The organism is Nostoc parmelioides FACHB-3921 (genome assembly GCF_014696625.1).
Taxonomy (GTDB): Bacteria; Cyanobacteriota; Cyanobacteriia; order Cyanobacteriales; family Nostocaceae; genus Trichormus; species Trichormus parmelioides.
Genome location: NZ_JACJQL010000016.1, coordinates 1 through 57,671 on the forward strand (window position 1 = coordinate 1; position 57,671 = coordinate 57,671).

Genomic DNA, 57,671 nt, shown 5'->3' on the forward strand with positions numbered 1-57,671 from the left:
CAACCGATGTATAGGCGGTTGTTGGTGCTGGTAATCCACTCGCAGAACTGTTCCCATACGTTGGCGCTTTTGCGCTGTTGTAAGGTTGCGGTCATGTTTTTATGATTGCGATTAATTATTTATGAATTAGGCAGTTGTTTTTTTGCCTGTGTTATTACTTTACACTACTTTACAAAATCTCAGCATCTTTTTAATATGAGTAAAAACTATACAAATTGTCAGCTTTGCTTATCTTAGGGCTTACGCACAGACGCTACCTTTCCACGTCTCTGGGTGAGTAACCCATACAATAGTAATCGCAAGCCATAAGTCATCCCTACCAGTGAACTCACCTGCTACCAGCAATTCTGCTCAAACTCAATCGCGCAAAGCAGACCATATCCGCATCTGCTTAGAAGAAGATGTACAATTCCGCGCCACTACCAACGGACTAGAACGCTATCGCTTCACACATTCTTGTTTACCAGAAATAGATCGCGATGATATTGATCTGAGTGCAACTTTTTTAGGTAAAAAGCTGAATGCACCTTTGTTAATCTCCTCGATGACTGGAGGAACCGAACAAGCGGGAATTATTAACCAGCGTTTAGCCGGACTTGCCCAAGACTATAAATTGGCAATGGGTGTCGGTTCCCAAAGGGTAGCGTTGGAAAAACCCCAGGTAGCTGACACATTTGCCATCCGCAAGTATGCGCCTGATGTGCTGCTATTCGCTAATGTAGGTGCGGTGCAACTTAACTACAAATATGGTTTAGATGAATGTCTGCGTATCATTGATATGCTAGAGGCGGATGCTTTGATTCTGCACATCAATCCTCTACAAGAGTGTATTCAACCGAGAGGTGATGTGAATTTCCGAGGATTGCTTGACAAAATAAATCAGCTATGCACAAAGCTGCCAGTGCCTGTAATTGCTAAGGAAGTGGGCAATGGCATTTCCGGCGCAATTGCTGAAAAGTTGATTGCTGCCGGTGTACAAGCGATTGATGTGGCTGGCGCGGGTGGTACTTCCTGGGCAAAGGTAGAAGGAGAAAGGGCAGAAAGCGCTATGCAAAGGCGCTTAGGTCAAACCTTTGCGGATTGGGGAATACCCACAGCAGAGTGTATTACTAGTGTAAGAGCGATCGCTCCCCACATTCCTTTAATTGCCTCTGGCGGTTTGCGTGATGGACTTGATATAGCCAAAGCGATCGCTTTAGGTGCAGATATCGCCGGTTTAGCTATGCCTTTTCTGCAAGCGGCTGTAGACTCAGAAGCTGCTCTACAGGACTTAGCTGAGGTGTTAATTGCAGAAATTACCACAGTATTATTTTGCACTGGCAACGCAACTTTACATCAGTTAAAACACTCTGGCAGTTTACAGCGCCTACAATAAATGAGTAGCTAAGAATGGTTAAGCATAATTGGCTAACTACTAATAACTAAATAACTAATAACTAATGAGTAACTTCTTTAAACAAACTATTGCTAGCTTACTAGGCACTTTATTAGGACTGTTTCTGTTTGCTGGTGCAGGTACTACAGCACTTTTATTATTATTGTTTGCGGCTGCTAGTTCCAGCAATACCAGCCCAGTAGTTAAAGATAAATCAGTAGTGGTGTTCGACTTGTCCATGAACATTACCGACAGAGAACCGAGCGCTGGCGAGGAACTACAAAATAGATTTTCCGGTGTAACACAAGAGCGGATGACACTCCGTCATGTTATTGATAGTTTAGAAAAAGCACAACGAGATAAACGCATCGTGGCTATTTACCTAGATGGTAGTCGCGGAGTAAATAACCTGGGTTTTGCGTCGTTGAAAGAAATCCGCAAAGCTCTAGAAGAATTCCGCAAATCTGGGAAAAAGGTAATCGCCTATGGTGTGTCTTGGGACGAGCGAGAATATTACCTCAGTTCAGTAGCTGATACTATTGCACTTAATCCCTTGGGTGGACTAGAAATCAATGGGTTGAGTAGCCAGCCAATGTTCATCGCCGGAGCCTTGCAAAAGTACGGTATTGGCGTTCAGGTTGTACGAGCCGGAAAATTTAAGGGAGCAGTTGAACCCTTTGTGTTGGACAAACTCAGTCCAGAAAACCGCGAACAAACTCAAAAATTATTGGACGATGTTTGGGGTGAATGGCGTACCACTGTTGGCAATAGCCGGAAAATTAATCCACAAAAACTACAAGCGATCGCCGATAATCAATCTTTATTGGAAGCAACAGAAGCTAAAACTAACGGCTTAGTAGATCAGGTAGCGTACAACGATCAAGTAGTTGCTGACCTTAAGAAATTAACAGGTAGCGATAAAAAGGATAATACATTTACTCAAATTAGCTTGCGCCAATATGCTCAGGTACCCGGACAGTCTTTAGGTGTAGAAAAAAACTCTAAGAATAAGATTGCCGTAGTTTATGCCGAAGGCGATATTGTCGATGGTAAAGGCGATGATGGGCAAATTGGAGGCGATCGCTTTGCCCGCATCTTTAATAAAATTAGACAAGATGAAAATGTCAAAGCAGTTGTTTTACGCATCAATAGTCCTGGTGGTAGCGCTACAGCATCAGAAGTAATGCAGCGAGAAATACGCCTGACTCGTGAAAGTAAACCCGTTGTTGTATCTATGGGTGATTATGCCGCTTCTGGTGGTTACTGGATAGCCACCGACTCCAACCGCATTTTTGCCGAACCTAATACAATCACTGGTTCCATCGGTGTATTTGGTGTGCTATTTAACGGGCAAAAGTTAGCAAACGATAATGGTATCACCTGGGATGCTGTCAAAACGGCACGTTATGCTGATTCTCAAACCGTCGCTCGTCCCAAATCACCCCAAGAGATAGCAATTTACCAGCGTAGTGTTGACCGCATTTACAATATGTTTGTCAACAAAGTTGCTCAAGGCCGCAAGTTACCCACACAAAAAGTAGCCGAAATCGCCCAAGGTAGAGTTTGGTCTGGCGTAACTGCAAAACAAATTGGTTTAGTTGATGAAATTGGTGGTTTAAACGCCGCCATAGAATACGCAGCTAAAGCAGCCAAACTAGGCAAAGATTGGCAATTAAGAGAATATCCCAGAGAAAGTTCATTTGAAGAGCGCTTTTTTGGGGGAGTAGTCGAAGAAATTAGTACCACTTTGGGAATTAACAAGTTAGACGTTAAACCAAATGACCCATTAACAGTGCAAATCCAAAAAATCCAACAGGAAATCTCTGTTTTACAGACTATGAACGACCCACAAGGCGTTTATGCGCGGTTACCAATTAACTTAAAAATAGAGTAATTGTACAGACTAACTAAAAAGTTTTATTACACACCCTCACACCCTTACACCCTTACACCCCTCTCTTTGATCATCTTCCTCAATTTCTTGCCATCCGTGCATGGATGCTATGTTTTTAATCGCCCATTCCAAAATCATTGGTGGTGCTGCGGAAAGAAAAATACTGGGATAAACAGCAGTACCCCAATGAGGATGGACGATCACAGAACACTTGTTTTTTAAGACTGGATAATTAAGTAAAGCTTTCACAACTGCTGTATCATTGTGGGGAATCAACCCTGGGCGGGAAAGCATAGGGTAACCAGTACGAGGATCTATGAGGTCTGCTAGATAACCGCGATCGCGCAAATCAAAAGCTAAATCGCAACCAAATCTCATAAACTTTTCTCGCAGATGTTCTTTTTCTCTCTCAATTTCTGCCGTGCTTTTCACCAAAGGATATTTTGATTGCTGTAAGACAATCACAACCCAAAATAGAGTTTGCTCTTGCCAATCTGGTAATATCCGTTCGCGGTTGGCACAGATATACTGACTGGGGTAATGAATAGAAATTTGAACTGCTTGTCCCTGTTTGCCAACCAAATTAATGGGACGGCTTTGCTCCGCAGTATAAGCTCTGGGATAGTTCACCACATTGATTCGGTTTTTGCAACTTTTTAATTTATTCTTTAGAATCGATGATAACTCTTAATACTTCCAAAAATTCATCAAATTTTCAGCAATAGTTATGTCTTAGGGAAAATTTAGCCTGTACATTGCCAAGTTTTAATCTAATTTTTATATTTCATTAACCTTATCTAGTAATTTGTAATTTGTCATGGGTCATACTGACGGATTTAAGAATTATTACAGCCCCATTACCTATTACCCATGACCGCTTCTAAGAGCAGGCAATTTTACTAGTCCCAGAGAGAGGACAGTGACAAATCCGCAATTAATCAAGTTTTAAAGCGTTCACCGGCACTTCATCCCAAGAATTGACTGTTCGTAAGCGTGCTACCCAGCCAGAAGCCTTTTGATTATCCGTTAAGTTATTTTGAAACGACGCATGGCAATCTTGGGCTTGGGATTCGTTGCAAGAGGCAATACAGGCATGAATCATACCTGATGGATCAATCTGCTCATTTACCCAAATAGTCATAAACCACCCTCTGAAAAACAATTTACTTTTTGCGAATACTAGTTAGAACTAAAAATTCTACAGCAAACATCCCAGTTAACATCAGTAATTAGTAACAATAAAACACAATTACAAATTACTTAATACAGTAGTTCGTAGCGACTTCTCTATATAGCTCTGGGTTTAAATTTTAACCCTGCTTGCCTCTTTTCTCGTAACGACGACGGTAGAGTAATTCTAACTGTCCCCCATACTCCTGAATCCAGGCAATTTGACGCTGATAGAAGCCCCGGAAACTATTAGCAAAAAACAGGGTAAAGATAGCAACGACCAAGCCAGATGCAGTAGAAACTAAGGCTTCACTAATACCAGCCGTCACACCTGCCGTTTTTGTTCCTCCTACATCACCGATATTTAAAGATGCAAAGGAATTAATTAATCCCAAAACAGTACCAAGTAACCCTAATAAGGGCGCGAGACCAATTATGGTATCAAAAATATTTTGAAAGCGTTTGAGTACAGGTATCTCAGCTTGGGCTTCACTTTCTAAAGCCAATCGAAATTCTTCTGGTGTCGGCTCCTCCAATTCTAAAGCGGCGAGAAAAATTCGCGCGATCGGTAAATCAACATTTTGCCGTAATGCTTCTAAAGTGCTAACCACATTATCTAGTTGGTAAAGCCTGAGAACTTCCCGTACTATGCGGTTTTGCTTACCTGACAGTCTTACCCAAAAGCTGATACGTTCTATGATTAGCGCTACTGCTAATAAGGAGAACGCCAGCAGAGGCCACATAACCACGCCACCGGCCGTAAATAGATTCAGAATTCCCATCTGTTGCTCAACTTATTGATGCAAAACCAGATTAGCAGATTAGTAGTAAACATAGAGAATGCCATGATTCTTAATATCTATGGGTTTTCTAATAGGCTAAACGGATAGGAATTGTTATGACAAATTTTGTTCCCTGTCCTGATGAAGAAATGCACTGTAGCTTGCCACTATGTTTTTCAGTAATAATCTGGTAGCTAATCGATAGTCCCATACCAGTTCCTTTTCCCACAGGTTTAGTTGTAAAAAAAGGGTCAAACAAACGAGACTGTACCTCCTGGGGAATTCCTGTGCCGTTATCAGCAATTGCAACCACAACGCTTTCATCTACCAGGGAGGAAGTAATATGAATAGTTGGTTCTGGACAAAGCCCATTATAGAATGGTTCTTCTAGGGCATCAATGGCATTGGCTAAGATATTCATAAACACTTGGTTTAGTTGCCCTGCAAAACAAGGGATTTTGGGAATATCACCATACTCTTTGACAATTTCTATTTGCGGACGATGCTTATCAATTATTTCCTGTTTGTTCAAATTATCGGTGATGGGGTTTTGCTCACTGTAGGCGATCGCCTTGACAGTTTGTGCTTTAATCCGGTGTTGTAAGATTAACAAAGTACTATCAATGCCTTCATGCAAATCAGCCGTTTTAAACTCGGCTTCATCCAAACGAGAAAATATCCGCAAACTCAGCACAATTTCCCGGATACGAGATGCACCTATTTTCATCGAAGCCAATATTTTTGGTAAATCCTCCATAACATATTCAATCTCAGCTTCTTCTTGAGCTTCCTGAATCTCTAGCTCTGGATTGGGATAATATTTTTGATAAAGCTGAAATAAATTAAGTAGTTGCTGAATGTATTCGTCAGTGTAGTTGAGGTTTCCGTAAATAAAATTAACTGGGTTGTTGATTTCGTGGGCGATACCAGCAACTAATTGTCCCAAAGAAGACATTTTTTCATGCTGGATTAATTGTGATTGTGTAACTTTGAGTTCCTGTAAAGTCTTTCTGAGGGAAATATTTTTTTGTTGCAGTGCTTGTGTCCGCTCTTCAACTCTTTGTTCTAATGTTTGGTTATAAGCTTCTAGCTTTTTTTGCCCTTCGTATTGTTCCGCCAGTAGTAACTTGACTTGTTGAATCAACTGATTCAAAGAAATAGCTAGAATACCAACCTCGTCTTCAGTGGTAACGCAGGCTTGGAGATTAAAGTTAGAGTCTTGGGTAACTCGTTGTGCAATCTGAGTAACGGCTTGCAGGGGACGAGTAATTGTTCTAGCTGTTAAAAATCCAGCGATCGCTACAATAGCACTACCCAACACATACAAAAACCCCAAATGTTTCCATAGTCTCCATCGTGCTACTTCTAGTAGAGATGTGGGATACAACACCGTGGTGGTCAAAGTCTGAGTAGCCCCAGAAAATAAAATGCTTTTGGCTAAATAGTTGCGTTTGTTAACCATAATTTGTGTAACTGGCAAATTAGGGGTAGGGAATTGCCAGTTACCTTGCTGCACGGCTAATAGGGTTGTCGCAACTATACGATTGTTTCTTTGAGTAATTAAATGTTTGGAAGAACCAGCAGCAATTTTTTTTAAGAGGGTATCATCTACAGACTTACCAATGATGATTCCTCCTAGTAATCCTATCGATGATTTGATTCCATAAGTCACTGTCTGGAGAATTTGTGTCCCACCATCCGCATCTACGATATCAGCGATTTGCGCTCCACTACTAGCACTACTGCTAATTACTTGATCTAATAATTTCGCTTGAATTAGGGATGTGCTACGTAAATCTGTCAGGACGTTACCGTTAGGATCAACTACCTTCAGCCAATCCAATCCTAATACAGTCTTCAGTGGCAATAATATCTGCAACAGCAACCCTTGATCCCGTTCCTCAATAGCTTGGCGAAGTTTATCTTGATAGGAAATCAGTTTGATTTCAGTTCCTAGAGTTTCCTGTTCATTTTGAAAATCCTGATAAACCCGCTCAGTAAAATTTTTCACATCTTGACGGAAATTCTGTTCTAAACTCTCTGTAAACCAATGGCCTATAACTACTAAACCCAACATGAATACACTTAGATAAACTATGAGTAAGGGTATGACAATTTTTTGGCTCAGATTTAGCCGCCGAAAAAATCTCTGCATAGTTAGTTATTCAATTGATGAGGTAGGGACAAAGCCATTATTTTTGAGAATTTTCTCGCCTTCTTTGCTAAATATAAAATTAATAAAATTCTCAGTTGAGGCAGAAGGTTTTTTATCCCAAATTATGCCAATCTGACGTACCATTTGGTATTTACCACTGGTGAAATTTTCGACAGTGGGGGCAATACCATTGAGGCTGAGGCGATTGATTGGTAATTTCTTAATTACAGAAGTTGCTAAAGAAAAAGCACCAATAGAATGAGGTGTAATCTGTAAAGTTTCGATTAATTCTCCTTCCTTATTTAAAATAACTGCTTTAGTTGTAGTTTTATCATCTCCTAAATAGTATTTTCGCAATAATTTTTTTGCCGACTCATCTTCAGGTCTATCCAACACAATAATGTTTGCATTGGAGCCACCCAATTCTTGCCAATTAGTAATTCTACCTTGATAAATTGCTTTTAATTGCTGATTCGATAAATTGGTAACACCTTTCACGCTTTTGTTGGTAGCAACCAATAACAAATCCTTTGCCACTTCACGATATTGAATCTGACCGTTATCTTCTGCTTTTTTAATTTTATGACTACTACCAGCAATATCAATGATGTCATTTTTTAAGGCAGCGATCATTCCCTCTGACTGATTATCAGAAATAAATTCTATTTTGACGTTTTTATTTTGGGTTTGATAAGCTTTTGCTAATAGTTTTAACACTGTTACGGTGGAACTGGAACCACCAATCTTAATTATCTTCTGGTTTGTGGAACTTGTAGTACTAGCAACTTGATTAGAGGTTTTGGATGTACTGGAGTTAATTGATGCACAACTGCACAAACCTAAAAGTATACTTCCGATGATTATTGAGTCAGCAATCTTGGTCATGGGTGAATCTCCAAATATCTCTAAACCCACTATTAGGCCTAGACATTCCCACAATTAATATTCCCTGATTATCATCAAGAGTAACAGTATTGGGTATTTATTAGTATTGTAAAATACTTTATATATGGGATTGGATAACAGTATTTTTACTATGCAAAAGCCCGAAAAGCTTTTATTTACGTTAAATAAGATTGAAGTTATTGTGAAATATTAGATACTAACTTTACATAAATATATTATTGAGATTTTCTTTTAATTAGCTGTGTTGTAGAAACTCAACTGTAGGTAATAAAGGGTCAGTAACTACGGCGACACCAGTAAAACCCCAGCGTTTGAGCAAACTTCCCAACTGTGTACCCGGAATAGATTCGATAGTAAAGCGATGCGCCACATCTGCCGCATGGGTGTTGAGATAGCTTAAAGCCTCAAAATTTTCTCGAAATAATAACAAATAGCCAGACTCATCCTCATGAGGACGAGCAGTAATATAACGACCATCAGCTTTTGAGCGTATTAGATAATGTACTTCGGACAACATGGGGAGATGGGTGAGGAGAAATGTTAACTGTTGACTGTTGACTGTTAATTATTCTAAACGGATGCGTGGGTCGGCTACTTTGAGTAATAAATCAGCTAGTAAGTTGCCTACATTAAGCAAAACGGCGCTCATGACTAAACTTGCCATGACTAAATACTGGTCTTTGGCGATGACTGCTTGCAAAGTTAATCTACCTAAACCTGGCCAGTTGAAGAATTGCTCGGCGATAAATGCACCGCCTAATAAACCAGCTAACTCAAATCCTAACAGAGTAATTAGGGGATTGATGGCATTACGCAGCGCATGAACGTAAATCACGCGATTTTCTGGTAGTCCTTTGGCGCGTGCTGTTTGAATATAATCTTGCCGCAGTACGTCTAATAATTCGCCGCGAGTGATGCGTTGTAAACCGGCGAAACTGGTGATACTTAAGGCGATGGTAGGTAAAATCATGTGCCAGCCGATATCAATAATTTTACCGAACCAAGATAAATCAGCGTGGTCGATGCTTGTCATCCCACCTACTGGAAACAGAGGCGAACTGACTTGAGCAAATACGAGCAGAAACAACACAGTAATAAAGCTGGGGAATCCCTGCCCCGTGTAGCTAATCACCTGTAAAATTCTGTCAGTGGCTCGATTTTGTTTGACAGCAGCAACAATACCTAAAGGAATAGCGATCGCCCATGTCATGATTAAAGAAGCGATCGCTAATACTAAAGTTGCTGGTATTCTCTCCCATAACAGTGATGAAACTGAGCGCTGGTAAACAAAACTCGTGCCAAAATCTCCTTTGGTGAGAATCCGCCATAACCACAGCCAAAACTGTTCCACCCAAGACTTATCTAAACCAAACTGTCTTTTGAGTTCTTCGATGCGTTCGGGTGAAATTTTCGGATTTTGCCGCAATGTATCTACATAATCCCCAGGAGATAATTTCATGATGAAAAATGACAGCGCCGAAGCCAAAAACAAAGTCAACAGCGCCTGCAAAATCCGCTTCACCACATAAATAAACGTCTCGCTGGTAACTAGCCTAATCAGCCAATCCCAACTGCTTTCCCAGGTAATTCTTGTAGATGTCACGTCGCTTCGCTCCGAATTCAAAATTCAAAATTCAAAATTAACAGTCTCTATACATTCATTTAGACGGCTCGTCTCCTTCGTTCATTCAATAGTCAATTTCTACGATTTTGGACTATTGACTGTGGACTTTAAGTCGTTAACTAATATTCCACTAAGGAAATAATGGGTACATCGGGTAGATGTTTTCGCCCTTGTAAATCCCGTAGCTCGATAATAAACCCAAATCCCACTAATTCGCAGCCGATTTGCTGCACTAGTTTGGCTGTGGCGCTGGCTGTGCCACCTGTGGCAATCAAATCATCTACAATTAATACTCGACTATCTGGATGTAAAGCATCCCGATGTACTTCTAAACAGTCAGTGCCATATTCTAATTCATATTCAATCGAGTGAACTGCTGCGGGTAACTTACCTTTTTTGCGGACAGGAATAAAACCAGCCCCTAATTTATAGGCTAAGGGAGTACCAAAAATAAACCCCCGTGACTCCATACCAATAACGTAATCTATCTCTAAGGTTGCTTCAGAGCATTTTTCCGCTAAAAAGTCAATAGTATATCGTAATCCTTGGCGATCGCGCAGTAGAGTAGTGATATCTCGAAATAAAATTCCGGGCTTAGGAAAATCAGGGATGTCACGAATGAGAGATTTTAAATCCATAGATTGGGTACTGGGGATTGGGTATTGGGTATTGGGTACTGGGTTGGGGATTGGGTACTGGGGGTTGGAGCGGTTATCAGTTCGGAGCAAGGAATTATTACCCGCTACTCCTCATACTTCCTCTTCTCCCTCTTCTTCATCCCTAGTCCTGAGTCCCCAATCCCTAGCCCCTTACTTACACCTGAAAAATCGTACACTATAATGTCATACGCTTGGGCTAAAGGCTACTATCTCGTTATCCATTGACGATAGAGGTAATCTACATCAAGCTTAAAGATGGATTTATACTCATAAAGCAGGAGAATAAAATTATGCTTTAAAAACACAGATGTACTTATAGGTCAATTGCTGAGTAAAACAATTTAAGTAATGTGTATATCAAATAGCCAGGCTAATACCGCGAGTTTAATCTTGTAGTTTAGCTGTTTATCTTAAATTAGTTGTACTAGTTTTATCTAGTTTATTAGAACTGCACAAGGTATTTGAGAGAATGAATGCTTCTGCTAGCTTAACGCCGTTTAACAGTCCAACGCCTCCATCTGTGCCGATGATTTTGGATACTTTACCAGATCCTGCGATCGCTGGACAGGGATGTCCTGCAAGAACTAGGTTGCAAATTGATTTAATTTTACTGGCAATTGAAGCTCTAGAATTGGGTGGTTCTGAAGCTATCCTGACTTTTGCGGCAGAATTGGACTTGAAAGGAATTGTCAAGGATCGGGTGAATTTGTGGCGAATGCGGAGTTCCAACCCGATTAGACGAGCGCATATTCGCCGCCCTTTAACCATTATGGAAGCAAAGGCTTTAGTCGTGATTGCTTGTTACATAGCTCGGCGCTTAACAGTAGTCATCCGCCAGATGTTGATGATTTGTCAACAAATGAATGACAAGCAAATTCCCCTAGAACAGAATTTACGCTTATCTAATTATTTAGAAAGATTTAGAGCGCATTTTAAGAGTAGAATGAATGCCCGCCGTTTTGGTGCATTAGCATTAAATTCTGATGAAAAATTAGATGAACTAGCGATAAATCTGTTAGGACAATTGTTATTTTGTACTGGCACTGCTGGGATGCAGCGATTTTGGATCAGTCTATTTGACGGTGAAGTGGAATGAATATTCAACGAAAGTACAGTCTACCTAATTGTACGTTGCTTTTAGAAGGATTAAGTGATGCTAGTAGAGGCGCGAGTTTTCAGGAATTGCGCCCTGAACTGTCTATTTTGGTAAATGCAGAATGTTATTTATCTGGATACAGTCAACCCTTGGTGGGAGGAAGGGAATTTTTTGAAAGTTTAGTCCGAGCAGTAAGCGGTTATGCTCAAGAATTTTTGAGTAGTGTGCCGAATCCCCAAGCGCACAACCAAGATTCAGAACTAGTGGAAATCCAAAAAATAGATACTAATCATCACAAGTTAATCGTACATTCTGAGAATGCACCAGAGGAATTTAATACAAACGCTAATTATAATAAACAACCAATTGAAATAGATTTAAATACGGTGCAGTTGTTTGATTTGGTGGAAGCTGTAGATCAGTTTTTCGCTGACACCCAAACTTTACCGGAATTATCACTAGAATTACAACCAGTTACTAGACGTTATGGTGGTGCTAGTCAACTTGTCCTCAAACAGGCAGTACCTGCAACTATTGGTGTTTCCAGTTTAGCTGTAGCAGCGATCGCCTTTAGTCTCATTCCTGCGCCACAAATACGTGTACCAGAGCCAAAACCAGAGGAGCAAACCAATTCCAATGCTCCCACCACCAATCCCACTCCTGCATCAACAACCACACCCATAGCAGCAGCCACTCCCACTACAACGGCGGTACCCATACCAGAAGCAACTCCCACCGCTACACCCGCCGCCACAACACAACCCACGGTTAAAGATTTAGAAGCGCTTTTAAATACAGTTTCAGAAATCACAGATCCTTCCCAACTGCGGGCCTTAAATCGGCAAGTTTGGAACCAAATCGAGCCGGCTTGGAATAGTCGTTCCGCCGTGAAGGAAAATTTGATTTACCGTGTTGGTGTGGCTGCGGATGGAGCCATTGTAGGTTACAAAGCAGTTAACCAAGAAGCCAACGCCGGGATTGAATTAACACCCCTGCCCAACCTACTTTATAATCCAGCGAATCGTCCTCCCATTGCCAATGAACCGATCGCCCAATTTAAAGTAGTATTTACCAACAATGGCGTATTAGAAGTTAGTCCTTGGCGCGGTTATGTCAGAACACCAGAAGTAATCGGGGCAAAAATTACCGATGCTAACATCGTCAAAGATTTAAACCAAAAACTTTTCGATACTGTACGTCAAAATTGGAGCGGTAAGCCCACCTTTACCAAAGACTTGAAGTATCGAGTAGCCGTCACTAAAGAAGGCACAATTGCTGACTATGAACCCCTAAATCAAGTCGCTTTTGACTATTTCCGCGAAACACCTCTACCCAGGATGTTCCAAGCGGTTTACGGTTCCAATGCAGCCGCGCCCAACAACAAAGAACCTCTTGCACATTACCAAGTAGTCTTTCAACCCAGTGGCAAATTAGAAGTCACTCCTTGGCAGGGATATAGGTAGCTGGGGACAAAAAAGTCAAAAGTCAAAAGTCAAAAGTCAAAAGATTTTTTCTTTTGACTTTTGCCTTGGATTGGGGATTGGGGAGCAAAAATTACTACTCAGCACCGCTAACAGTACTCAGCGCTCCCCCTTTCCCTATTTTGAATTGATTTATCTTGTAATTCTCCGCATATAATTTCCCCACAACTGGGCGGCTTGAGCGCTGCTACCAGAGGTAGGGGAATTATCGTCGTTTCCTAGCCAAATACCTGTGACTAAGCGACGGTTGGGAATAAAGCCAATAAACCACAAATCAACGTTTTTATCGGTTGTACCTGTTTTACCTGCTTCCCCTAAACCAATAGCGGCGCTACGTCCTGTACCTCTGGTAATCACAGCCTGCATTAAATCGGTCATCTGGTCGGCTATGGGTTGTGGTAAAACTCGCTTGTTAGCTTCGCGATCGCTATCAAAGGAATAAATCACGCGACAGGTTTTCAGATCATTGCGATCGCTACAGTCGCTACTGTCTAAAATTCTGTTAATAGCATGGGGTGGATTCCATACACCACGATTACCAATCGCCCCAAAAGCTCCAGTCATTTCCAAAACATTAACTACACTCTGACCCAAAACTAAACCCGGTACTGCGTCAAGTTGAGACTTTACCCCCAAACGTTGCGCCATTGATACTACCTTATCTAACCCAACTTCTCTGGCAATTCTCAAAGCCACGGGATTTTCCGATAGAGCCAATCCTGTAGCCACATCCATGTTCACACCAGCACCAGAGCGACAAGGCCTGTAAGTAAATCCCTGCCAAGTCAAAGGAGCGCAAGAATATGTCCTAGATGCAGGTATTCCTTGCAGAAGAGCTTGGGTATAAGCAAAAATTTTGAAGGTAGAACCAGGTTGTCTTTTAGCTTGTACAGCCCGATTGAACTGGCTAGTTCGATAGTCAGTTCCCCCTACCATTGCCAAAATACTACCAGTTCTACTATCTAGGGTCACCATTGCCCCTTGAGAAAAGCGAAAAGTTGAACCGGCTGTACTAACTGAATTCCGCAAAGCTGTTTCTGCTTGAGCTTGAATGGCTGGATCAAGTTGGGTTTCAATGATGTAATTACCCTCCCTGGCGGCTCCCTCCCCTAAAATTGCTTCTAGTTCTTGGAAAACATAATTATAAAAATAGGGTGCAATTGTCTTGGCTTGTTGTTCACAAACCTTGGGGCTAACTTGGACAGTGGATCTTCTGGCTCGGTTCGCTTCTTCTGGCGTAACCTTACCCATTTCCAACATCCGCTTCACCACGCGATTGCGATAGTCGGCGGCTTCTAGTTTATTGGGGCCACTGCCACAAAAATCAAAAGCATTGGGCGCTGGTAAAATTCCCACTAAAGTGGCTGCTTCTGCCAAAGTTAATTCTTTAGCTGGCTTATCAAAATAAAATTGTGCTGCGTCTTCAAAACCAGAGGTATCTGCCCCCAAAAATACCCGATTTAGGTACATCAGCAAAACTTCATCTTTGCTGTAAAAGGCTTCTAGCTTCAGAGAAACGATCGCCTCTCGTAATTTCCGTCCCAAGGAGTCTTGTCTACCAACATAATCACGAAACAAGCTCCGGGAGACTTGTTGGGTAATAGTACTGGCTCCTTGTTGGACATCGCCACTGCGAGTATTGATTAATACTGCTCGCAAAATCCCCAAAGGATCAACCCCAAAATGCCAGTTAAAGCGGCTATCCTCAGAAGCAACCACCGCCGCCGGCAAATAAGGGCCAAAGTCTTCTAACCGCTTCATGTCTACATGAGAAACAGTCCGAGGCTCACGTAAGGGGGTACTACCATCGCGGGCATAAACAACTACTGGAGCGCGAGTTGTTGTTGGTAAAGGCCGGACAGAAAACTTTAGCCATTCCACGCCAATAACCAATGCTAATAAGGCGCTAGCACCGCCTATACCATAGCCTGCCCAAGTCGCCGCCTTGACATACCAGGGTGGCGGATCGACGTATTGTAGGCGCACAGAGGCAGCTAATTCTGGCGGCCCTAAGGTAAGAATATCCCCGTGACGCAGCTCTAAGGTACTAACTCGCCGCTTACCGCGATAGATGCCGTTAGTAGAGTTTTCGTCTTTAATGATGAAAACTGGGGTACGCTGGCTAGAATCCCGCGATAGAGACAAATGAATTTGGCTAACTACTGGGTTACGAATCACTATGTCACTGGATTTAGAGCTACGACCGAGAACATAGCGATCGCCCAGTAGCGGATACACCTCTGCTTTATCCGCCCCCGCATCCTGCACCCAGAGTTCCGGTACCTTGGCATTAGGCTTGAGCGCCAGCTTGGAAAAGTCAACCCTAGCTTGAATTGTATTGACTGCTTGCGTCAGTTGACCAAGTAACGTTTGTGGCTTGTGAGGGGGTTGGGGGGAATTCATCGGCTATTTACATCACAATTTATTTGTACTGCGTGTGTCAGTTGTCATCCGTCATGGGTCAGTTGCTTTTGTTTTGGATTTAGTTCCCCATCCCCTTGTGGGTGGTTTTAACAATCTTGTCCCCTGCCACTGACTACTGACTACTGACAAAACTCCATTACCTCGTAGGTGGAGTTTTTATTAGCTCAGATTCAGGCAAATACCAATCTCAACTTTAGTCTTTCATCATTATTTTACTCTTAACCCAAAAATAATTTTGCTGTACGGGATTATTCTAGATTTAATCTTACACCAACATTATATCTAGACCGTAAATACACTTTGTTTACTCCATTACTGCATATCCACAGAGAAAACATTTATAACTAATTAGTAATGCCCATTTTATCTAACTATTAAACACTTAAACACAATATTTAACAGGTTTAATTTTGTACTTTCATACATCTCCCATCAATAAATTACCAATGCAAATTTTACTGCTTGGATGTATCTACCCCATAGACAACAAAGACAAACATCTTCCTAAATGAATATTTTCTAAAATTACATTGTCTGATTTAATAGTGCGAAGTGTTCCGTTTCCGTGTGAGGTTAAGTTCAGAATGAAGGGAAAATCTCTGACTTTGATTGGTACAGCTTTGACTTTAGCTCTCACAGCTAATTTTGCTGTTGCACAATCCAGTAAATCCCAAATTGCCCAATCAAGTGAATCGTCCACCAGTTCACCAACGGAAATCCAGCTATCACCAGAAGGATTTGAAATTCTCTGTAAGCGTTTCCCCCTCAATTCCCGTTGTCAAGGCAATAGCGCAGTTACGCCTAGCGGTTCTAGTGATACTACCGTAGATACTCAGCCTGCATCTAGCGAAACTCCAGCAACACCAGCGCCAGATAGCACTACTCTACCTGCACCTAGTGAAACTCCAGTAACCCCAGCACCAGGTAGCACTACTCTACCTGCACCTAGTGAAACTCCAGTAACTCCAGCACCAGGTAGCACTACTCTACCTGCACCTAGCGAAACTCCAGTAACTCCAGCACCAGATAGCACTACTCTACCTGCACCTAGCGAAACTCCAGTAACTCCAGCACCAGATAGCACTACTCTACCTGCACCTAGCGAAACTCCAGTAACTCCAGCACCAAGCAGTAATTCTCCTGGTACTGTTCCCGATTCTGGTGTACCTACAACGCCTACTCCTGGTAACTAAGCTTTTCATTTCAGGTGACTGAAAAACTATAGTTAAAAAAGAAAAAGGCTAGGAAGGATTTATCCTAGCCTTTTTCTTTATCTAGACCTGTGATGAGAATTAGGTGGTTTCTGTAAGGAAGCCAGTAGCAGGCAAACAATACCGATACTAATGAATGAATCTGCCATATTAAACACGGCAAAATTAATTAAGCGAAAATCTAGAAAATCAACTACATAACCTAAAGCAAACCTATCAATCCCATTACCCATAGCACCGCCCAGAATCAAGCCATAACCGAGTTGATCCCAACGATCTAAAACTGGGCCTAACAATGCCAACCCTATTAATAATAAACTTACTCCCAAGGATAACCAGCGTAGCCACTCTACTTTTCCACTAAACAAACTAAAAGCTGCACCCGTATTTGTGACGTAAGTAAAGTGAAATATTCCCGGTAAGATTGGTAGTGTCTCGCCTAAACTAAAGGTTTGCACGACCCAGTATTTGGTTAGTTGGTCTACAAAGAAAGCAATAAAGGCAGCTATCCAGAAAAGGCGATTTTTGAAACGCATGGCAAATTTAGTCAATAGTCAACAGTCCATAGTCAACAGTCAAAAGTCGATAGTCCAAAGCAGTCATCATTAACTAATGACTAAGCTATTCTGCTTTTAAGTTGCATAATCCATCGTGAGGGCTGTTAACTGTTGACCGTTGACTGTCAACAGTTAACAGCCCTGATTAGTATTTATGCAATTTAGACGAGCATTAGCTTAATGACTAATGACTGATGACCAATGACTAATGACTAATAAAACATCAAGTGTCGCAACACATATGCTACTACAGAGACAGCACAGACTACAGCTAATTGCCCCGGAATCACCCACCAAGAATAAACAAGGATTGATTGCATTAAGGGTATTGTGTCTGTGCCTTGCCAGTGGAAGAAAGACCTAATCATGAGATAAGCAATACCACACAGGTGTACGCTTAATAAGCCACAAATACAGCTAAAAGTGAGAGACTCTATTTTAGGCCTGGCTTGAAAGGCAAAAAAGCCACAAATCCAAGCTCCAGGGATGAAGCCTAGCAAATAACCAAACTGTGATGCTTTCACATAACCGATATTACCGCCACCATCAGAAAAGACGGGGTGCAGAGTCAAACCCATAACTAAATAAGCAATTTGTGAGAGCGCACCAGCATTTTTGCCCCCTAAACAACCTACTAAAAGTACCGCACCAACTTGATAGCTGACACCTAATGAAAAGGTCTGGATTCCCGTCTGACTCCAGTTCCAAGGTAAGGTAATACCATAAGCTTCTAAGAAAGTACCTCCCATTGTTAGGAGTAAGCCAATCATAGACCAAAGTAGTTGATTTGAAGCGGCAATCATTTATCAGGCACAAGGGGAAAGCAACAGCAACCAGTATAGGCATTAATTATGTGACTGGAATTCGTACTAATTTGTTCATATGTCCACTAGAATACTGAAGTTCGTGAGCTTGAAGGGTTCTGAGCGCTGTTAGGAATAGCGGGGCGTTGAGCAGCTTGTTGAGTGTTGAGTAAATACGCAGTCAATCATCACTCTCACTAATTTCTTTACTCCTTGCCCCTCTATTACTCAGTCCCCATCTCTTACTCCCCAATTTCCAATTGCTTTTTCACCCATTCTGATGTGAACAGTTGATGATAGTTACTGGGACGAAAAAATTAACTAGACTCAATATTCTATCTCTGCTTATTTTGTATTTTTTTTGACAGAAATTTCATATAATTTATGTAATTTCCCTGTTGGCATAGGTTTTGTATAGGCTGAAATTTAGAGTCAGCGATCGCTTACCAAGGAAAATCGATTCTCATCATCATTATTTGTCAGTTTACTTCCATGAAATATGTATAAAGTTTTTCTCAGTAATATAGAGGAAAACTTGGGCAGTATATCTAAAAAAAATATATTTTTTCCTTGTTTTAACCTTTCGTTAACCTTAATACCTATCTATAAGGGGTAGCGTAGAAGCGCCCATCTGAAAATTTCCTCAAACAGACAGCGATGCTCTCATATATCAAGAGAATTAAAAATAACCGCATTCCAGTATCAATTACCGTATTAACACTGGCGATGAGTTTAGCTGCTTGTGGTGGGCAGCAAGGCTCAGACAACGCTGCAACTCAAGATGGTTCATCTGGTACAGCTAAAGATGCTACAGCTTCCAGCCCAGCAAAATTGGATCTTGGTGGCAATGTAACATTAACTGGAGCCGGTGCATCATTCCCTGCACCCTTATATCAAAGTTGGTTCACGGAATTAAACAAAAAGTACCCCAATTTACAAGTTAACTATCAGTCAGTAGGTAGCGGCGCTGGAGTTGAACAATTTATCCAAGGTACCGTAGATTTCGGTGCTAGTGACGTAGGCATGAAGGATGAAGAAATCCAGAAAGTACCACAAGACAAAGGTACTTTATTACTCCCAATGACTGCTGGTAGTATTGTCTTGGCTTATAATCTCCCTGATGTCGCAGAATTGAAGCTACCTAGAGCAGTTTACACAGACATTTTGCTAGGTAATATTAAAACTTGGAACGACAAAAAAATCGCTGATGCCAACCCTGGTGTAAATCTTCCTAATCAGCCAATTACAGTTGTATATCGTTCCGATGGTAGTGGAACCACAGGCGTATTTACTAAACACCTCAGTGCCATCAGTCCAGATTGGAAAAGTAAAGTAGGCGATGGTAAAACCGTTAATTGGCCTGTGGGTGTTGGTGCGAAGGGAAATGAAGGTGTAACAGCTCAAGTCCAACAAACTCAAGGTTCTATTGGTTACATAGAATACGGCTACGCCAAACAAAACGGACTCAAGTTTGCTGCATTGGAAAATAAAGGTGGTAAATTTGTGATACCCACAGAAGAATCAGCATCTAAAACTTTAGAAGCTGTCACCTTACCAGCAGACCTCAGAGCTTTTATTGCAGACCCAGAAGGTGCAGAATCTTATCCTATAGTCACCTACACTTGGATTATGACTTATAAAAAGTATGCTGATCCAGTGAAAGCGAAAGCAATGGAAGCCGCAATTGAGTATGGCTTAACAGAAGGGCAAAAAGTCGCCGCAGAACTAGGATATGTTCCCCTACCTCAAAATGTGGTGGCAAAGGTAGCGGCTGTGGCTGATCAAATTAGTCCAGACTATAAAATTGCAGTAAGTGGCAACACTAGCGCTAGCAAGTAATCAATTTTTGAATTGATTGACTCCGCACAAGCTTAATGTTGATTGGTTTATGTGGCTGGTTTTGAGTTTTTAGTACAGCCACAAGTTAATAAATCTGCTTGCTTCTCACATTTTCCTCTGATTTAATCTTGAAAGTCAGTATTCATGGCTACAAACTCTGAAAATCTGCCATCAGCTATTAAAAGTCGCTCTGAAGCAGACAGATCCCTAGATCGAGGCTTTATCTGGTTGACGCGGATTTTTGCTTTGGCGATCGCTGGTACTCTGTTATGGATAGCTCTACAAGTCACTATTGCTGCTTGGCCAGCTATCAAGGAATTCGGTATTGGCTTTTTAGCCAAAAGTATTTGGAACCCGGTTAATAACGATTATGGGGTATTACCCCAAGTTTACGGAACAATCATTAGTTCCTTTATCGGTTTATTGATAGCTGTACCGATAGGAGTCGGAACAGCTGTTTTATTAAGTGAAGATTTTCTACCAGTCAAAGTACGTACTGTGCTAGTGTTCTTGGTGGAGTTGCTAGCAGCTATTCCCAGTGTCGTTTATGGAGTCTGGGGTATATTTGTATTAGTACCTATCACAACTAATATAGGCAGATGGCTCCATAGTTCTTTGGGTTGGTTGCCCTTGTTTAGCACCCCTCCCACAGGCCCAGGAATGTTACCTGCGGGAGTAATTCTGGCAATTATGACTTTGCCAATTATTACGGCTATCTCCCGTGATGCCTTAATTTCTGTACCTCCAAGTTTACGCCAAGCATCATTAGGATTAGGCGCGACACGCTGGGAAACCATCTTTCAAATTTTGATTCCATCGGCTTTTTCTGGCATTGTTAGTGCTGTCATGCTAGCTCTAGGACGGGCGATGGGAGAAACAATGGCTGTCACCATGCTGATTGGTAACTCCAACAATATCAGCGCCTCATTATTAGCACCAGCCAATACAATTTCTTCTCTACTGGCAAACCAATTCTCAGAAGCAAGTGGCTTGCAAGTGGCGGCTTTGATGTATGCTGCTTTAGTTTTATTTGTTTTGACTTTAGTAGTTAATATCTTGGCCGAATTTATAGTCCTCCGAGTCAAGCGAATTTAGCTTAGTGGTGAGTTGAATTTATGAATGCTGATTTTCCTGAAAGGAGTTTAACTCGCGCCCCCATGTCTGGACGGACGCTGTTTAATACGATGATGACAGGAGTAGCATTCCTGTGTGGAGCATTAGCTCTTTTGCCGCTATTGGCAGTACTATCTTATGTCGTCATTCAAGGTTTTAGCAGCTTAAGTTTAAGTATATTTACTGAATTACCACCCGCGCCTCTAAGACAGGGAGGAGGTTTTGGTAATGCCATTTTGGGTACACTATTAATGGTAGGGATTGGTGCATTAATTAGTATCCCATTAGGTGTAATAGCGGCAATTTATTTAACAGAGTTTAGCTCTGGTAAACTAGCTAGATGGATCAGGTTTGCTACTAATGTCCTGAGTGGAGTTCCTTCTATTATTGCTGGTGTATTTGCTTATGGGATTGTAGTTCTGACATTGGTAAAGCTGAATCTAGGTTCTTATTCAGCTATCGGCGGGGGATTTGCATTAGCAATCTTAATGCTGCCAATTATTGTGAGAACTACTGATGAAGCTTTACAGCTAGTTTCGCAAGATTTGCGCCAAGCATCTGTAGGTTTAGGAGCTACCAATTTTCAAACAGTAACACAAGTTGTCTTGCCAGCTGCCTTACCGGCAATTGTCACAGGATCAACATTAGCGATCGCCCGTGCTGCTGGAGAAACTGCACCTTTATTGTTTACTGCCTTATTTTCACCGTTCTGGCCTAATAGCTTATTTAAACCCACAGCTTCCCTGGCTGTTTTGGTTTACAACTTTGCCATTTCTCCGTTTAAAAATTGGCAGTCACTAGCCTGGGCTGCATCCTTGATTTTGGTGTTGATGGTTCTCATCACCAGCATCATTGCTCGCTGGGCAACTCGTCAAAAAGCTTAGGAAGTAATCTCTCAACAGCTTAATCAACGTTATCTGCCATCCTTAACACTTACACTAGACCATTTATGGCTACAAATACTAGCACCCTCAATAGCACAGAAACCGTCCTGAAGACCGAAAATCTTAATGTCTACTATGGCAAATTTCTAGCCTTACAAAACATTTGGCTAGATATTCCCAAAAATAAAGTGACAGCCTTTATCGGCCCTTCTGGTTGTGGTAAAAGTACTTTGTTGCGTTGCTACAACCGTCTCAACGACCTGATTGAATCATTCCGGGCTGAAGGTAAAGTCTTTTATTACGGGAAAAACTTGTATGCACAAGATATTGATCCTGTAGAAGTGCGTCGCCGGATCGGGATGGTATTTCAAAGACCAAACCCGTTCTCTAAATCAATTTATGACAATATTGCTTACGGAGCCAAAATTAATGGTTTCAAGGGTAATATGGACGAATTGGTAGAACGAAGCCTGCGCCAAGCAGCGTTGTGGGATGAGGTCAAAGATAAACTACGCCAAAGTGGTTTGTCTTTATCTGGTGGACAACAACAAAGATTATGTATTGCGCGAGCGATCGCCGTTCAACCAGAGATTATCCTGATGGATGAACCTTGCTCTGCGTTAGATCCCATCTCTACCTTACGTGTAGAAGAACTGATTCACGAACTGAAAGAGCAATACACTATTGTTATCGTCACTCACAATATGCAGCAAGCTGCCCGTGTCTCCGACATGACAGCGTTTTTCAACGTCCGGCCTACAGAAACAGGCGGTCGTATTGGCTACTTGGTAGAATACGATGCCACAGAATCAATTTTCAATAATCCTAAGCAAGAAGATACCAGAGACTACGTTAGCGGCAGATTCGGTTAGATAACGCTAATAACTTCATCTCTAGAATTAGGTATGCGCGGCATTCCTAATTTTATTTTTTTTGAGGGGTAGAAGAAGGAAATAGTTATACCAATTCAAAATTCAAAATTAAGACAGGACAAGGGTTTGGGGCTGTATAAGCTATTCTGCTTTTAAATTGCATAATCAATTGTGAGGGCTGTTGACCATTAACAGTTAACAGTCAACAGTCAACAGTCAACGGCTATAGATTAACTTTCCAACTGCTTAAATCTGCTAAGGAGCGATCGCGGTAACGTCCATAGCGTTCTGGTTTACTTTTGATTTTTACACCCAAATCTGGCAGAATGCCAAAATTAGGGGGCATTGGTTGGAAGTGTTTAGGCGAGGCGGAACTGATAAATTCTAATAATGCGCCTAACATTGTCGTCGGTGGTAACGCCAAAGGTTCTTTACCCAAAGCCAACCTGGCAGCGTTAGTTCCCGCTAACCAACCACCTGCGGCTGCTGCTGTATAACCTTCTGTACCAATTAATTGTCCAGCCGCTAATAATGTGAGACGTTGTTTAAATTGTAGGGTAGGTAGCATTAACTGGGGTGCATTGATAAATGTGTTGCGGTGCATAACTCCCAACCGCACGAATTCTGCCTTTTCCAAACCGGGGATCATTTGAAATACGCGTTTTTGTTCACCCCAACGCAGATTAGTTTGGAATCCTACCATATTCCACAATTGACCGGCTTTATCTTCTTGTCGCAACTGCACCACCGCATAGGGACGTTCCCCAGTCCGACTGTCAGATAAGCCCACTGGTTTTACGGGGCCATAGCGCATGGTATCTTCTCCTCGTTGCGCTAACTCTTCAATGGGGAGACAGGCTTCAAAAAATTTGGCTGTTTCTCGTTCAAAGTCTTTGAGTTCTGTTTGTTCGGCTTTGCAGAGTTCTTCCCGAAACCGCAGATACTGTTCCTTATTCATGGGACAGTTGAGATAAGCGGCTTCACCTTTGTCATAGCGAGAAGCCATAAAGGCAATATCGCGGTTAATGGAATCGCCGACAATGATGGGACTAGCCGCATCAAAAAAGCTCATGTATTCCATCCCCGTGAAGCGGTGCAAATCTGCCGCCAAGTCGGGACTAGTCAATGGCCCGGTAGCTAACACCACAATGCCTTCAGGAATGGCGGGGACTTCACCACGGCGAAATTCCACTAGGGGATGGTTAGCAAGAGTTTGAGTTAAATCTTGACCAAATTGACCCCGATCTACTGCCAGTGCGCCACCTGCGGGTACTGCGTGTTCATCTGCTTTGGCAATGACCACAGAACCTAGTTGGCGTAATTCTTCGTGTAGTAATCCCGCCGCGCGATCGCTTGCCATTGCCCCAAAGGAGTTACTACATACCAACTCTGCCAAATGTTCTGTATGATGAGCGGGGCTGAAGCGTTTGGGACGCATTTCGTGTAAAATTACTGGCACTCCAGCCTGGGCGATTTGCCATGCTGCCTCTGTCCCAGCTAGTCCACCTCCAATGACTTGTATCGGTTGTTGATCCATAATTCAATACCCAATTTTACCCAGTTGTAGTTTGCTGGGAGTGCATATCACCAATATAGATGATACTGTTTGTCAGTCGGGCTTTTATAGTAGATTTAGGGCTGACCACTGCTTGATAAAGTCTTTTCCTTTTTGCTGTCCATATTCATAGACAGCAGCTAAACCTTGTTTTGTCGAATCTGTAAAATTGACTCCCAATTCTTTCGGATCTACATCTGGGCGAATAAGGGACTTCCAACTAAAAAAATATACAATCGCTTTGGTAAGCAGGGGAGGCAGGGGGAGCAGGGGAAGCAGGGGAGGAATAATACAATGATCATATTTGCTCTGACCCATTGAATAATTTATTTTCTGGAAGTCCCTAATGTGGATTTTCACTCCTTTGTAAATCTCAGGAATTGCCTCTATTTGAAACATATCTCGATAGAGTATACCTGGTTCGTTAGCGATCGCAATCACTTCCTGATATCCAAGCCGCAGCATAAGCGTTAGCGCAAATCCCTGCTAATTCCAAACCACTCAACACACCATGCGCGAATACACCTTTAAAGCTACCTGATGCACAGGCGATCGCTAAAGGCTTATTATTTATCTTCATTGGCTTTATGTTCTTGTTTTCGCTGGCGTTGACGTAGCTTGAGAAAAACACGCTTAAATTTTTCAAAATCTTCTACACTAAGTTCTGTCTGTTGCCACGATTTCCGTGTCATTAAACGCTCAAACCAATCTTGCAAATTGGGGTAGTTACTAAAACTAATCCCTAATTTTGGCAACAAAGATAAATCGGTTCCAGCCACAATATCAGCTAAAGTCAACTGTTCTCCACCATAATAAGATTCGTTCCCTAAAGATTCTGATAAAAATGCTAAGACTTTATTTATATGCTCATAGGCCTGCAAGAATTTTGACGAATTTTTATCCTCAAAAATCAAGGAAATCATTTTTGGTAATAGTTCATTTGTTGCCACCATTTGTACCATTCTGACTGTTGCTAAAGATTCAGCTTTTTTCGGTAACAGTGCAGGTGTAGGATATTTAGCTTCCAAATAGTCCATGATTGCTAAAGATTCTATTACCCGAAAACCATTATCTAATATGACTGGAATATGATGAAATGGGTTGATTTCTAAAAATTCAGGTTGCAATTGATCGCCATCTAAGCTCATGAGTATTGGCTCAAATGTAATTTCTTTTTCTAGTAAGGTACGCCATACACGACGAGCCATAGGTGAGCGATGATTGTAGTAGAATTTGAGCATACGCTTTTATTCCTCAAAAAATAAAAAAGACCGATAGGTTTGTAATAAAACAAAAAATTTTTAAAAATTTTGTTCATTATTTAACTTAGTAATATTTAAATATTTTTGCTGTAATTCATCTGGGATTCTAACTGGACGACCATTTTGTAAATTCACAAAAGCACCCTTCTGTGTAGCAACTGCTGCTAGTTGATTATTTGATAAAATCTCTGCTTGCACTGTCCATTTTAATCGTCCCAAATTACTTGCCCATAAGCGTCCAATTACTTGATCGATTAACTTAATGGGACGTTTATATTCAATTTCTGTCCCAGCAAGTATAGGTACATATCCTTGCTCAATTTGTTGATGAATTGGAAAATGTTCTTCTAGAAACTTTAAACGTAAATCTTCTAGCCACTTAATATACACAATGTTGCTGACAATTCCGGCAAAGTCAATTTCATAAGTTCTTACAGGTATTTGCAAAGTTACTTCTAATGCCCTGTGTGAGTTATTTACTGTTAGCATAGTTACACCTGATTTAATTAAGACCTTTCGGTCGGTTATTTTACAAAAAATAAACTATCCTTGAAGATAGATTATTAACAAAACTTCAAACTTCCACTTTGTAGCTCAGATTTAGCTCATCTCCAGGCACGCCCCTAATACCCCAATTGTGTTTGGGAGTTTCAAAAAGTGTAATTTCGATATCATAAACTGAAATTTGCAATTGCTCGTTAATTTTTTTAAAAATATCTTTCAGTAGCTGCTTTTTAGTCTCTACTGAACGCCCCTCAAACATAATAATTTCAATAATTAGATAATTTTCTGTTCTATCAGATGGGTAGTAGAAATCTAATTTATCCAAGGGGAAGAAGCGATGAAATCTCTTCTCAGGACTAATCTGTAAAACTTCAATTAAAGAGGTATGGAGAATATTTGATAGCTCTGCTTTAATTGGGTTGAGTTTTTCTGATAAACCATAAACTTTAATTTGTACCATGAATTTTTAGGATATTTTCTGTGTAATGATTCAGATGATTCACTGCCCTTTGCATATAAATAGTATCGTCATAAAGCTGGCTCATCATAATTGCACCTTCTAAAGTTGCAACTATGATAGTGGCAATTTCCTCAGCATTGATATGAGGCTGAATTTCTCCTCTCTCAATTCCCGTTTGAATGATTCGCCGAATCATATTCAGCCAAGAGTTCATCGCTTGTTGAGTGCGTTCCCGTAACGCTGGATGTGCATTATCACTTTCCACAGCTGTGTTTAGTAACGGACATCCTCCGGGGATGGGTGGATTTTCTGCAAAACTACTAAAGACTGCAATTAGTGCTTGTACACGTTCTATGGCATGACGTTTACTACGTAATGCAATTCTATAGTGTTTGCTGATAGAGGCGATCGCATAATCGAAAGCCTGTAGTGCTAATTCGTCTTTGCTTTGGAAGTGATTGTAAATTCCTCCTTTTTGCAATCCCGTTACACGCATGATGTCAGAAATAGACGAACCAGCGTATCCCTGTTGGTTAAACAGTTCCGCCGCTTGTTGGAGAATTCGGGTTTTTGTTTCTTCGCCTTTAGACATCTATTTACCGACCACTTGGTCTGATTGAGAATAACACATTAACTATTGGGGAGTCTAGGGATTGGTAATGGGTAATTTCTTTTCGCCCTGCTTACCACTCCCCACCCCCGAATTTTTATGCTGAGAGAGTTAAAATTTGCTCAACGACTTGGGAGTCTACATCTTTGTTTTCACCTAAGATTGCTAAACCATGTTTTTGTAAATTTTCCACAACTAGAGGAATGGTTTCTAGCCCTACACCGTAGTCAGATAAGCGGGTGCGGACACCAACAGACTCAAAGAAATTGCGAGTTTTAGCGATCGCCTCATTTACTCTGTCTTCTTCAGAACCATCGACAATGTTCCAGACTCGCTCTGCATATTGTAGGAGTTTTTGCCACTTGCGATCGCGTCTAATTGAGAGAGTGCTGGGTAAGACAATCGCCAATGTTTGAGCGTGATCTAGACCATGTAGTGCAGTTAACTCATGACCAATCATGTGTGTAGCCCAATCTTGGGGTACTCCTGCACCAATTAGCCCATTGAGTGCTAGAGTTGCAGCCCATACCAAATTTGCCCTGGCATCGTAATCTTTAGGGTTAGCTAGGGTTTTTGGCCCCTCTTCAATCAACGTTTTCAGGATAGATTCTGCCCATCGGTCTTGTAATGGTGCATTAACTGGATAAGTCAAATACTGTTCCATCACGTGGGTGTAGGCATCAACAATACCATTACCAATTTGTCTCGGAGGTAAGGAAAATGTTGTTTCTGGGTCAAGAACAGAGAAGCGAGGAAATACCAAGGGACTACCAAAGAAGAGCTTTTCTTTAGTTTCCCACTTAGTCACAACCGAGCCATTGTTCATTTCCGAACCTGTAGCTGGTAAGGTCAACACCACTCCAAAAGGTACAGCCGCAGTCACAGGCGCTTGCTTTGCCAAGATGTCCCAAGGGTCGCCAACGAAAGGAACCGCCGCCGCAATAAATTTAGTCCCATCAACAACCGAACCACCACCAACAGCCAGGAGAAAATCAATACCTTCTTGGCGTATCAGTTCCACTGCTTGCAAAAGAGTTTCTAGATGGGGATTAGGTTCAATCCCGCCAAATTCAAAGACGTTCCGTCCAGCCAATGCAGATTTAACTTGGTCATACACACCATTGGCTTTAATGCTACCGCCACCATAGGTAATGAGAACCTTAGCATCAGTTGGAATTTCGGCAGCAATATGAGCGATTTGACCTTTGCCAAATAAAATTTTGACTGGGTTGTAAAAAACAAAGTTTTCCATAAATGCTGAAACCAAGGAATAAAATTTTGCCTTGAATATTGTAATCAGTTTGACCATTTCTGTGCTTATACCCATAGATGAATAAGTAGTTCCCTGGAGTGAGACGCTTCACAAGTACATCTACTTTGCTTTGAGAAAATATGAGAGACAAACACAAAAAAATAAGATGATATTAAAATTACTCAGCACCACCTTAGACATTGAATCAAAAGCCCATGCAGATATTTAAGGTCATAGAAGAAGCCATTACCAAACCACCCATCCCCCACGAACCACATAAGCAATCATTGAAAGCTTGGACTATGTATTGTCTACGGGATAGAGGCTTTAAAGTTATTTACGCCCAAAATACTGATTTTGCCATCGAAATCAAGGGTGGAGAAAAATTATACTTTAAAGTTTCCAATAGCCCCGTTGAGCAAAATAGTTCTTTTAGCTGGGTAGTTTGGGATAGCGCGACTAAAAACGCCAGTTTAATTCCTCAACAATCTTAAGCCGAGTTTTGGAGAGGTTGAGAGGTTAGGGTTGAAAAAAGAAAATTACTGAATCAGCACCCATAACTCGGTCATTAACAGAAAATTTTATTCCCTATCCTCTAGCCTTTTATGAAGAATCATATGTTTCTTCGAGTCGAAACTAATCAAACCTTGTTGTTGTAACTTACCCATTAATCGTGTAATTGTCACTCTAGTAGTACAACAAGCACTGGCAATATCCTCATGAGTGAAACGTACACTTAGGCGAGTCCCTTCTTTTGTAGGTTCTCCGATTTCTTGTTTTAAAAACTGTAATAGATGATATAGACGATCTTCTACTTTCCGTCTTCCAGCAATAACTAAAAAAGATTCTTTCTGCTGTAATTGCTGATTTATTTTTGGTAGCAGTGTATGACTCAGCATCTGGGAAACAGCTATTTCTGCAAAATTGATTGATACTAATTCCACCTCAGAAAGAGCCGTAGCTTGATAAATGGGTAAATTAGTCATACTAGAACCAAATACCATGTGTGTTTTTGCCAAACCCATTAATACTTCTTCACCTGTTTCACAAAAAGTACTCAGCTTGACTAAACCTTGGCGAACATACCAAATAACTAAAGGATTAAGGGGGATATTCTCTCCTTTTTCATATACGTATACTGGACGGTTTTGACTAAGATAATTTTCATGATTGACTAAGCCTAAACTTTGCTGTTGATTTTCATTAATGTGACTTAGCAACCAGTGCAGAGATTTTATTTTACCGTTTTGGTTACGAACTACAGATATTGTTAGAAGCGCATCAAAAGATTCACCATTAAATTGGTGTAAGCGCACTATTAACTTTTTAGCCTTATCTGTTTGGAATAATTGATTTAGTTCGCAGTGAAAGCTTTCCCTTTCTTCGAGGCGAATAAAATTAATGATTGATCTATCTACTAGTATATGTTTCGGTGCATTGAATAACTTTGCCGCAGTCAGGTTAGCTTCTTGAATAATTCCCTCAGCATTAGTTACTAAATACCCATCTGGTGCAAACTCAAATAAATCATGGTAGTGTTGACGTTCTGCTTCTAATAAACTGCGTGTTTGTATAAGTTCCTCATTTTGATGATAAAGTTCTTCTGCCGCCATCTGTACTAACTTGGAGTTACTATAAAGCTCTTTAAAAGCCTGTGGTAGTAAATCTGGCGGAATCCAAGGCAACACGCTAGCAGTTTGGTACAAATCTGCTAGTTGTTTATGTAATGCTTCTGCCCGTTGGATAAATAATTCTATATTCACTGTAGATGCCTACGACTTGATGACAGAAGTTAGTCAGTCAGATTTAATGCACTAATTTAAACAGGAATAACAGCACCTATGGTACTGCTAATTGTGAATTTCATGGTCAATACAATTAATAATTAGAAGATTCCTCAAAGGCTAAACTCATACAATATCTTTAATAAATATTTGAATCTGAAAAGATAGTGCTAATATGGGAGATGTTTCTGTATTATTTTGGAAGTATAACTATTAATAATGCCTAGATATTAAATTTTAAACCATAGTATAAATTAGCTTTTTTAAAGGAGAAATTTACAGATAAGTCGCTAAACTACCACTTTTGAATAATGATTGCCTCTATCTGTGGTTGGATAATTCACCAAAATTAGTAAAATATCAAGTTATGAGATAGTGCTGCTTATTTAGTAAGTAGTTGACGTACCCTGGGCAATTATTAATTTTTAAGAATTAGCGCGCCTATTGATCAGCTTACCTACTCGTTTACGGTCTTACGTCCGCCGCTAGCATCAAAACTGTTAACACTATTTAACACTATAGAGATAGGTCAGGCGTAAATGTTTAAAATCCTGACACACTTACACCCAATCTCAAGAGACAACCTGGGTGCATAAATCTCATCCAAATATCATTATGGTGAACACACCTCCACCGCATCGGATAATTCCCCTACAGGAAAATGGTAGCGAATTCACCAGCGATAAACTTGCGCGTCTCCATGACACTATACTTGCCCAGAAACTAGGGGTGGTAATTAGTTCGTAATATTCATAAATTCTCAATTGATGGCGAGGATAGATAATGCTCCGTTATGTGAGCGATCGCCCACAGCATTCTCTTTGGGATAACACACTACTAAAGCCTCTAACTGTGCCGTAGCATACTTGACAGTAGTTTAGTTAAAGCATAAGGCATCTTGATTAGTAACGGCGTAAACTTTTTCAACATAAACACCCTACACTAGTTATAATTTCCTATAAGTTGAAAAAACTATTAAGATTTAGCGTAATCACTACGCTGCTTTCATACCCACTAGCTGACAACCACATTAGGAGGACTATCTATGGCGCTTGTACCATTGCGGCTGCTTTTGGATCACGCGGCTGAAAACGGTTACGGCATCCCAGCTTTCAACGTTAACAATTTGGAGCAGATTCAGGCAATCCTGAAGGCTGCTGCCGAGACAGATAGCCCCGTAATTTTGCAAGCTTCTCGTGGCGCTCGTAATTATGCAGGTGAAAACTTCCTCCGCCACCTGATTTTGGCTGCGGTAGAAACCTATCCTGAGATTCCCATCGTCATGCACCAGGATCATGGTAATGCTCCTTCTACCTGCTACTCAGCAATCAAGAACAACTTCACCAGCGTCATGATGGACGGCTCCTTGGAAGCTGACGCTAAAACCCCTGCTAGCTTCGAGTACAACGTGAATGTTACCCGCGAAGTTGTCAATGTAGCTCATGCTTTGGGCGTAAGTGTAGAAGGTGAACTCGGTTGTTTGGGTTCTCTGGAAACTGGCGCGGGTGAAGCTGAAGACGGACACGGTTTTGAAGGTACTCTTGACCATTCCCAACTGTTAACTGACCCCGATGAAGCTGTTAACTTCGTAGAAGCAACCCAAGTAGACGCTTTGGCTGTGGCTATTGGTACCAGCCACGGTGCTTACAAGTTTACCCGCAAACCCACCGGCGAAATTTTGGCTATCAGCCGTATTGAAGAAATTCACCGCCGTCTACCTAACACCCACTTGGTAATGCACGGTTCTTCTTCCGTACCTGAAGATTTAATCGCTTTGATTAACGAGTACGGTGGTGCTATTCCTGAAACCTACGGTGTACCTGTAGAAGAAATCCAAAAAGGTATCAAGAGCGGTGTTCGCAAAGTTAACATCGATACTGACAACCGCTTGGCTATCACTGCGGCTGTACGCGAAGCTTTAGCAAAAAATCCTAAGGAATTTGACCCCCGTCACTTCCTCAAGCCTTCCATTACATATATGCAGAAGGTTTGTGCAGAACGCTATGTACAATTCGGTACTGCTGGTAATGCTAGCAAGATTAAGCAAGTTTCTCTAGAAACTTTTGCTGCTAAGTATGCTAAAGGCGAATTGAACGCTATCAGCAAGTCTGCTGCTAAGGTTTAATTTTAATCAAAGATAAATAGGAGCATTATTTTGCTCCTGCAAAATTTTTGATATTGATATAAATAAACCGGGTAACACTAAAGTTTCCCGGTTTTTTGTAGAGTATTGGTATTAGTAGTTTAAAATACAAATATTCAGCCTTCAGATAAACCACCAAAATTAGAGACTGCAAAATCAATAGGTAATTCCATATTAAGGGATTTTTTGCAATAGCTATATTTACCTTTTTTGCCAAATTCACTGTTACTAAAACTGTAACCGCCGAGTGTTTCAGTTGTCTTAATGCCATAGTAAATAAGCAATACGGCATTAACGTCAAGTTTGGTAGATAGCTAAAAACTTTGGCACACGAGGTAGTAACATGAATCGGCAGAAGTTCAGTGGTGTGAAAGACAGTTTTTTACAAAGACGTTACGCTGTTAGTCTGGGAAGACGTTATGTTCTAGCAGCAGCTAGCGTGGTTCTATTCAGTGTACTAGGTTGTTCTCAAGTTAATCCTGACACAAGTGCGCTGGCCCAGACTGGGGTATCTCAAGCAGAATCTTCATTGCAAAAAAAAACAGTAGTGCCTGATACTAAAATTGTAGATGCTAATAATAAGTTTGGCTTTAAGTTGTTTTCGGAAATTGCCAAACAAGATGGTAACGCCAAAAATATTTCTGTGTCGCCCACGAGTGTAGCGATCGCCCTAGCCATGACCTACAATGGCGCTAGCGGCTCTACGCAAAAAGCAATGGCCAAAACCCTAGAGTTACAGGGTATCAGTCTACCAGAACTCAACTCTGGTTATGCTTCATTAAACAAGCTGCTACAAAATCCTGGTGAAAATGTCCAACTGACTATAGCTAACTCCCTGTGGGCTAATCAAGATGTGAGTTTGCGTCCCGATTTTCTGCAAACAACCCGCGATTTTTATCAAGCTAAGGTGACAAATTTAGATTTTAAAAATGTCGCAGCTGTAAATACAATTAATGCCTGGGTGAAGGAAAATACTAAAGGTAAAATTGACAAAATTGTCGATAATATTGAACCAAATCAGGCGCTATTTCTCATCAATGCTATATATTTCAATGGCAAATGGAGTAGTGCTTTTGATAAGTCTCAAACAACACCACAGACCTTTTACACTGCATCGGGTCAGCAAAAACAACACCCAATGATGTCACAAACGGGTGAATATAGATATTATGAAACCCCACAATTCCAGTCTGTCAGTTTACCTTATGGTCAAGATGGCAAGGTGAGTTTGTATATCTTTCTGCCCACAAAAAACTCTAACCTCAAAGCTTTTTATCAAGACTTAAATGCAGAGAACTGGGAAACATGGATGCCTCAGTTTAGGAACCGTGAAGGCTCTATTCGTTTACCGCGCTTTCAAACAGACCATGATATTACCCTGAATGATGCGCTGAAGTCTTTAGGCATGGCAGAAGCTTTTAGTAATAAAGCCAACTTTTCTGGTATCGGCGACAATTTAACTATTAGCCAAGTGAGACATAAAACTGTGATTGAGGTGAATGAAGAAGGTACAGAAGCTAGTGCAGCAACTTCTGTAGGTATGGTAGCGACATCTTTGAGAGAGCCACAGCAGCCATTTAAAATGATTGTTGACCGTCCCTTTTTCTATGCAATTCGTGATAATCAAAGCAAAAATATCTTGTTTATGGGTGCGGTTGTAGAACCAAATTAAATCAATTCGCAACTCTCAATAAACCAGCCATTCCCAATCAATAAAACCATGATGCTGTATTTATTTTGAATTCCGCTTTGCGGTACTAGTAGTCTGCCAAGAGAACTTTGCAAGGTTAATAGCAGCACAAAAAATCTCTTTCTCCCCCTGCTTCCCCTGCTCCCCCTGCTTGCCCTAGCCCAGCAATTTTGGGTTGGTGAACTACTAGCCTGGGTATACTCTACCTTTCCATGCACCACCGCGCCCTTGCCAATGACGGAATGCAGAGTCAATGGTCATGAGGGTATAGAGAAAGGCGATCGCTGGTAAACTAAAGGCTAATAAGGCAGGACGTTTATAAAAGCGAATCGTAGGTAAGTAAGCCAGGGACATCAAAAACCAGACGGCTAACCCTGTCAGGGCAATTCTCCCATCTCCTATCAATACACCGATAATAGTAGCTATAGGTGGAAGCAAATAAATTAGCGTCATCCCTACAACAGTTCCCAAAAGTAACCAGGGGGAATAATTTAACTGAGTGTATGCAGTCCGCGCCACCATATCCCAAATTGTTTGCAAAGATTCATATGGTCGTAGACTGCGCGTTGATGAACTTAGGCCTAGCCAGATTTTTCTGGAAGTAGCGTTGTTTAATTTGTCTCCTTGTCTTCCTTGTCCCCCAGATTTGATGGCTTGGGCGAGGGTGCAATCATCAATTAAGGCTTGGCGAATGACTTGAATACCACCAATTTGTTCAAGGGCTTCTCGACGAATTAAGATAGACCCGCCAGCAGCAGCAGCCATTTTGTTTTTGGGGTTATTTACCCAGCGAAAGGGGTAGAGTTTTTGAAAGAAAAAGACAAAGGCGGGAATTAGAAATTTTTCCCAAAAGCTGTCACACCTGAGTTTTACCATTACAGATGCTAGGTTTAAATCTTCTTGTAGGGCTTTGGCGACTAATCGCCGCAAGTTGCTGACATCATGTTCAATGTCTGCGTCGGTGAGGAAAAAATAATCTGGTGCAAATGTCTTGGCTTGTTGAATGCCTTGTTCAACTGCCCAGAGTTTACCAGACCAACCGGGGGGTAAGGATTCGCCAGGAACAATGTGTAATTGTTGGGCTTTGTCTACAGCGTGGGCTACCCCTTCTGCAAAAGCGGCTGTACCATCTGTACTTTGGTCATCAACTAAAAAGATGTGGAAGTCTCCAGGATAATCTTGAAGAAGCAGCGATCGCAAGCTCATCGGTATTAACTCAGCTTCGTTACGTGCAGGGATAACCGCACAAATTTTTGGTAAAGATGCTAAGGGAATCTCCTCTCCTTCTAATCTCTGGTCTAACCGCCAAAACTGCCCCCAAAAAACTAATAATCCCAACCAAATAACCAAAGATAACAATATTAACCCTAAAAAGAACGCACCCATCTGTTTGTTACCGCTTCAATACTATGGGGACTAATTATTTTTGAATTTTGAATTGATTAGCCTCAAACACAATACAATATTTGCTGAGTGTGGTAAAAATTTTTTGTAGTATTTGATGCGAACACAAGACAGGGTACAAGTCAATTCTATTGCAGAGGCGATCGCAGCTAGTCAAAAATATCTGCTATCACTACAAAATCCGGCTGGTTACTGGTGGGCGGAGTTGGAATCGAACGTCACCATTACGGCTGAGGTTGTTTTACTGCACAAAATTTGGGGAACAGATAAAACTCTACCTCTACATAAAGTAGAAGCTTACCTGCGATCGCAACAAAAGCAGCATGGCGGTTGGGAATTATTTTATGGGGATGGGGGCGAACTCAGTACATCGGTTGAGGCGTACATGGCGCTGAAGTTGCTTGGGGTACCTGCAACTGACCCCGCCATGATTCAGGCGCGAGATTTTATTCTCCAGCGTGGTGGTATCAGCAAAACCCGTATTTTTACCAAGTTTCACCTCGCACTCATCGGCTGTTACAACTGGCGTGGTCTTCCTTCCCTCCCAGCTTGGGTGATGCTGTTACCCAATCAGTTCCCTGTGAATATTTATGAGATGTCCAGTTGGGCGCGTTCCAGCACTGTCCCACTGTTGATTGTTTTTGACCAAAAACCTGTCTATCAAGTCAATCCAACTATTACCCTCGATGAGTTATACGCGGAAGGCGTGGAGAATGTCCGCTATGAATTACCCCGCAGTGGTGACTGGACTGATTTATTTCTCACTTTAGATGAAGGCTTCAAGCTGGCGGAAAGTTTCAATTTTATTCCCTTTCGAGAAGAAGGTATTAAAGCCGCCGAAAAATGGATTATAGAACGCCAAGAAGCCACAGGCGACTGGGGGGGAATTATTCCCGCCATGTTAAATTCTATGCTGGCTTTGCGCGCTTTGGGTTATGACACCAACGACCCAATTGTAGAACGGGGTTTGCAAGCCATTGATAACTTTGCTATCGAAACAGCAGATTGTTATCGAGTCCAGCCTTGTGTGTCACCTGTGTGGGATACAGCCTGGGTTATCCGGGCGTTGATTGACTCTGGTATAGCACCAGACCATCCGGCTATAGTCAAGGCGGGAGAATGGTTATTACAAAAGCAAATTCTTGACTATGGTGATTGGAATGTCAAAAATCGCCAAGGTAAGCCAGGGGCTTGGGCGTTTGAGTTTGAGAATCGCTTTTACCCAGATGTGGATGATACGGCTGTTGTCGTTATGGCACTCCACGCGGCTAAACTCCCTCATGAACAATTAAAGCAGAAGGCGTGCGATCGCGCTCTCCAATGGGTAGCATCAATGCAATGCAAACCAGGCGGTTGGGCAGCTTTTGATATTGATAATGACCAAGATTGGCTCAATTCCGTACCCTACGGCGACTTAAAAGCCATGATTGACCCCAACACAGCAGATGTTACCGCCAGGGTAATCGAAATGTTGGGCGCTTGTAATTTATCTATTGATTCCCACGACTTGGAACGGGCGCTGACTTATCTATTAAATGAACAAGAAAAAGAAGGCTGTTGGTTTGGACGTTGGGGCGTAAATTACATTTATGGAACTAGTGGCGTTCTCTGTGCCTTGACTTTAATCAATCCGCAAAATTATCAACGCCATATTCAACAGGGTGCTACTTGGTTAGTGGGGTGTCAAAACCCTGATGGCGGTTGGGGTGAAACTTGCTTTAGCTACAACGACCCCAGCCTGAAAGGTCAAGGTGACAGTACACCATCCCAAACAGCCTGGGCGTTAATTGGGTTGATAGCAGCTGGTGAAGCTACTGGTAATTTTGCTCATGATGCCATTGAACGGGGAATTCATCATCTGGTATCCACTCAACAACCAGACGGCAGTTGGTTTGAGGCATACTTTACCGGAACAGGCTTCCCCTGTCACTTTTATTTGAAGTATCACTACTATCAACAGTACTTTCCTTTAATTGCCCTTGGTCGTTATCAAGCAATTAACCCTCTTTAACTGCCTCCCTATTTATCAGCTGCATCTGCTTGTTGCGTTTTCCGTAAATGAGTGCAGACTTTAGCTAATAATTCCTCAATATTAAAGGGTTTGACCACATAATCGGCAGTACTAGCATCTAAACCAGCAATGCGAGCGGTGACTTCATCTTTAGCCGTTAACAATATTATGGGTATATTTTTGGCACTATTCCCCAAGCGGTGGCAAATTTCCCACGCCGATAAACCAGGGATTTTCCAATCTAAAATTATCAAATCTAGCTGCAATTGCCGGGCTGCAATCATTGCAGTTAAGCCATCGTAGGCGACACTAACCTGATACCCTTGATAGTTTAGTTCCAATTCCAGAAATCGTGCTAGTTTGACTTCATCTTCAACCAGTAAGATGTGCGTCATGATCGAGCAAAAGTAAAAAGGTAAGGTAACAATTGTGAGATACCAATACTGTAGGCATTTAGGCGATGGTCTTCGACCGACCGTAGGTCGTCGCATATAGTCTTGTTATGGCTAATATGCTGTAACAGCCAATAATGACACCAATAATATGGGCATCTAATTAGTTCTAGGCTAGCTTATTATACTTTTGCTTAAGTAACAACCGTAAGTTTGCACAGTAATAAATACTGTTAGCGGTAGTAGGGTGTTGAGCAGTTTCTTGTGTGATGAGTACAACATCTTATCTCTAGCCTCTCATCTTAGCCCTGTCAATGTGACTTTTTGGCCTGAGCTAGGAACTTGGCAGTTGAGACGTGTGGATGACGAGGATCATACACAGGAGGAGCTTTTTTCTTCTTGGGAGGACGAGGGAGTTTGAGAAAAGAACTTAAACGCACTTGTGCAGCCAATTACCCAGCTATTCGTCACCTTGATAGAGCTACCCCATACCCCTATACCCTTAATTTACGCGTCAAAATAGATCAATAAACCTATGTCTTATTTTCCATGTCTAGTAAAAAGACAACTATGTTAAGTTGTGACTGGCCGATTGAGCGGTTACCTGGATTAAGTCAAGAAGAACAATCTCGACTGCAAAATTGTGGCATTCAAACTACAGCAGGGCTTGTCAAACAGGGTAAAACTTTAGAGTCCAGGCTGGCTTTGGCGAGTAAGTTACAAGTTCATCTGCAATATGTCAATAAATGGATAGCCTTAGCAGATTTAGCCAGGATTCCTAGTGTAGGAACACAATATTGTGGTTTATTACTTCATGCAGGCGTTGGTTCTGTGGCACAATTAGCCCAGATTCCCACTCACAGATTGCACAAGCAGATTTTACGCTTACAAGTCGCAACCTTGCAGCGTCGAGATTTGTGTCCAGCGATTGAATTAGTCCAGCAGTGGAGTCAACAGGCGAATATGGTCAACAGTCAACAGTCAACAGTCAACATGATTTCCTAATCTTTTACCAGCACCCCATTTAGGAAGATATCAGCTAGGCCTTCTGCCATTTGCTGCATTTGTTGGGGGGAAGCGTCTGGCTGCATGAGAGTATTGTTGGAGAAGCCAGCGATCGCAAACATTCCCAGGAAAACTTTGGCGACTAGATTAGCATCGGTTTTGCGGTAAATGCCTTTATCCATAGCAGTTTGGAAGAAGGCTTCGGCGACATTGGTCATTTTCTCGATGACTTCTATTTGAATGCGATCGCGCAAGTCTGGGTGAAACTGCACTTCCATAAAGCAAACCCGCATTAAATCGGCGTTTTTTTGCAAATTCCACATCCGGCGGCGCATCACCTGAGCAACAGCCTTATAGCTACCCATTTCGCTCAATTCTGTCAGCAAATCTGTGAGAATGTCCACCCAGCCAGCAGTTGCTACTTCTACCAAAATCGCTTTTTTGTTAGGGAAATGCCTAAACAAAGTACCTTCGGCTACACCTGCGGCTTGTGCTAAATCGCGGGTGGTGGTGCCATCAAAGCCTTGGGAGGCAAATAACTTTAGCGCTGCCTGTAAAATTTTGGTGCGTGTCTGTGCCTCTGAAGGCGGGGGAGAATTAAAAACTCGCATAATAGTTATTGTAAAATCTCCGGAACACTACTTGTAGCATTATTGTCTAACGTCAGGTACAAAAAGCACAGAAAGCTTAATACAAGATTAACGCTGCAATTCTCGATTAACCTGTTGCTTAGGTAGTGGATATTTATTTACTTGTTGCTTATGAATCAACTTAGTCGTTCAATATCGCGTCGGCTGTTGGCTATCTTGATGGCAACAGTCGTTCTATGGTGGGGATGGACACCAGAAATAGCTTTGGCACAAACGCCTCCTGCTTTACAACCAAGCAAAACACCAACTGCAAAGGTTCCCACTTCAATTCAACCCTATCTAGACCGGGTAATTAAGGATTTGACGGAGTTCCGGCTGGATAATGGCATGAAGTTTATTGTCTTAGAACGCCATCAAGCGCCAGTGGTTTCCTTTCTCACCTATGCGGATGTTGGAGGTGTGGATGAACCAGATGGTAAAACTGGTGTCGCTCACTTTCTTGAGCATTTGGCGTTCAAAGGCACTACACGCATTGGTACGCAAGATTATCAGGCCGAAAAACCTCTACTTGAGCGGTTGGAGCAGTTAGACACGCAAATTCGAGCAGCGAAAGCTAATGGCAAGCAAGATGATGTTGTTAGGCTGCAAGCGACTTTTAAGGAAGTAGAATCACAAGCTGGTAAATTAGTCAAACAAAATGAACTGGGGCAAATTGTCGAACAATCTGGGGGTGTAGGTTTAAACGCCAATACCTCGACGGAAGCGACACGTTATTTCTACAGTTTCCCGTCCAATAAGTTAGAGCTGTGGATGTCATTGGAGTCTGATCGATTTCTTGACCCTGTGATTCGCCGGGAGTTTTATAAAGAAAAAGATGTGATTTTAGAAGAGCGGCGGATGCGGGTGGAAAATTCACCTATTGGTTTAATGGTGGAAAAGTTCATTGATGCTGCTTATAAAGTTCATCCTTACAGACGACCGGTGATTGGTTATGACCAAGATATTCGTAACCTAACGCCAGAAGATGTACAAACATTTTTTGACACTTATTACGTACCCAGTAATCTGACTATTGCTGTTGTTGGGGATGTGGAGGTAGCTGAAGTCAAACGCTTGGCACAAACTTACTTTGGACGCTATAAAGCAGCACCTAAACCACAGTCAAAAATTGCCACAGAACCCAAACAAACACAAACAAGAGAAGTTACTTTAGAACTCGCTTCTCAACCTTGGTATTTAGAAGGTTATCATCGTCCCGCAATGACTCATCCAGATAATGCGGCATATGATATTATCGCCAGCTTGTTAAGTAATGGGCGCACATCAAGACTATATAAGTCTTTAGTGGAAACAGAACGTGTAGCATTAAACGCTCAAGGTTTTAGTGGTTTTCCTGGTGATAAATACCCCAACTTGATGCTGTTCTATGCTCTCACGGCTCCTGGTCATACAGTTGATGAGGTAGCAGTTTCTTTGAGTAAAGAAATTGACAAGTTGAAGACTGAACCTGTATCTGCGGTGGAATTGGAACGGGTGAAAACTCAAGCCAGGGCTGGTTTATTACGTAGCTTAGATTCCAATATGGGGATGGCGCAGCAACTTTTGGAATATGAGGTAAAAACAGGCTCTTGGCGCAATTTGTTTAAACAATTAGATGACATTGTAGCTGTGACTCCTGCGGATATTCAACGAGTAGCAAAAGCAACGTTTACGCCGGAAAATCGCACAATTGGCAAGTTGTTATCGAAAAAAGCATGAGTAATACACCGCAAATATGAGGAGATCAGCAACAGATATGTACAGGCGTAAACAATTTAAGAGAAAATTCACAATGGGGAAAGGCAAAAAATTTATTATGGCATTGGTAGCTGTTTTTGCCTTTTTAGCTGTGACTTTTAACTTTTCACTAACGGCGACAGCAGCAGCCAAGCACTACACAGAGTTGCAGTTTGCGCCCTTACCGGAGGTGAAGTTACCCAAGTATGAACGGTTTGTGTTGCAGAACGGCTTGGTTGTCTATCTTATGGAAGATAGGGAACTACCTTTAATTGGGGGTACAGCCCTAGTTCGGACTGGAAGTCGTTGGGAACCAGCAGATAAAGTGGGATTGGCTGGTTCTACAGGTGGCGTGATGCGGACTGGTGGAACTAAGCAGCATTCACCTGATGACTTGAATGAAATATTAGAACAACGCGCCGCATCGGTAGAAGTGAATATTGGTGAAGCGGCGGGTAGTGCTAGTTTTGAGGCGCTGAGTGAAGATGTGGAAACTGTGTTTGGGCTATTTGCTGAGGTGCTGCGATCGCCAGTGTTTGCTCAAGCTAAACTAGATTTGGCAAAGACGCAAGCTAAAGGTGGTATCGCTCGCCGCAATGATGACCCGGATGATATTGCTAATCGGGAATTTCGCAAGCTAATTTATGGCAAGGATAGCCCCTATGGTCGGATTACAGAATATGCTACTGTGAATGCGATCGCTCGTGAAGATTTGGTACAGTTCCACCAAAAGTATTTCCACCCCAATAATATGATTTTGGGCATTGTGGGAGATTTTGATAGTAAAAAAATGCGATCGCTCATTCAAGCCAAGTTGGGTAACTGGGCGCGTAACCCGAAATTTACTAAACCAACTTTACCAGCAGTTTCCCCAGCAAACACAGGCGGTGTGTTTTTCGTCAATCAACCCCAACTGACCCAAAGTAGTATTTTAGTTGGTCATTTGGGAGGTAAGTTTGATAATCCCGACTACGCCGCTTTGGACGTGTTGAATGGTGTGTTAAATGGTTTTGGTGGGCGTTTATTTAATGAGGTGCGATCGCGTCAAGGTTTAGCCTATTCTGTATATGGTTACTGGAGTCCCCGCTTTGACTATCCTGGGATGTTCATGGCTGGCGGACAAACCCGTTCTGATGCGACTGTGCAGTTTGTCAAAGCCTTACAAGCGGAAATTAAACGCATCCAAGCCCAACCCGTAACAGCAGAAGAACTAACCCGTGCTAAAGAGTCTACCCTTAATTCTTTTGTATTTAACTTCCAAGACCCCAGCCAAACCTTATCCCGGTTGATGCGCTATGAATATTACGGCTATCCGGCTGATTTTCTCTTCCGTTATCAAAAAGCCGTAGCCGCAACCACCATAGCTGATGTGCAACGGGTAGCCAAGCAATACCTCAAACCAGATAATCTAGTGACTTTGGTAGTGGGTAATCAAAGCGCTATTCAACCACCATTAACTCAACTAGCCTCCCAAGTCACACCAATTGATGTGACAATTCCTAGCCCACCACAACAAGCGCAGAATTAAGAGTTGAGATCAGCTATTTAGACGCGCATTAGCTTAATAAATGGATAATAATCCCAGTTTCTCTAGAGAAACTGGGATTATTATTTTGATGAGGACAAAGCAGCTTCACTGTTATATGAAATCAGGTTTTATAGACACAAATACTTTAATTATGTCTGAAAATCTAGTCCGTAAATATTGATTTTCTTCAAGGACAAATCAAAATATAAGGCAGGACTTCCCATCTTTCTGATTAGGGAAAATCCCTGTAACGAGCTAACCGATATAATCGTATTCAAAGAGGCAAGCAAATGGTAAAAATAACAATTTCTGATCTTTCACCCGACGATGAGGGAAAATCATTGAAAGACCTCACTAATTGGGAACTGAAGTCTGTGTATGCAGGCTTGGAAAGAAGATATGGCGGTAGAAGAAATCAAGTTGCTGAACCGTCAGAAGAGTCAACAACACCCACATTGAATGATACTAACGGAACTCTTGATCGATGGATGGATTCACTAGAATTACAAATTCAAGACCTGCGAAAACAGCTTGGTATTAATTCATGATTGTTCGTTAATTACAACCTAATATTTAAGATGTCGTGTATTTTGATATTAGTTTTTATCAAAATACACGATTTTTTATTGTGCGAGTGGGTATTATACCAATTCAAAATTCAAAATTAAGGAAGCAATACAGAATAATGGTTTTGGAGTATTATAGCCCCAGCCAGATAGATTGGGACATCCAGTTCAGATAAAACCCTGACAATACAAGGCTTTCAAATCGATCAACCGTCAACAGCTATATCTGCCGCGTTCTTTTTTAAAATTAGTGTTAGTTATCTGTTGCTTTTGTCAGTTTATAAATGCAGTAATAGCGTGGCTAAGTAAGTTGAAATATTAAATAATACTACCGTATTTTTCATAAAATATTGTGTCGGAAATTATCAAAATTAGCCGGCTTAAATTTTAGGCAATGTAAAAATCAAAAATAGACATATAGAACTCATTTATGTCTTGCTGATTAAGGTTTTAAGCTTGATTTTTCTAAAAAAAATAAATAAAAATTGAGTCAACGGTTAAGAAAAACCAACTTAATCGTTGACGGAATTCGCTAAAAACAAACATTGTTCAGGAGTCAATCATGGCGTTTATTGCTGTTAAAGAATTACAAGCTACTGGTGCAGAATTATTCCAAGATTCTGAAAGCTTTCTCAACGAATTGAACAGTCTTGATAACTCTGTTCATGGTGGTGGTGACTATTCTAATACCACAAATGGAGTTCTAGACTTAGCCGTGAAGGGATTTGAGTTTGGTGTCATCACCTATGGTATCGATGCCATTGGACACCTAGCTAAGTCCTACAGTGACGCTGGTTACGGTTACTAAACTTCAATTGCTGACTGGTTGAAGACTGAGCTAAATAGCTCTGTTGCAATTGTGGCATGAGCGATTAAGTTTTGAACTTCTTAATCGCCTCCACTTTCTATTAAAAACTAAAATCATTTCAGGAGTCCATCATGGCGTTTATTGCTGTTAAAGAATTACAAGCTACTGGTGCAGAATTGTTTCAAGATTCTGAAAGCTTCCTCAACGAATTGAACAGTCTTGATAACTCTGTTCATGGTGGTGGTGAATATTCTAATACCACAAATGGAGTTCTAGACTTAGCTCAAAAGGGATTTGAGTTTGGTGTCATCACCTATGGTATCGATGCTATTGGACACCTAGCTAAGTCCTACAGTGACGCTGGTTACGGTTACTAAACTTCAATTGCTGACTGGTTGAAGCTGAGCTAAATAGCTCTGTTGCAATTGTGGCATGAGCGATTAAGTTTTGAACTTCTTAATCGCCTCCACTTTCTATTAAAAACTAAAATCATTTCAGGAGTCCATCATGGCGTTTATTGCTGTTAAAGAATTACAAGCTACTGGTGCAGAATTGTTTCAAGATTCTGAAAGCTTCCTCAACGAATTGAACAGTCTTGATAACTCTGTTCATGGTGGTGGTGAATATTCTAATACCACAAATGGAGTTCTAGACTTAGCTCAAAAGGGATTTGAATTTGGTGTCATCACCTATGGTATTGATGCTATTGGACACCTAGCTAAGTCTTTCAGTTCTGCTGCATAAATACTAAGATAAACAGATTTCTTGCAATTGTGGCGTGAGCGATTAAGTTCTATATTTCTTAATCGCCTGCACTTTCTACTCAAAACCAAACTAGTTTTAGGAGTCCATCATGGCGTTTATTTCTGTGAGAGAATTACAAGCTACTGGTGCAGAATTGTTCCAAGATTCTGAAAGCTTCCTCAATGAGTTGAACAATCTTGATAACTCGGTTCATGGTGGTAATTATTCCAATACCACAAATGGAGTTTTAGACTTAGCCGTGAAGGGATTTGAGTTTGGTGTCATCACCTATGGTATTGATGCTATTGGACACCTAGCTAAGTCCTTCAGTTCTGCTGCATAAATACTAAGATAAACAGATTTCTTGCAATTGTGGCGTGAGCGATTAAGTTCTATATTTCTTAATCGCCTGCACTTTCTACTCAAAACCAAACTAGTTTTAGGAGTCCATCATGGCGTTTATTTCTGTGAGAGAATTACAAGCTACTGGTGCAGAATTGTTCCAAGATTCTGAAAGCTTCCTCAATGAGTTGAACAATCTTGATAACTCGGTTCATGGTGGTAATTATTCCAATACCACAAATGGAGTTTTAGACTTAGCCGTGAAGGGATTTGAGTTTGGTGTCATCACCTATGGTATTGATGCTATTGGACACTTGGCTCGTTCTTTCAGTTCTGCTGCATAAAAACTCAAATCAATAGCTTTGTTAAGATTATGGCATGAGCGATTAAGCAATATCATGTTTAATCGCTTATAAATTCCATCAAATTATAGTCTTTTTCTGTGAATAAAAGTAAACTATTTTTTGGTTTTTTCTTAGACTGAGAAAATTATCTAATATAGAGTGTATTTAATCAATGTCAAATTTTTGCATATTTCTAAAATGGCGAAAATAATTGTTTCTGAATTACATTCTCATGATTCAGAAAATTTTCTAACCGACCTAAATTATGAAGAATCTGGATTAATATACGGCGGTGGTGATTATTCATATAATCAAATATTTATCTTAGCAGAGCAAATATTTCGGTTTATCACAATATCATTTGCTATTGCTACCATTTTAAAAATAGTTAATTCATATATTGGCAATAGTCATAAATAGATATAGAGCTAGTATTAGATTTTTTAAATATATAGAGGAAAGCCATTGCAGACTTAAGGATTTGTAGCCTTGGAGCAAGTGCTTTGGGCGACACCCACCCTACAAATATTTAGATATAAATGTTGTAACTCATCTTAAATATATGCCACCATTTATCCTCAACTCCCAAAATGTATGTGATTACTTGATTTCTTTAAACTTGTGTACTCTTGAGGAAGGAGCGTCGAGCAAAGTTGAACTGAAACCAGCAAAGAATTTTAATTTATTAATTACTTTACCACAAGAAAGAAAACTACTAGTTAAACAAGAACGTCATAACTTAGAAGGAAAGACGACTGGTGAGTTTGTTCTGGAATGGCGTATTCATGATTTTGTGAGTAGATTTCCCGAACTTAACCACATACGTTCCTATTTATCAGAAGCAATATACTTTAATTGGGAGAATTCTATTATTATTTTCAACTATCTTGATAATTATCGAGATTTGATGGATTTTTACGTTAAGGAAAATTTAAATTTATTTCCCACCCAGCTTGCTAATGCAGTGGGGACTACTTTGGCATTGATTCATCGCACCTCATTTAACTGTGAAGAATATCAGCACTTCTTTCAAAATCCTGGTGAGAGTCAATCTAACCCAAGAACACCTCATCTAAATCGAGGATTAGATAGACTAACTCCAGAAATATTTGGTAAGGTTCCTGCTGATGGTCTCAGATTTTTTGCCTTATATCAACGTTACGATAGTTTGGGGCAGGCGATCGCACAATTAATCAACAGTTTTACTCCCTGCTGTCTCACACATAATGACTTGAAGTTAAACAATATCCTCGTCTCCCTCAATTGGGAAGATATTGGTGATGAAAATATGGTGCGCTTCATTGACTGGGAACGTGGTAACTGGGGAGACCCTGCTAACGATTTAGGAACACTCATCGCCAGCTACTTGCAAATCTGGTTATATAGCTTGGTGACGGGTAAATCAATTGCCATTGAGGAGTCCTTACGTTTAGCTGCTACTCCTTTGTACCTTCTCCAACCTTCAATAAGAGAGTTGGTGACGGCTTATCTTACTCATTTCCCAGAAATATTAGAACATCATCCCGACTTCCTACAACGGGTCATGCAATTTTGCGGTTTAGCACTCGTTACCGCTATCCAAGCTCAACTCCAGTACGAAAAAACCTTCGGTAACGTGGGTATTTGTATGCTGCAAGTCGCCAAAAGTTTGTTGTGTCGTCCAGAAGCATCTGTGCAAACGATTTTTGGTGTCCAGTTATCAGACCTTTCTTCTGTAAGTTTGTCTCATGCTTAATTAGGGAGTGAGGAGTGGGGAGTGGGTGCTAGGAGGAGATGGGAAAGCTAAAGTGACATCCGCCTCATCTCCTTCATCTTCCTCATCCCTTCCTATCCTACTCAATATCATTTACTAACAAACTTCTATGCAAATATTAAATTCTCTATCGGTTCAATTGTCAGATATTCCGGAGTCATTGCAGATATCTTTGCAAGACATGATTCATAATATTGAAATTCAGTCTCAGTATTGCATTAAGCATCCCAACTATAAACCCTTAGAATTACCTGAGTCTTCAGTCTCTCGTTTTCAAAAATTATCTTTAGATTTACAAAATAAGTATTTGAGTCAACAACTGCGTAGTTTTCTCTATGGCATCTATTACAATGGCTCTTTGAAAAGTGTTCTGGCCTCGGATGCAGAAATATCTAATTTAGCCGTCAACAAAAATCTAGAAAATAACACATTTTTAGGTGTAGACCTGGCTTTTTACGATCGCCTGCATGAAAATAATAGAGGTACAGGTTACTGGAGTTATGGTTGGCAAGTTCTCCGGGAAGAATTAGACGGGACTTTGGCTGTTAATCGGGATGGTTTGACTCTCCACGTTCCGCCGGATGGTTTGCGAACTCAAACTATGGGTAACGCTGCTGCTATCCAATTGCCGAAAAATCTCGTCCAAAACGGATTTTATATGGCGGTGGCTAATGCAGGTGCAACGCAACAATATCAAACTTTGGTACGTGTTTATTTCAACTTAACCCCAGATGGTGCAGTTGCAGTCATGGATGCCTTGACTACACACCTCAACGCTATACCTATTGCCTTCACGTTTAAAGCACTATACAACCCTTCTGATTATGTTCGCCATGACTCGGCAGTGCTGTATTTTGATAAAAATGACTATGACAAGGTTTACCCTGTGCTAAAGACGATATATGCAGAAAATCAAACGCATTTTCAGGCACAAGTACCCTTATTTACTAAGCCTATCGCACCAGGGTTAGCGATCGCTGAAGAACCCAACCACAGATTTGCCGAACAAGAAAGTTTTGGTACGCACCGTTGTCAAATCATTGCTAACGGTTTGCTGGAAGCTTGGCAGCAAGGTAATGATACGCCAGCAGGTAGAATGACTGCAATTTTACAACACTTCTCTTCACTCAACATTGAATTGCAGCGTCCCTACCTCAATGCTTATTCTGAAGATATCTATACACCTTTGTAGTTATTGAGCTTCATCTGAGTGATGAAAGTTAAAGATGTATTGATATCTGTGTAAAGTTTGACTGTTGATAACCTCACAGTTATTGGGAGCTATTCCGGCGGGCAAAAGGGCTTTTTCTCAACATTTAAATTCACGTTTATAATTTAGGCCGATGACTCAAGAATCTTCCCCCCATAATCCACTTTGCAACTGTACAATTCTCACCGAAGAATGGGAGGCTATTCTCCAGGCCATAGCTACTGGTAAGTATTCTTGGGCTTGTGTTTTAATGCTCCACACTGTCGGTCATAATCCTCTGACATATATTCCCTATCGGACTTATATTCGGTTGGTTAAAAATAATAGTATTCCCGATAAGATTAAAAGTCGTAAACTTCATAATGTAGGCGTAAATTTTGTAGCTATTAAAACAAAATTCATGGAATTAGATTAAATTCTGTTTTAGTAATTTTATACCCAAATTTCATATAGAAATCCAATTTTATTATTATACATATTTAATGAAACATAGGGTGGGCAATGCCCACCAAAAGCATAATCAAAAAAGCAATTACCGATTACCCATTACCTAAATAGTAACTGACTTGGAAAAATTTACTGCCCCTTCGGGGCGGGAGTAGGGAGTAGGGGAAGAAATTAGCCCCGAAAAAGGTTTAAAGCCGAGTGGAATTGTGGGCGATAAAATCCTTGTATTGCAAGGTAGGTTAAAACCCCGCCCCTCTCTGCGAGACGCTACGCGAACGTGGGCGGCTTAGTTTCCCTACTCCCCAATCCCTACTCCCTACTCCCTTTCACATCAACATTAAGCTGGTCTTGGTAATTCAGAAGAAGAGTTACCATTTTGAGAAAGTTCAGCGACAATTTCTAAATTAGTAATTTGTTGCTGTAACCAATGGGTAAAGAAATCTTTAAGTATTTGAATCCGGCGCGATTCATCTAATTCTGGTGTAATGATTTCCTCCACTGCAATTATATGTACACCTTTGGGTGTAATTATTGGTTTGAGAACCTGGGGAGGCGTAGCGGCAAAGACGGCTGCGGCTATTTCTGGGCGAAACTCCGAACGATAGCGAATCCCTTGATAACCTCCCGCCCTGCGGGTTTCTGGATTTTGAATATATTGACGGGCTATTTCTTGGAAACTAATTTCACCTTCTTGCAAAGCATAAAATAACTCTAAGGCTAAGTCTTCATCATCTAGAATTACTTCATAGGTTGCAGCTCCAGTATAATCAATTTTATGAGCATAAAAAAAAGGTTCAACTTTGTCAGCAAATAGATGTTCAGCCAATTTCATATGTAATAAGTTTAATTTGGCTACTTCTTCAAAATCATCTATAGTTAGATAGTGCTTTTCTAACCAAGCCCAAGTATCATCTGCTTTTAGCAAGCGGTTAGCAAAACGCATACTATCAGCAGATTGTTGTAGTTCTTCTACACTTAATTCAATGCCTATTTGTTCCGCAGTCTCAGCAATAATTCTCTGGGTAGCGATCGCTTCTAATATACTAGGCAGTTGAAAAGAGACTTTAAGATGAGTGATAATGTCTTCAATAGATAGTTTTAAAACCTTTTCCATGTTGATATTTACTCCACTATTAGCTCAAAAATAATTATTTTTTTATACCGTTTATTGATTTACAGACCTACCCCCAGCCCCTTCCCTACAAGGGAAGGGGAGTAATTATCAAAACCTCTCACTGTGCCGATGAGGGGTTTTTGGTATTAACTTATGCCTTTTTTCTTAAAGTTCTAACCCACTTTTTTGTAGCTTCTTGAATGGGTCTAAGATAAAGTCAATGACTCGACGCTGGCGGATAATAACTTCGGCAGTAGCTGATTGTCCAGGGGTTAAGGTAATACGTTTATTACCAGCTTGAATATAGGGATGATCTAAAGTAATATCCATTTCATAAACTTCTACATTGCCCTGGCTAGTAGTTTGAATTTTTGAGTCAGGAGAAATCCAGCTAACACGTCCTGGTAACACGCCATAATCTTGGAAAGGATAGGCATCAAATTTAATTTTTACTGGCATTCCCACTTTCAAGAAACCACTGTGTTGACTAGGCATGGAACTTCTGAGAATGATTGCTGCATTCTTAGGAGCAATTTGAGCTACTATTTGTCCAGCTTCAACTACGGGGCCTGGTTTATCGATTGGTAGATCAAAAATCGTACCATCAACAGGCGATCGCACTACCCGTTGTTGAATCTGAATCTTGAAGGCGTTAATCTGGCTCTTGGTTTGGATGATTTCTGATTGTAGGGTAGTTAGTTGGTTTTGTAAGTCTTTGAGTTGTTCCTGACTTCTTAACAGGGCTAACTTACCTGTTTGTACGAGGCTTTGATAGCTGCTTTGCTGTTCTTGGAGGCGGAGTTTTGCTTGTTCAATATCAGCTAAGGTTTGGCTGACAGTGGTTTGATAATGGCTTTCTTTTTCTTGTAGGCGTAGTTGGGCTTGGGTAAAATCAGAATTGGCTTGTAATAGGGAACGTTGACTGTCTTCCGCGATCTTTTCTAGTTCTACTACTTTAATTTGAGCGATCGCACCTTGTCTTAAAAGTCGGCGATAACGTAAAACTTCTTTAATATCTCTTTGCAAACGACTATTGCCTAACTTCTGTGCTAATTGACTAGAATTGATATCTTGCCTAGCCTGTTCAACCAGCGCCAATTTTTCTAATCTCTGTAAATTATATGTACTCTGTCTAGCATCCAGGTTTTGCTGCGCCTGATGCACTTGCGCCATTTTCTCTAATTCTTGGGCTTGGTTTTGCTGCTGTTGGATGTTAATTGTCAACATCAATTGGTTTTTGAGTAGTTCTTGCTGTCCTTGGCGATTGATGAGTTCTTCTAACCTTGTTTGGGCTTGTTCTACTTGGGATTGCAACACATCAGACTCTAATTCCAATAGCACTTGTCCCGCCTTGACAGTCGCCCCTTCTGCCACATTGACAGCCTTAACACTACTAGTAACAGCAACACCTAATTTTTGAGTCGCACCTTGGGGTTCCAAACGTCCTCTAGCACTTCCCGTTTCATCAACCTTAGTAAACATCGCCCAAGGCAAAACAACGATTGTAAAGCTGATGAGCAAATACAACATCGAGCGCGTCCAGCGCTGTGGTAACGCATCTAGTAGTTCTTCTGTGCCGTAAAACCAATCATTTGTCTGCGTTAGTGCTTGTGTCTGATAATCAACTAAATCATGACCACGTTGCACCTGAGCCGTCTGTGGTTGCACAAGTACAGATGATGAATTAACAGATGGGTTTGGCATAAATTATTTGGCGGGATGTGGTGGGATTATATGGGGTAGGGGGGCAGGGGAGCAGGGGGAGCAAAGAAGAATAACTATGGACTATGGACTATTGACCAATGACTATGGACTATTGACTATTGACCAATGACTCATGACTCACTCCCCAACTGCTGTTGATTGAGATAAAAATAATGCCCTCTTCTGGCAATTAATTGATCGTGATTACCGCTTTCGACTAATAAGCCCCGATCTAATACCAGAATTAAGTCTGCGTGGCGCACGGTGGACAGGCGGTGAGCAATAATGACACTTGTGCGCCCTTTGAGGATGGTTTTGAGGTTGTTTTGAATAATGCGTTCTGATTCGGAATCGAGATGGCTTGTGGCTTCATCTAGCAACAATAGGCGGGGGTTTCCTAACAAAGCACGGGCGATCGCTAAACGTTGTCTTTGTCCACCAGACAACATCCCCCCGCCTTCACCAATTTGGGTTTCATAACCTGCCGGCATTTGTTTAATAAAGTCATCCGCCCCTGCTAAACGAGCAACGGCAATAATTTCTTCTAAGGAAGCCTCTGGGTGAGCAATGCTGATATTTTCGCGGATTGTGCCGCCAAATAAGAATGTATCTTGGTCTACAACGCCGATTTGTGAACGGAGCGATCGCAGGGCGATATTAGTTACATCTTGGGCATCAATGAGAACTTTTCCATCTGTCGGAGGGTATAGACCCAAAATCAGCTTAAATAAAGTGGTTTTGCCGGAACCACTGCGCCCTACTACAGCCACGGTTTGCTCTGGCTTGATTTCAAAGCTGAGATTTTCTAAAATATTGCGAGCGCTTTCGGGATGATAGCGAAATGTCACGTTTTCAAAGCGGATATGACCAAGTAAGTTGCTGATAAATTGCCGATGTTGGTGTTGTAAATCTTCCTCTGGTTCTGCCTCTAAAACATCATTAATTCGTTCTGTAGAAATTACCACTTCTTGCAATTGATTCCACAAGACTACCAGCCTTTGAAATGGACGGATAATATTACCCAACAACATATTAAAGGCGACTAATTGCCCGATGGTCAGTTGGTTTTGAATTACTAACCATGCCCCAAACCATAGTAAAATTGTAGTTATCAGAGTTTCTAAGGCAGAACTAAAAATTTGTAATTTGTTACTAATTATCTGCCCACTGAAGGTTTTTCTAATAACATTATTCAGCAGTTCTTCCCAATGCCAACGTACTGTTTGTTCAATTGCCATTGAGCGAATTGAGCGAATACCAGAAAGCGATTGAATTAGATAACTATTTTCGTTAGCTGTAGCACTAAAAACCTCTCGACTAATGCGGCGTAAAAATGGTGTAGCGATGATTGCCAATAACATAAAAGGCGGGACAATCGCTAAACTCATCAATGCCATTGCTGAACTATACCAAAACATCAAAGCTACATAGATAAACACTGTCAACAAATCTAAAATGATTGACAATGCTTCCCCAGTTAAAAAGCGTTGAATCTTTTGATTTTCTTGGACGCGAGAAACAATATCCCCGACGTAGCGCGACTCAAAAAACGATAAAGGTAAACGAAAGGTATGTTTAATAAAACCTACCAGTAAGGATATGCTGATACGATTGGCTGTATGGTCTAACAAATATTGCCTTAGTCCGCTTAGTGCAACACGGAATAAGCCAAATATCACCAACCCCAAACCTACTGCATTTAATGTTAAGGTGCTTCCTTGGACAATTACCCTATCTAACAACAATTGAGTAAATAGGGGTGTGATTAATCCAAACACCTGAATCAATACCGAAGCGCTGAATACCTCTACTAATACTCGTGTGTGGGGTTTGACTAGCTCAAATAGTTGCCAGAAAGATGTATTTGCTTCTTCGTTTTCTTTGAGGTCGGTTGTCGGTTGCAACAACAAGGCGTAACCAGTCCAACCCGCTTTAAATTCCCCAATACTGAGGTTACGTTGACCGATCGCCGGATCACCGACAATTACCTGTTTTTTGTTAATCTCATAAACTACAATATAGTGTTTACCCTCCCAATGAGCGATCGCTGGTAGGGGTTGTTGTGCCAATTTATCAAAACTAGCTTTTACCGGACGGGTAGTAAAACCAATGGTTTCAGCTGCGGCGGTTAAACCCTTCAAGGATGCACCACTGCGATTAACATTAGTTAAATCCCGCAGTCGGTTCACACTCAAACGCTTACCCCAATAGCGACTAATCATCACCAAACAAGACGCACCACAATCAGCCGCACTTTGTTGTTCAAATATGGGATAGCGCTTAATCAGTCGTCCCCACCAATGACCAACCTGAATACGAGGACTAGGGAAATAAGCTCGGCGTTGTTTTGGCTGTGGCTGTGGTTCCGGCTCCCTCACCACCGTAGGACGAAGACTCGGTAAAGGCGACTGAGAAGCCTTTTCCCCAATCCCCAGTCCCCAGTCCCCAGTCCCCAACTCCGGCCAATATTCCTGTGCTACTTGCCAATTCTCCTGCTTGAGAATGTAAACAATAGCTGATTGTGTTACCCGCCAATTGATCTGCTTTGAATATTGGGAGATGGTTCCGGGTTGGAATGTGCGTCCGTTATTATTTTCCAATTCTCCGCGACGCAGTATCCACAACTTGGTGTCTGGAAATATCTGTGATGGTAGGGAGCCAATATCTAAACTATGTCGCTCAAATAAAGCTAAGGCTTTGATTATCTCCTCAACTGAGGGGTTTTGCGGTAACAAAGAGTTTTGACAACACAACACCAACAAATCCCAAGTTTCGGCGTGTTTTTTCAGGCGATCGCCAACACTGGAATTTTCACCCATCAAATCTTGTAAAATCGTCTGGGGAAGGTAACCCAATTTCAAGTTCACCGAAGCTCTAGCCACATAAGGAATAAAGTCTGCGTCAGGAAACAGAGTTAATTCCCCAAAGGATGCACCAGTCGAGACGGTCGTAATTAAGTTGTGAGCGCTATCTAGTAGCCTCACCTTACCCCCAAGAACGATATAAATCCCCGCCGACGCTGTTGCCGCTTGCCAAAATTGTTTGGCGATTGGTGGTTCGATGATTTCTAAACCTTGGATGCACTTTTCTAACTCCCTTTCTGACAAAGACTCACCCAATATATGGGTGAGTTGTTCCGCTAAATATTGCCGGGAAAACCCTGATGGCATTTCCCCACCTCCAACCCCAAGGGGGAATTCAAAATTTAATAGGACTTATACACCCAGATTTTCTGTTGAAGCTGGGTGTAGGGGTGTGAGGGTATAGGGGTGTAAAACATTTATTTTGAATTTTGAATTTTGAATTTTGAATTGATTCATACCCCTGTACCCCTAATTACGAATTAAAAGACCAATTAAGACTAGGTTCGGATGTGGTTTTTAAGTCGCCAATTGTAATTGCAGCATCCTCCGGAGAATTAGTTTCTTTCGGCTGGGAACCTTTGCGTTTAGTGGAAAGTCCCATTTGTTTAAGCAGGCGATTAATGTGGCGATCGCTAATTTCAATGCCTAATTCTGAAGCTAAATGTTTGCTTAACCATTGAGCCGTCCAGTGAGTAAAAGCATACCCATAATCACGAGGGCTATTACTTACTAACTCTCTTAATCTTTCCAGATATTGAGTATTAACAATCTTCGGTCTACCTATGGGACGTTCATTCCATTTATGAGCTAAACCAGCTTCGGCTAAACCAATCCAATAACGAGCCATTTCTTGGGAACAACCCAATATTTCACAGATTTGAGTCTGAGATTTACCAACATCAGCCATCAACATAATTTCAATGCGGCGGCGATATTCTGGCTGTAAATTGTTTTGTAAATGTTTGAGTAAAGCCTTCCTTTGAAAAGGCGTTAAAAACTTGCTCTCTTGGTTTTCATAAATAGCAAAAACTGTTTCTTGATTAAAACTGTGTGACATAATCATTACCAGTTGCTGTCTAATGTGAAACTGCGATAAACTTGTGTATTACAACTAAAAAATTAGTTGCAAAATTAATTTCTCATCAGTATCCGATGATGAGTGTCTACCCCCCTATCTAAGAAGATTAAGGCGGCTATTTATCAACATTTAGTACTCAGAATCTAGTAGCCATAGCAGTTGTAATATCGATACTCCCACCTCGCTTCTAACGATTCACAACTAACAACTGACACGCGCAGCGCAGTAAGATTCCTTATCCAGTAGTAGTCAGCAAACCTAACAAAATATGCTATCAGCATATATGTCGTATCTCCCGATAAACAGCATTATCTGGTAAAACACCTAGAACGAATTAGTTTTGCACTGGTTAATTGGAATAAATCGGACGTTTTTCTGAAGCTTGGTGTAATACTGGTATTTTTCTCGCCGATAATTTTCTAAAGTTTAATACTCAAGTCTGATTTTTAGGATGTTACTGAACTTTGCAATTTTAGTTCAGAGGTAAGCCTCTCTATCTTTAAACTTAGTTTTTTAGAGACTAATGAGAGGTTAAAGCCTGTTATACATAGGAATAAAAAACATATGCAGCTAGGTATAAGTGTAAACAATGTTGTTTACATTCACCTAACAATAATTGTTTTCAGCAGTAGAATCTGATGTGCCTGGAGTTAATTAAAAGACTAAATTCTCTTAACAGTGACAGTGATTTAATTTAGTTTTTTACACCACTGTTATTCTTTTAAGAATTTTTCATCATATAGTCAATAGTTTTCATTGAAAAACTTAAAACTTCATCAAATCTTTATATTAACCATGTAAAGAATAAATATTGCTTATTGGTTATGATAAAAGTTTGAATATTAGATGAGTTTTACTTTTACTTTGCGGACAAAAATTTAAACTTAATAACTTCATTTTTTATTGGATTTCTTCTAATTCAAGATAATAATTATAAAAATAATAAGCGGACATACATCTACCTTGAGCAGGAAATATATCGGATTCACATTTGATTTCCAAAATGTCCTTAGGGTGAGCAATACTTACACTCATTAAGCAGTAATTTTACAGTAAATTTTATTAAATTTACTGTAACATAACTACTGAAACAATTATTTTTATACCGAGGAAAATAATTAAAATTATAACCGTATATATCTTTACAAAAAAATAAGCAAATAAATTATATCAGTTATAATTTTGTCATTATCACTACAAAAATTTAATTATTTACCCTGTTCTACTTAACTTGCCGTAGGGTACTTGATATTTTGAATTGGCATTAGGTAATTTTTCAAAAGATAATATAAAGCTTGATGATTTATACTTTTACTGAAATATATTTGGTTTCCCAGAGGAGTTTTCAATATTCTTGTAATTGATTTTCCAAGGATGAATTCAAAATCTTATTTAGTTCAGTAATCAACCATTGATTAAACATATTATTGAGAATTTCTTGATATCGTTCCCCCGTTAATTCAGCAGGTATAAATTCCTCCACCATAAATAAGTGATAACCTTGGTCAGTTTGCAGGGGACTTATTAACTGTTTAGGAGATGTTCTAAAGATAACTGTGGCTACATTTACAGGGAGAGAAAATCGGTAAACTTTGCCTTCATAACCGCATCTTTGTCTGCGAACAGCGTCAATATCATATAAATATGCAGCCTCATAGAAACTAATTTCTTCATCTTCTATTTGGTAGTAAATTTCTTGAGCGAGTTTTTCCGAATTGACAATAATTTGATAGAGACTAACTTGCTCAAACTCCAGTTGATTTTGAATAAAAAAAGCTTCTACTTTATCAGCAAATAAGAAATGAGCTAACTTTTGAGATAACAAGCGATCGCGGATACCCATTTCCCAATCCTCAGGGGAAGCCAACTGATCTGTCAACCACGCC

The 57,671-nt window shown here is 40.9% G+C and carries 54 protein-coding genes and 1 pseudogene (1 of these 55 running past the window's edge); 27 read left to right on the top strand and 28 right to left on the bottom strand.

All coding sequences use genetic code 11. From position 1 onward, the window contains the following. The first annotated feature begins 322 nt into the window (after positions 1-322). A complete protein-coding gene (gene fni, locus H6G14_RS13080) occupies positions 323-1,375 on the top strand; it encodes a type 2 isopentenyl-diphosphate Delta-isomerase (RefSeq protein ID WP_190567823.1) in 1,053 nt (350 codons plus the stop codon). Positions 1,376-1,439: 64 nt separating this feature from the next. Continuing rightward, entirely contained in the window at positions 1,440-3,269 is a 1,830-nt protein-coding gene (gene sppA, locus H6G14_RS13085; RefSeq protein ID WP_190567824.1) for a signal peptide peptidase SppA, read from the top strand. Positions 3,270-3,305: 36 nt separating this feature from the next. Here sppA and H6G14_RS13090 read toward each other — a convergent pair whose 3' ends face one another. The 8 genes from H6G14_RS13090 to H6G14_RS13125 all read right to left on the bottom strand — a co-directional run bounded on the left by H6G14_RS13090 (position 3,306) and on the right by H6G14_RS13125 (position 10,544). Then, on the bottom strand, positions 3,306-3,902 hold the full coding sequence (locus H6G14_RS13090) for a methylmalonic aciduria and homocystinuria type D protein (protein WP_190567825.1): 597 nt from the start codon (positions 3,900-3,902) through the stop codon (positions 3,306-3,308). A 301-nt stretch (positions 3,903-4,203) separates the two neighbouring features. After that, the gene (locus H6G14_RS13095) at positions 4,204-4,410 is read right to left on the bottom strand and encodes a hypothetical protein (protein WP_010998720.1); all 207 of its coding nucleotides are present in this window, start codon (positions 4,408-4,410) and stop codon (positions 4,204-4,206) included. A gap of 169 nt (positions 4,411-4,579) precedes the next feature. Further along, entirely contained in the window at positions 4,580-5,221 is a 642-nt protein-coding gene (locus H6G14_RS13100; RefSeq protein WP_190567826.1) for a MotA/TolQ/ExbB proton channel family protein, read from the bottom strand. An 88-nt stretch (positions 5,222-5,309) separates the two neighbouring features. Next, entirely contained in the window at positions 5,310-7,376 is a 2,067-nt protein-coding gene (locus H6G14_RS13105; protein ID WP_190567827.1) for a sensor histidine kinase, read from the bottom strand. 6 nt (positions 7,377-7,382) lie between these two features. Then, positions 7,383-8,261, bottom strand: a complete 879-nt coding sequence (locus H6G14_RS13110) for a substrate-binding domain-containing protein (RefSeq protein ID WP_190567828.1) — start codon at positions 8,259-8,261, stop codon at positions 7,383-7,385. Between the two features lie 256 nt (positions 8,262-8,517). Further along, on the bottom strand, positions 8,518-8,799 hold the full coding sequence (locus tag H6G14_RS13115; protein WP_010998716.1) for a hypothetical protein: 282 nt from the start codon (positions 8,797-8,799) through the stop codon (positions 8,518-8,520). A gap of 48 nt (positions 8,800-8,847) precedes the next feature. Further along, positions 8,848-9,885, bottom strand: a complete 1,038-nt coding sequence (locus H6G14_RS13120) for an ABC transporter permease (protein ID WP_011319244.1) — start codon at positions 9,883-9,885, stop codon at positions 8,848-8,850. Between the two features lie 140 nt (positions 9,886-10,025). Continuing rightward, complete coding sequence (locus tag H6G14_RS13125) at positions 10,026-10,544, bottom strand: adenine phosphoribosyltransferase (protein ID WP_190567829.1); 519 nt, start codon at positions 10,542-10,544, stop codon at positions 10,026-10,028. Positions 10,545-11,034: 490 nt separating this feature from the next. Here H6G14_RS13125 and H6G14_RS13130 point away from each other — a divergent pair, with 490 nt between their 5' ends. Together H6G14_RS13130 and H6G14_RS13135 are read left to right on the top strand one after the other, a co-directional pair. Continuing rightward, positions 11,035-11,661: a DUF3038 domain-containing protein gene (locus H6G14_RS13130; RefSeq protein ID WP_190567830.1), complete on the top strand. Its 627-nt coding sequence runs from the start codon at positions 11,035-11,037 to the stop codon at positions 11,659-11,661. Next, positions 11,658-13,124, top strand: coding sequence for a DUF4335 domain-containing protein (locus H6G14_RS13135; RefSeq protein WP_190567831.1), 1,467 nt, complete (start codon positions 11,658-11,660; stop codon positions 13,122-13,124). Before H6G14_RS13130 ends, H6G14_RS13135 begins: the two co-directional genes overlap by 4 nt. Positions 13,125-13,274: 150 nt before the next feature. Here H6G14_RS13135 and H6G14_RS13140 read toward each other — a convergent pair whose 3' ends face one another. Further along, positions 13,275-15,545 (bottom strand): transglycosylase domain-containing protein, encoded by a 2,271-nt coding sequence (locus H6G14_RS13140; protein ID WP_190567832.1) that lies wholly within the window; start codon positions 15,543-15,545, stop codon positions 13,275-13,277. A gap of 605 nt (positions 15,546-16,150) precedes the next feature. Between H6G14_RS13140 and H6G14_RS13145 the strand changes: the two genes are divergently transcribed. Continuing rightward, entirely contained in the window at positions 16,151-16,759 is a 609-nt protein-coding gene (locus H6G14_RS13145; protein WP_190567833.1) for a hypothetical protein, read from the top strand. Positions 16,760-16,836: 77 nt separating this feature from the next. Here H6G14_RS13145 and lspA read toward each other — a convergent pair whose 3' ends face one another. Then, on the bottom strand, positions 16,837-17,313 hold the full coding sequence (lspA, locus tag H6G14_RS13150; protein WP_190567926.1) for a signal peptidase II: 477 nt from the start codon (positions 17,311-17,313) through the stop codon (positions 16,837-16,839). Between the two features lie 233 nt (positions 17,314-17,546). Next, positions 17,547-18,137 carry a biotin transporter BioY gene (locus H6G14_RS13155; RefSeq protein WP_010998708.1) on the bottom strand — a complete coding sequence of 197 codons (591 nt, stop codon included), beginning with the start codon at positions 18,135-18,137 and terminating at the stop codon, positions 17,547-17,549. 657 nt (positions 18,138-18,794) lie between these two features. On the opposite strand from H6G14_RS13155, the gene pstS reads away from it, so the two are divergent. The 4 genes from pstS to pstB all read left to right on the top strand — a co-directional run bounded on the left by pstS (position 18,795) and on the right by pstB (position 22,845). Further along, positions 18,795-19,976 (top strand): phosphate ABC transporter substrate-binding protein PstS, encoded by a 1,182-nt coding sequence (gene pstS / locus H6G14_RS13160; RefSeq protein WP_190567834.1) that lies wholly within the window; start codon positions 18,795-18,797, stop codon positions 19,974-19,976. 144 nt (positions 19,977-20,120) lie between these two features. Continuing rightward, entirely contained in the window at positions 20,121-21,071 is a 951-nt protein-coding gene (pstC, locus tag H6G14_RS13165; RefSeq protein ID WP_190567835.1) for a phosphate ABC transporter permease subunit PstC, read from the top strand. A 20-nt stretch (positions 21,072-21,091) separates the two neighbouring features. Beyond that, positions 21,092-21,973: a phosphate ABC transporter permease PstA gene (gene pstA / locus H6G14_RS13170; RefSeq protein WP_190567836.1), complete on the top strand. Its 882-nt coding sequence runs from the start codon at positions 21,092-21,094 to the stop codon at positions 21,971-21,973. A 65-nt stretch (positions 21,974-22,038) separates the two neighbouring features. Next, entirely contained in the window at positions 22,039-22,845 is an 807-nt protein-coding gene (gene pstB, locus H6G14_RS13175; RefSeq protein WP_011319254.1) for a phosphate ABC transporter ATP-binding protein PstB, read from the top strand. Positions 22,846-23,068: 223 nt separating this feature from the next. Here pstB and trmFO read toward each other — a convergent pair whose 3' ends face one another. From trmFO to H6G14_RS13215, 8 genes are all read right to left on the bottom strand, one after another. Beyond that, positions 23,069-24,382: an FADH(2)-oxidizing methylenetetrahydrofolate--tRNA-(uracil(54)-C(5))-methyltransferase TrmFO gene (gene trmFO / locus H6G14_RS13180; RefSeq protein WP_190567837.1), complete on the bottom strand. Its 1,314-nt coding sequence runs from the start codon at positions 24,380-24,382 to the stop codon at positions 23,069-23,071. Between the two features lie 84 nt (positions 24,383-24,466). Further along, positions 24,467-24,841 (bottom strand): hypothetical protein, encoded by a 375-nt coding sequence (locus tag H6G14_RS13185; RefSeq protein ID WP_190567838.1) that lies wholly within the window; start codon positions 24,839-24,841, stop codon positions 24,467-24,469. Continuing rightward, a complete protein-coding gene (locus tag H6G14_RS13190; RefSeq protein WP_190567928.1) occupies positions 24,825-24,980 on the bottom strand; it encodes a hypothetical protein in 156 nt (51 codons plus the stop codon). The genes H6G14_RS13185 and H6G14_RS13190 overlap by 17 nt, the downstream gene beginning before the upstream one ends. After that, the gene (locus H6G14_RS13195) at positions 24,967-25,641 is read right to left on the bottom strand and encodes a glutathione S-transferase family protein (protein ID WP_190567839.1); all 675 of its coding nucleotides are present in this window, start codon (positions 25,639-25,641) and stop codon (positions 24,967-24,969) included. Before H6G14_RS13195 ends, H6G14_RS13190 begins: the two co-directional genes overlap by 14 nt. Positions 25,642-25,701: 60 nt before the next feature. Then, a complete protein-coding gene (locus H6G14_RS13200) occupies positions 25,702-26,151 on the bottom strand; it encodes an acyl-CoA thioesterase (RefSeq protein ID WP_190567840.1) in 450 nt (149 codons plus the stop codon). Between the two features lie 85 nt (positions 26,152-26,236). Next, complete coding sequence (locus H6G14_RS13205; RefSeq protein WP_190567841.1) at positions 26,237-26,626, bottom strand: tautomerase family protein; 390 nt, start codon at positions 26,624-26,626, stop codon at positions 26,237-26,239. Next, entirely contained in the window at positions 26,613-27,218 is a 606-nt protein-coding gene (locus H6G14_RS13210; protein ID WP_190567842.1) for a TetR/AcrR family transcriptional regulator, read from the bottom strand. The genes H6G14_RS13205 and H6G14_RS13210 overlap by 14 nt, the downstream gene beginning before the upstream one ends. Before the next feature lie 115 nt (positions 27,219-27,333). Beyond that, the gene (locus H6G14_RS13215) at positions 27,334-28,488 is read right to left on the bottom strand and encodes an iron-containing alcohol dehydrogenase (protein ID WP_190567843.1); all 1,155 of its coding nucleotides are present in this window, start codon (positions 28,486-28,488) and stop codon (positions 27,334-27,336) included. 215 nt (positions 28,489-28,703) lie between these two features. On the opposite strand from H6G14_RS13215, the gene H6G14_RS13220 reads away from it, so the two are divergent. After that, complete coding sequence (locus tag H6G14_RS13220; RefSeq protein ID WP_190567844.1) at positions 28,704-28,982, top strand: hypothetical protein; 279 nt, start codon at positions 28,704-28,706, stop codon at positions 28,980-28,982. Positions 28,983-29,069: 87 nt separating this feature from the next. Here H6G14_RS13220 and H6G14_RS13225 read toward each other — a convergent pair whose 3' ends face one another. Then, positions 29,070-30,251 (bottom strand): helix-turn-helix domain-containing protein, encoded by a 1,182-nt coding sequence (locus H6G14_RS13225; RefSeq protein ID WP_190567845.1) that lies wholly within the window; start codon positions 30,249-30,251, stop codon positions 29,070-29,072. 636 nt (positions 30,252-30,887) lie between these two features. Between H6G14_RS13225 and H6G14_RS34020 the strand changes: the two genes are divergently transcribed. From H6G14_RS34020 to H6G14_RS13235, 3 genes are all read left to right on the top strand, one after another. Further along, entirely contained in the window at positions 30,888-31,019 is a 132-nt protein-coding gene (locus H6G14_RS34020) for a hypothetical protein (RefSeq protein WP_277884314.1), read from the top strand. Between the two features lie 298 nt (positions 31,020-31,317). Then, complete coding sequence (gene fba / locus H6G14_RS13230; protein ID WP_011319265.1) at positions 31,318-32,397, top strand: class II fructose-bisphosphate aldolase; 1,080 nt, start codon at positions 31,318-31,320, stop codon at positions 32,395-32,397. Between the two features lie 361 nt (positions 32,398-32,758). Further along, a complete protein-coding gene (locus tag H6G14_RS13235) occupies positions 32,759-34,087 on the top strand; it encodes a serpin family protein (protein ID WP_190567846.1) in 1,329 nt (442 codons plus the stop codon). A 204-nt stretch (positions 34,088-34,291) separates the two neighbouring features. Here H6G14_RS13235 and H6G14_RS13240 read toward each other — a convergent pair whose 3' ends face one another. Then, positions 34,292-35,491, bottom strand: a complete 1,200-nt coding sequence (locus tag H6G14_RS13240; RefSeq protein WP_190567847.1) for a glycosyltransferase — start codon at positions 35,489-35,491, stop codon at positions 34,292-34,294. Positions 35,492-35,606: 115 nt separating this feature from the next. Here H6G14_RS13240 and shc point away from each other — a divergent pair, with 115 nt between their 5' ends. Continuing rightward, positions 35,607-37,520 carry a squalene--hopene cyclase gene (gene shc / locus H6G14_RS13245; RefSeq protein ID WP_190567848.1) on the top strand — a complete coding sequence of 638 codons (1,914 nt, stop codon included), beginning with the start codon at positions 35,607-35,609 and terminating at the stop codon, positions 37,518-37,520. A gap of 14 nt (positions 37,521-37,534) precedes the next feature. Here the strand turns inward: shc and H6G14_RS13250 are convergent. Beyond that, positions 37,535-37,915, bottom strand: a pseudogene (locus H6G14_RS13250) (response regulator transcription factor); the annotation flags it as partial. Between the two features lie 546 nt (positions 37,916-38,461). Between H6G14_RS13250 and H6G14_RS13255 the strand changes: the two are divergent. After that, positions 38,462-38,917, top strand: coding sequence for a DUF4332 domain-containing protein (locus H6G14_RS13255; protein ID WP_190567850.1), 456 nt, complete (start codon positions 38,462-38,464; stop codon positions 38,915-38,917). On the opposite strand, the gene H6G14_RS13260 is transcribed toward H6G14_RS13255, so the two are convergent. Then, a complete protein-coding gene (locus tag H6G14_RS13260; RefSeq protein WP_190567851.1) occupies positions 38,914-39,528 on the bottom strand; it encodes a TetR/AcrR family transcriptional regulator in 615 nt (204 codons plus the stop codon). The two genes, H6G14_RS13255 and H6G14_RS13260, sit on opposite strands and share 4 nt — an antisense overlap. 150 nt (positions 39,529-39,678) lie before the next feature. Here H6G14_RS13260 and H6G14_RS13265 point away from each other — a divergent pair, with 150 nt between their 5' ends. The 12 genes from H6G14_RS13265 (at position 39,679) to H6G14_RS13320 (ending at position 48,993) form a co-directional block, all read left to right on the top strand. After that, on the top strand, positions 39,679-41,265 hold the full coding sequence (locus tag H6G14_RS13265) for a M16 family metallopeptidase (RefSeq protein WP_190567852.1): 1,587 nt from the start codon (positions 39,679-39,681) through the stop codon (positions 41,263-41,265). 73 nt (positions 41,266-41,338) lie between these two features. After that, on the top strand, positions 41,339-42,811 hold the full coding sequence (locus tag H6G14_RS13270; RefSeq protein ID WP_190567853.1) for a M16 family metallopeptidase: 1,473 nt from the start codon (positions 41,339-41,341) through the stop codon (positions 42,809-42,811). 290 nt (positions 42,812-43,101) lie between these two features. Then, positions 43,102-43,359 (top strand): hypothetical protein, encoded by a 258-nt coding sequence (locus tag H6G14_RS13275; RefSeq protein ID WP_190567854.1) that lies wholly within the window; start codon positions 43,102-43,104, stop codon positions 43,357-43,359. A gap of 580 nt (positions 43,360-43,939) precedes the next feature. Next, positions 43,940-44,185 carry a hypothetical protein gene (locus H6G14_RS13280; RefSeq protein WP_190567855.1) on the top strand — a complete coding sequence of 82 codons (246 nt, stop codon included), beginning with the start codon at positions 43,940-43,942 and terminating at the stop codon, positions 44,183-44,185. A 131-nt stretch (positions 44,186-44,316) separates the two neighbouring features. After that, positions 44,317-44,562 (top strand): hypothetical protein, encoded by a 246-nt coding sequence (locus H6G14_RS13285; RefSeq protein WP_190567856.1) that lies wholly within the window; start codon positions 44,317-44,319, stop codon positions 44,560-44,562. A 130-nt stretch (positions 44,563-44,692) separates the two neighbouring features. Continuing rightward, complete coding sequence (locus H6G14_RS13290) at positions 44,693-44,929, top strand: hypothetical protein (protein WP_190567857.1); 237 nt, start codon at positions 44,693-44,695, stop codon at positions 44,927-44,929. 109 nt (positions 44,930-45,038) lie between these two features. Further along, entirely contained in the window at positions 45,039-45,272 is a 234-nt protein-coding gene (locus tag H6G14_RS13295) for a hypothetical protein (RefSeq protein WP_190567858.1), read from the top strand. Positions 45,273-45,381: 109 nt separating this feature from the next. Then, the gene (locus H6G14_RS13300) at positions 45,382-45,615 is read left to right on the top strand and encodes a hypothetical protein (RefSeq protein WP_190567859.1); all 234 of its coding nucleotides are present in this window, start codon (positions 45,382-45,384) and stop codon (positions 45,613-45,615) included. Positions 45,616-45,813: 198 nt separating this feature from the next. Beyond that, on the top strand, positions 45,814-46,035 hold the full coding sequence (locus tag H6G14_RS13305; protein ID WP_190567860.1) for a hypothetical protein: 222 nt from the start codon (positions 45,814-45,816) through the stop codon (positions 46,033-46,035). A gap of 142 nt (positions 46,036-46,177) precedes the next feature. Continuing rightward, a complete protein-coding gene (locus H6G14_RS13310; protein WP_190567861.1) occupies positions 46,178-47,350 on the top strand; it encodes a phosphotransferase family protein in 1,173 nt (390 codons plus the stop codon). Between the two features lie 127 nt (positions 47,351-47,477). Beyond that, a complete protein-coding gene (locus H6G14_RS13315; RefSeq protein ID WP_190567862.1) occupies positions 47,478-48,560 on the top strand; it encodes a T3SS effector HopA1 family protein in 1,083 nt (360 codons plus the stop codon). Between the two features lie 151 nt (positions 48,561-48,711). Next, a complete protein-coding gene (locus tag H6G14_RS13320; protein WP_190567863.1) occupies positions 48,712-48,993 on the top strand; it encodes a HetP family heterocyst commitment protein in 282 nt (93 codons plus the stop codon). A gap of 369 nt (positions 48,994-49,362) precedes the next feature. Here H6G14_RS13320 and H6G14_RS13325 read toward each other — a convergent pair whose 3' ends face one another. The 5 genes from H6G14_RS13325 to H6G14_RS13345 all read right to left on the bottom strand — a co-directional run. Beyond that, positions 49,363-50,139 carry a peptidylprolyl isomerase gene (locus H6G14_RS13325; RefSeq protein ID WP_190567864.1) on the bottom strand — a complete coding sequence of 259 codons (777 nt, stop codon included), beginning with the start codon at positions 50,137-50,139 and terminating at the stop codon, positions 49,363-49,365. A gap of 165 nt (positions 50,140-50,304) precedes the next feature. Next, a complete protein-coding gene (locus H6G14_RS13330) occupies positions 50,305-51,843 on the bottom strand; it encodes a beta-barrel domain-containing protein (RefSeq protein WP_190567865.1) in 1,539 nt (512 codons plus the stop codon). A gap of 131 nt (positions 51,844-51,974) precedes the next feature. Continuing rightward, on the bottom strand, positions 51,975-55,013 hold the full coding sequence (locus H6G14_RS13335; protein ID WP_190567866.1) for an ABC transporter transmembrane domain-containing protein: 3,039 nt from the start codon (positions 55,011-55,013) through the stop codon (positions 51,975-51,977). Between the two features lie 166 nt (positions 55,014-55,179). Beyond that, positions 55,180-55,764: a helix-turn-helix domain-containing protein gene (locus H6G14_RS13340; RefSeq protein ID WP_190567867.1), complete on the bottom strand. Its 585-nt coding sequence runs from the start codon at positions 55,762-55,764 to the stop codon at positions 55,180-55,182. Between the two features lie 1,366 nt (positions 55,765-57,130). Then, a protein-coding gene (locus H6G14_RS13345; protein WP_190567868.1) for a peptidylprolyl isomerase crosses the window boundary here: on the bottom strand, positions 57,131-57,671 show its 3' portion. Its footprint extends 218 nt past the window's final position; 541 of the gene's 759 nt are visible here — the last part of the coding sequence; its start codon lies off the right edge, out of view; its stop codon occupies positions 57,131-57,133.

What these genes read in the sequence shown, in the direction of transcription:
- H6G14_RS13155 (WP_010998708.1), bottom strand. Translation starts at nt 18,137, where the DNA reads ATGATTGCCGCTTCAAATCAACTACTTTGGTCTATGATTGGCTTACTC.
- H6G14_RS13115 (WP_010998716.1), bottom strand. Translation starts at nt 8,799, where the DNA reads ATGTTGTCCGAAGTACATTATCTAATACGCTCAAAAGCTGATGGTCGT.
- H6G14_RS13325 (WP_190567864.1), bottom strand. Translation starts at nt 50,139, where the DNA reads ATGGAAAAGGTTTTAAAACTATCTATTGAAGACATTATCACTCATCTT.
- H6G14_RS13125 (WP_190567829.1), bottom strand. Translation starts at nt 10,544, where the DNA reads ATGGATTTAAAATCTCTCATTCGTGACATCCCTGATTTTCCTAAGCCC.
- H6G14_RS13135 (WP_190567831.1), top strand. Translation starts at nt 11,658, where the DNA reads ATGAATATTCAACGAAAGTACAGTCTACCTAATTGTACGTTGCTTTTA.
- H6G14_RS13290 (WP_190567857.1), top strand. Translation starts at nt 44,693, where the DNA reads ATGGCGTTTATTGCTGTTAAAGAATTACAAGCTACTGGTGCAGAATTG.
- H6G14_RS13105 (WP_190567827.1), bottom strand. Translation starts at nt 7,376, where the DNA reads ATGCAGAGATTTTTTCGGCGGCTAAATCTGAGCCAAAAAATTGTCATA.
- H6G14_RS13130 (WP_190567830.1), top strand. Translation starts at nt 11,035, where the DNA reads ATGAATGCTTCTGCTAGCTTAACGCCGTTTAACAGTCCAACGCCTCCA.
- H6G14_RS13110 (WP_190567828.1), bottom strand. Translation starts at nt 8,261, where the DNA reads ATGACCAAGATTGCTGACTCAATAATCATCGGAAGTATACTTTTAGGT.
- fba (WP_011319265.1), top strand. Translation starts at nt 31,318, where the DNA reads ATGGCGCTTGTACCATTGCGGCTGCTTTTGGATCACGCGGCTGAAAAC.
- H6G14_RS13195 (WP_190567839.1), bottom strand. Translation starts at nt 25,641, where the DNA reads ATGCTCAAATTCTACTACAATCATCGCTCACCTATGGCTCGTCGTGTA.
- trmFO (WP_190567837.1), bottom strand. Translation starts at nt 24,382, where the DNA reads ATGGATCAACAACCGATACAAGTCATTGGAGGTGGACTAGCTGGGACA.
- H6G14_RS13265 (WP_190567852.1), top strand. Translation starts at nt 39,679, where the DNA reads ATGAATCAACTTAGTCGTTCAATATCGCGTCGGCTGTTGGCTATCTTG.
- H6G14_RS13255 (WP_190567850.1), top strand. Translation starts at nt 38,462, where the DNA reads ATGTCTAGTAAAAAGACAACTATGTTAAGTTGTGACTGGCCGATTGAG.
- pstB (WP_011319254.1), top strand. Translation starts at nt 22,039, where the DNA reads ATGGCTACAAATACTAGCACCCTCAATAGCACAGAAACCGTCCTGAAG.
- H6G14_RS13305 (WP_190567860.1), top strand. Translation starts at nt 45,814, where the DNA reads ATGGCGAAAATAATTGTTTCTGAATTACATTCTCATGATTCAGAAAAT.
- H6G14_RS13095 (WP_010998720.1), bottom strand. Translation starts at nt 4,410, where the DNA reads ATGACTATTTGGGTAAATGAGCAGATTGATCCATCAGGTATGATTCAT.
- H6G14_RS13335 (WP_190567866.1), bottom strand. Translation starts at nt 55,013, where the DNA reads ATGCCATCAGGGTTTTCCCGGCAATATTTAGCGGAACAACTCACCCAT.
- H6G14_RS13190 (WP_190567928.1), bottom strand. Translation starts at nt 24,980, where the DNA reads ATGAAGATAAATAATAAGCCTTTAGCGATCGCCTGTGCATCAGGTAGC.
- H6G14_RS13320 (WP_190567863.1), top strand. Translation starts at nt 48,712, where the DNA reads ATGACTCAAGAATCTTCCCCCCATAATCCACTTTGCAACTGTACAATT.
- H6G14_RS13100 (WP_190567826.1), bottom strand. Translation starts at nt 5,221, where the DNA reads ATGGGAATTCTGAATCTATTTACGGCCGGTGGCGTGGTTATGTGGCCT.
- H6G14_RS13240 (WP_190567847.1), bottom strand. Translation starts at nt 35,491, where the DNA reads ATGGGTGCGTTCTTTTTAGGGTTAATATTGTTATCTTTGGTTATTTGG.
- H6G14_RS13310 (WP_190567861.1), top strand. Translation starts at nt 46,178, where the DNA reads ATGCCACCATTTATCCTCAACTCCCAAAATGTATGTGATTACTTGATT.
- H6G14_RS13140 (WP_190567832.1), bottom strand. Translation starts at nt 15,545, where the DNA reads ATGAATTCCCCCCAACCCCCTCACAAGCCACAAACGTTACTTGGTCAA.
- H6G14_RS13210 (WP_190567842.1), bottom strand. Translation starts at nt 27,218, where the DNA reads ATGTCTAAAGGCGAAGAAACAAAAACCCGAATTCTCCAACAAGCGGCG.
- shc (WP_190567848.1), top strand. Translation starts at nt 35,607, where the DNA reads ATGCGAACACAAGACAGGGTACAAGTCAATTCTATTGCAGAGGCGATC.
- H6G14_RS13330 (WP_190567865.1), bottom strand. Translation starts at nt 51,843, where the DNA reads ATGCCAAACCCATCTGTTAATTCATCATCTGTACTTGTGCAACCACAG.
- H6G14_RS13220 (WP_190567844.1), top strand. Translation starts at nt 28,704, where the DNA reads ATGCAGATATTTAAGGTCATAGAAGAAGCCATTACCAAACCACCCATC.
- pstA (WP_190567836.1), top strand. Translation starts at nt 21,092, where the DNA reads ATGAATGCTGATTTTCCTGAAAGGAGTTTAACTCGCGCCCCCATGTCT.
- H6G14_RS13280 (WP_190567855.1), top strand. Translation starts at nt 43,940, where the DNA reads ATGGCGTTTATTGCTGTTAAAGAATTACAAGCTACTGGTGCAGAATTA.
- H6G14_RS13215 (WP_190567843.1), bottom strand. Translation starts at nt 28,488, where the DNA reads ATGGAAAACTTTGTTTTTTACAACCCAGTCAAAATTTTATTTGGCAAA.
- H6G14_RS34020 (WP_277884314.1), top strand. Translation starts at nt 30,888, where the DNA reads ATGGTGAACACACCTCCACCGCATCGGATAATTCCCCTACAGGAAAAT.
- lspA (WP_190567926.1), bottom strand. Translation starts at nt 17,313, where the DNA reads ATGCGTTTCAAAAATCGCCTTTTCTGGATAGCTGCCTTTATTGCTTTC.
- H6G14_RS13205 (WP_190567841.1), bottom strand. Translation starts at nt 26,626, where the DNA reads ATGGTACAAATTAAAGTTTATGGTTTATCAGAAAAACTCAACCCAATT.
- H6G14_RS13295 (WP_190567858.1), top strand. Translation starts at nt 45,039, where the DNA reads ATGGCGTTTATTTCTGTGAGAGAATTACAAGCTACTGGTGCAGAATTG.
- H6G14_RS13285 (WP_190567856.1), top strand. Translation starts at nt 44,317, where the DNA reads ATGGCGTTTATTGCTGTTAAAGAATTACAAGCTACTGGTGCAGAATTG.
- H6G14_RS13275 (WP_190567854.1), top strand. Translation starts at nt 43,102, where the DNA reads ATGGTAAAAATAACAATTTCTGATCTTTCACCCGACGATGAGGGAAAA.
- sppA (WP_190567824.1), top strand. Translation starts at nt 1,440, where the DNA reads ATGAGTAACTTCTTTAAACAAACTATTGCTAGCTTACTAGGCACTTTA.
- pstS (WP_190567834.1), top strand. Translation starts at nt 18,795, where the DNA reads ATGCTCTCATATATCAAGAGAATTAAAAATAACCGCATTCCAGTATCA.
- H6G14_RS13145 (WP_190567833.1), top strand. Translation starts at nt 16,151, where the DNA reads ATGAAGGGAAAATCTCTGACTTTGATTGGTACAGCTTTGACTTTAGCT.
- H6G14_RS13300 (WP_190567859.1), top strand. Translation starts at nt 45,382, where the DNA reads ATGGCGTTTATTTCTGTGAGAGAATTACAAGCTACTGGTGCAGAATTG.
- H6G14_RS13260 (WP_190567851.1), bottom strand. Translation starts at nt 39,528, where the DNA reads ATGCGAGTTTTTAATTCTCCCCCGCCTTCAGAGGCACAGACACGCACC.
- H6G14_RS13235 (WP_190567846.1), top strand. Translation starts at nt 32,759, where the DNA reads ATGAATCGGCAGAAGTTCAGTGGTGTGAAAGACAGTTTTTTACAAAGA.
- pstC (WP_190567835.1), top strand. Translation starts at nt 20,121, where the DNA reads ATGGCTACAAACTCTGAAAATCTGCCATCAGCTATTAAAAGTCGCTCT.
- H6G14_RS13315 (WP_190567862.1), top strand. Translation starts at nt 47,478, where the DNA reads ATGCAAATATTAAATTCTCTATCGGTTCAATTGTCAGATATTCCGGAG.
- H6G14_RS13270 (WP_190567853.1), top strand. Translation starts at nt 41,339, where the DNA reads ATGGGGAAAGGCAAAAAATTTATTATGGCATTGGTAGCTGTTTTTGCC.
- H6G14_RS13200 (WP_190567840.1), bottom strand. Translation starts at nt 26,151, where the DNA reads ATGCTAACAGTAAATAACTCACACAGGGCATTAGAAGTAACTTTGCAA.
- H6G14_RS13340 (WP_190567867.1), bottom strand. Translation starts at nt 55,764, where the DNA reads ATGTCACACAGTTTTAATCAAGAAACAGTTTTTGCTATTTATGAAAAC.